The following is a 55,238-nucleotide window of genomic DNA, read 5'->3' as shown; positions in this document are numbered from 1 at the left end:
GCTCCAGGAAGCCCTGCGGGGCGAACACCGGTACGCCGCCTGCGACGTCCTCGTCGGTCAGGACGCCGCGGACACCGCCGAAGTGGTCGGCGTGGCTGTGGGTGTACAGCAGACCGGTCACCGGCCGGTCGCCCCGGTGGCCCCGGTAAAGGGCCAGGCCCGCGGCGGCGGTCTCCGCGCACAGCAGCGGGTCGATGACGAGGATGCCGCGCTCGCCCTCGACGATCGTCATGTTCGAGAGGTCGAAGCCACGGACCTGGTAGATGCCCTCGGTCACCTCGAACAGGCCGTGGTCCGAGCACAGGCGGCTCTGCCGCCACAGGCTCGGGTTGGCCGTGTCCGGGCAGTCCTGGTCGAGGAACCCGTAGGCGTCGAGGTCCCACACCGCACGCCCCTCGCCGTCGCGTACGACGCTGTCCTGCGCCGTGCCCATGAAGCCGCGCCGCGCGTCCTGAAGGTCCTGGTCGTCGTCGAAGGGGAACCGTTGCCGCACGGCCTGGTTGGCCTCCGCGATCCCCGGCTGGGCGGGCTTGGCTTCGGTGTTCTGGGACATCTCGATCTCCCTCGCGGGCGACGCCGGAATCCGGCGGCACGACGGACTCGGCCAGTGCCACTTTCACTCGGGCCCATGGCTCCCACGACCGGATGTACGCCGTACGGGGGAACTCCGATCGAGCTGCTCGCGGGACCGCGGGTCGTCGTGCAGGGCGCCGCCGCCCGGCCACCGCGGAGGGCCGTCCGTACACGTCACACCGGCGGCCCACGACAACTGGCCCACCCGCCCGTCGCGTCCGACACTCGAAGTCCCCTGTCCGGGGCCCCCGTCCGGGTCCCCCGTCCGGTGAACCGGCGACCGAGGAGGCCGATGAGCACGCAGGACTCCTCCGCGCATCCGCCCGTCCCGGGTGGCTGTGTCTCCGGTCGCCCGTGACACAGCCCGTACGCGCCCGGCTGCCGCACCGCAGCAGCGGCAGCCAGCGTGCCCGGCGCACCCGCAGCCACGGCACTGCCCTCTTTCTGGTGGCCGCGGGAGCGCTCCTGGGCTGGGCGCTCCCGGCTCTGGAAGAGCACCTGCCCGCCGCCGGACTGAACTTCGACGCGTCCACGGCCCAGGCGACCCTGGCCGCCATCGCCGGCGGCATGATCACCCTCGCCGGCTTCGTCGTCACGGCCATCACCCTCGTCATCCAGACCGTGCAGGCCATGTCGCCCCGGCTGGTCGCGGCCCTCGGTCACTTCAGCCGGTACCTCGTCCTCTTCGGCCTGCTGATCGGCACCGCCCTGTACGCGCTGGTGGCACTGAGCCACGTGCGCGGCGACAGCGTCCCCAAGCTGAGCGTGACCGTCGCCATCGGTCTCGTCCTGGTGGACGCCGTCGCGGTGCTGTATCTGCTCGCCTCGCTGCGGGGCGCGGTGACGGGCGGCGGCCTCGCCCGCGCTGTCGGAGACCGACTGCGCACCGTCATCGAGGAGATGCATCCTCCGGCAGCGACGGCATTCACGACGTCCTGTCGACACCGTCACGAGCACGAGGTGCCGCTCGTCCATCGTGGCGGGCCGGCCGTCATCTTCTCCCTCGACGAACCCCGCCTCACACGTCTCGCCGCCCGTCACGACGTCCATATCCATCTCGTGTGCTCGGTAGGTGAATTCGTCGGGTCGGGCACCGTGGTGGGGCACCTCGAAGCGCGCACCGCCGGCCCTGCCGACCCCCGCCTCGCCCGCCGCGTCGCCGCCTGCGTGCGCTACGGCCCCAGCCGCACCGTGGAGCAGGACCCGGCCTACGGATTCCGGCTGCTGGCCGACATCGCGGTCCGGGCGCTGTCCCCCGCGGTCAACGACCCCACCACGGCGGTCCAGGCACTGGACCAGATCGAGGACGGACTCCTACGGCTCGCGGGCCGCCCCCTCGGCCCCACGTGGCTGCTCGACGGGTCGGGCCGCCCGCGTATCTCCTGTCCCGCGCCGCACTGGGCCGACTTCGTCTCCCTCGCACTCGACGAGACACTCCTCTACGGCTCCCCGAACCCGCAGATCGTGCGCCGGCTGCGTGCTCTTCTCGATCACCTGCTGGTTGCCGCACCGGAGGACCGCAGGGAACCCCTAGTCGAGCGCCGAGAGGCACTTCAGCGCCTGTCGGCCACCGCCTTGTCCGATCCGCTACTGAGCCGCGTGGCGTCGGAGCCGGACCGGCAAGGACTCGGCGGACCGCCCGCTCCGAGCACCGTCGCCGACTGACGCACCCCGATCGGACCAGCACTCCTCGCCGCTCACACGGGACTGTGCGTTCACTGGCCTTCGACGGCACGACGCACGACCGGGAGGCGGGATGGCGTGGACGGCGCGGCTGAAGCGTCTGCGTGACCGCGCCGAACAGCGCTTCCCCGTCGTGACCGAACTGACCGGCCGACTGCTCTCCGCCAACCTCCTGGACGCTGCCACCAGGCTCGCGGCTCAGGCGTTCCTGGCCGCCGTACCGCTGCTGTTCGCGATCGCCGCCTTCGCCCCGGGCGGCGTCCGCGACCAGCTCCGGGAGTCCCTGCGGGCCATGTTCGGCCTGACGGGGGAGGCCGACCAGGAGTTGCAGAAGGTGCTGGGAAGTTCGACCGACACCGCCCTGAGCAATAGCAGCGGCGTCATCGGCCTGGCGTTGGCGCTGGTGTCCGCCACCAGCTTCAGCCGCGCCATGGCCCGGGTCTGCGAGCGTGCCTGGCGGCTGCCCAGAGCAGGAACCCGGATCGCGGCCTGGCGCTGGATGGTATGGCTTCTCGTGCTGGTACTGGTCGTCATCCTCCAGGGGCCGATCCGGAACGGCTTCGGTGTGGGCCTCTGGCTGGGCACCATCCTCTTTTTCGTCGTGGGCACAGGTGTATGGCTGTGGACCCAGCACCTGCTACTGGCCGGCCGCGTCTCCTGGCTGCCGCTGTTGCCCGGTGCACTCCTCGCCGCGGCCGCCACCAGCGCGCTCGGGCTCATCGCCCGGCTCTACATGCCCAACGCGCTCAACCGCACCTTGCATGCATACGGCTCCCTCGGCCTGGTCCTCACCATGCTGTCCTGGCTGATCATCGTGTGCGCCGCGGTCACCTTCGGGGTGACCATCGGTGCCGTGCTGGCAGAAGAGCCGCCGTTGAACCGGTTCCTGGCGAGGGACCGCGGCACACGCGAGGGCACGTCCAGGGGGACATGAACCTGGGGAACGGCGTTGAACCGTGAGAGCGGGTATCAGACGGACCCGCCGCGTCGGCTCCTGAACCACCACGCACCGCCGCCGAGGGCGAGGACGGCCGCGCCGATGCCGAGGGGGACGGCGAGGGGCAGGCCGTCGTCCTCCGTGCTGTCGGCTGCCGGTTCCACGGACGGTGTGGGTGTGGATGTCGGGGTGGTCGGCTCAGGGGAGGGTGCGGCCGTCGTCGGCTCGTCCGTGGGGCTGGGGGTGGGGCTCACGAGCTTCGCGCCGGGGGCGGCGGCCTTCAAGGCGAGGCTGGGTGCGGGATGGCCGTCGCCGTGGTCGTCGCCGCCGGTGTCGTCCAGTTCGATCCAGCGGTCGATCTGGCCGTCGTCGTAGGACTGGAGGGTCTTGAAGGCCAGGGACTTGACGTCGGGCAACTGTCGTACGGTGACGACGTACTCGGCGTCCTCCCCCACGGGGAGTTTCGGTCCCGAGACGGTGTAGCCCCGGCTGGTGAGGGCGAACTTCCAGCCGTCCGGGCCCTCCCCGTAGGTGATGTCGGTGGGGGTGATGCCCGCGGGCAGGGTCACGTCCAGCTTGGTGATGCCCGCCGAGGCGGACTCCGACTCCGCGGAGAAGGTCAGCTCGACGTTCTGGTCGAGGGCCCGGGCGCCCTCCGCCTCGACCTCCGCGTGGGCCGCGGCCGGTCCCGCGGTGACGAGAGCGGCCGCGAACACGGCCGTCGTGAGGACGCCGAGACGGCGCAGGTTGGGTGCCATGGTCGGACGGTGCACTGCGAACTCCTTGTGGCGATGGGTGTGGCGATGAGTTTGGCTATGGGTGTGGCGGCTGAATTCAAGCGATGGGCAGGGGGTTGGCCAGGGGCCGAACCCGGTCGCGTCGCCGCCGCCCCGTCGCCGCCGCCCGGCACACGCGTCGGGCGGCAGCGACGTACGACAGCGATGTACGGCGCGTCAAGCAGCTGCGGCGGTCTCCCGCCGGGGGCCTTCGGCCTCGTACAGCGACTCGATGAGGGAGCTGCGCGCCCGGGCCACCCGGGAGCGCACGGTGCCCACTGGGCAGCCGCTGGCGAGTGCCGCTTCCGCGTAGGGAAGGCCGAGGAGCTGGGTCAGGACGAACGCCTCCCGGCGTTCGTCGGGGAGTGCGGCCAGGAGTTCGGCGAGGGCGATGCCGTCGTCGAAGCCGGGGAGGCCGCGCGGCTGTGCGCGTTCGGCCGCCGACTGCCAGTCGTCGGTGTGCGCGAGGCGGGGCCGGGCGGCGGCGTACCGGATGCTGTCGACCACGGCGCGGCGCGCGATGGACAACAGCCAGCTGCGCGCCGAGGAACGGCCTTCGAAGCGGTGCAGGCTGCCGAGGGCCCGCAGGAAGATGTCCTGGGTCAGGTCGTCGGCGTTCTGCGGGTCGGCGCCGAGGTGGGTGACGTAGCGGATGACGTCTCGGTGCAGGGCGCCGACGAACTTCTCGACCGCGTCGAGGTCACCGCCTCGGGCTGCCAGCGCCCAGGAGGTTATCGACTCGTCGCGTGAGGCGCGTGAGCTGTGCGAACTGTGTGAGCCGGGCAGGGTGGTAGTGAGCACCTGGTGTCCTTCTCGGGATCCGGGAACAGGCAGGCCCATCGGGCGCGGCGGTTCCGGCGGTTGTTGACGTCCGGCCGCGCAGGCGCGCGGCCGATACCCGAGGCAGGGTGGACGGGCCTCGGGGAACCGGCTGTCGTCAGATGACAGCGGTCCCGACGGGTGGACCCCGAGAAGTGATGGCATGGACGAGGAGGAGCTGCCGCAGCGCGTGGACCGAGTGGTTCCGGCGGGCGCGGACACGTGGGCGGTGCGGCGGCGCGGGCAGCCGGAGCAGCAGCCGCAGCGGGGCGACGAGCCAGCCGCCGAGGACCCGCAGGATACGGAACGCGGCGCGCTCGCCGTGGGCGAGCCACAGGCCGCAGAGCAGGGCGGTGACCAGGTGGGCGGCGAGCATGCCCATCGGGGACATGCCGTCCATGACATGACCCGCGTGGGCCATGGAGCCCATGCCCTCCATACCGTCCATGCCGCTCATCGAGATCATCGATCCCGAGGAATCCGCAGAGGACGCAGAGGACGCAGAGGACATGGCAGACATGTCATGGCTCATGGAGTGCGCGGCCGTCGCCTGCCCGTTGGAGTCCGTGCCCGCCCCCGATGGGGCGCACAGCAGGTAGGACGCCCATCGCCGGGCGAGGGACGCGCCATCAGCCGACTCCGGCCGTACGACCGCCTGGGCGAGCGAGAACAGCGCGTGGAGGCCCGCTTGGGCGGCGACCGCGACGGAGCCGACGGTGAGGAGTCCCCGTTCGCGGCCGGCCAGCGCCCACGCCGCGCCGCCCGTCGCCACGGCCCCGGCGACCAGCGCCCACCAGGGCACCTCGAAGCCGGACGCCATCGCGTGTCCCTGCACGGCGGACAGCACGCAGACGGCCGCGAACACAGCGGCCCTCAACGCACGCGAACACCGTCCAACGGTCATAGCGGCTCATCCTTGCATCAGCGTCTCCGCTGTCACCAGGGCAGTACGGAAACCCACCGGGTACGCCACTCAATCCCGCACATGTGATCCATGCCACAGCAACATGCCGGAAACCGGGGGACGTTCGCGCCGAGCCGGTTGCGAACCCGCCGGGAACCAGAGCCGATCGGCATCCGACCACTGCAACGGAAGCCCCGCACTCAGGAGGTCGCGGCGCTCCGGCGCCCGGCCCCACCCGGCCCTGGATCGAGGTTGCAGCTGTATGCACTGGTACGAGGACGACGGATTCTGGTCGGACTTCACCGAGACCATGTTCTCCGAGCGCAGGCGGTCGGAGACGGCGGACCTCGTCGCCGAGTCGCCGCTGCTGCACTTCCCGGCCGGGAGCCGTGTGCTGGACCTGTGTTGCGGGCCCGGCCTGTATCTGGTGCCGCTGGCCCGCCGGGGTCACACGGTGACGGGGGTGGACCTCAGCCCGGTCATGCTGAAGCGGGCCGAGGCCGCCTGCGCCGAGGCCGGGGTGGATGTCCGGCTGGTGCAGGCGGACATGCTGACGCACGTCGAGCCGGAGTCGTACGACGTGGTCCTCAACGTCTTCACCTCCTTCGGCTACTTCGACGAACCGGCCGACAACGCACGCGTGTTGCGCAACGCCCACGACTCGCTCGCACCCGGCGGACAGCTGCTGATCGACGTGCTGGGCAAGGAGGTCCTCGCCGGCTGGATCGGCCGGCCCAAGCTCGTCGAGCTCGACGGCGGCGCGTACGTGGTGCAGCGCGACACCGTCCTGGACAGCTGGACGCGGCTGCGCACCGACTGGACGCTGGTGCGCGACGGGGTGGCGCGCGAGGCGTCGATCACCTCCTTCCTCTACAGCGCGGCCGAGCTGCGCGCCCTCTTCGAGGCGGCCGGCTTCACCGACGTGCGCTGCTACGGCGGCTTCGACGGCGGCCCGTACGACAACCACGCGGGGCGGCTGATCGTGCGCGGAACACGGCCTGAACGCTCCGCCAGTACGCGGGACCTCTCCGCCCATACGCGGGATCTCTCCGCCGATACGCCGGAACTCTCCGTCGATTCACGGGAACTCTGAGGCACCCCGCTCCGACTACTGGTCCGTGGGCGGGTATCGAGGCGCCCTGTCCGCCAACTTCCGTACAAATGAAGGGACTTCATGGCCGGGGCCGCATCCGGGACTTCCTCCGCAGGTCCCGCCGTCTCCTCCGAGAAGGAACCGCACCATCAACCGGACGACGACCGCCCCGCAGGCCGCGGCAAGCTGCTGACCATCCTCGTGGCACTGTCCGTCACGCTCGTGGTCTCCGTCCTGGCCGGTATCGCGCTGGGCCCGACCGTCGTACCCCCGTCCGACGTCGTGCACTTCCTGTGGGCGGCCCTCACCGGCGGCGGCATCGGGGCGGACGAGGTGACCGGGTACTCCATCGTCTGGCATGTGCGCACCCCCAGGGTGCTGCTCGCGGCGGTCGTCGGCGCCGGGCTCTCCGTCGTCGGTGTCGCCATCCAGGCGCTGGTGCGCAACGCTCTCGCGGATCCGTTCGTGCTGGGCATCTCGTCGGGTGCGTCGGTGGGGGCGACGGCCGTCGTGGTGTTCGGGATCTTCGCGGGGCTGGGGGTCTTCGCCCTGTCGGCCGCCGCGTTCCTCGGTGCGCTCGGTGCGACGGTCCTTGTGTACCTGGCCGCGCGCGGTCCGATGGGGCTGACGCCGCTGCGGCTGGTGCTGACCGGGGTGGCGCTGGCGTACGGGTTCCAGGCGTTGATGAGCGTCCTCGTCTTCCTCTCGCCGAACGGGCAGGCTGCGCGGACGGTGCTGTTCTGGCTGCTCGGCAGCCTGGGGTCGGCGACCTGGGAGTCGCTGCCGCTGGTGGCGGCGGCCGTGCTGGTCGCGGTCGTGGTGCTGCTGCGGCAGAGCCGGTCCCTTGACGTGCTGTCGCTGGGGGACGAGACCGCGGCCAGCCTCGGTGTGGACGCGGACGCGCTGCGGCGGGGGCTGTTCGTGCTCACCGCGGCCGTCACCGGGCTGATCGTGGCGGTCAGCGGCGCGATCGGCTTCGTCGGCCTGGTGCTGCCCCATGTCGTACGGATCTGGGTCGGCTCAACTCACCGGCGGGTGCTGGCCGTTGCGCCACTGGCCGGGGCCTGCTTCATGGTCTGGGTCGATCTGGTGGCCCGTACCGCCTTCGCGCCCGAGGAGTTGCCGCTCGGAGTGATCACCGCGCTGATCGGTGTGCCCGTGTTCGTCGTGCTGATGCGGCGGCGCGGCTATCTGTTCGGAGGTCAGTAGATGACCTTCCCGTTCGGAGGTCGGTAAATGGCCCCCTCCGTCCTCTCCCTGCGCGAGCTCTCCGTCGAAGCGGCCGGGCGGGCGCTCGTCGACCGGTTGAACATCGACGTGACCGCCGGCTCGATCGTCGGCCTCGTCGGACCCAACGGCAGCGGCAAGTCCACCGCCCTGCGCTGCGTCTACCGGGCGCTGAAGCCGAGCTCCGGGGCCGTCCTGCTCGACGGCACCGACCTGACCTCGCTGAAGCTGCGCGACAGCGCCCGCTCGATCGCCGCCCTGACCCAGGAGCGCCACACCGAACTCGACTTCACCGTGGCGGAGGTGGTGGCCCTCGGCCGCGCTCCGCACGCACGCGGCAACCAGCAACTGACCGCTCGTGAGCGCGAGTTGTGCCACCGGTCGATGGACCGGCTGGACATCGCCCACCTCGCGGAGCGCAGCGTGCTGACCCTGTCCGGAGGCGAGCGCCAGCGCGTACTCGTCGCGCGCGCCCTCGCCCAGGAGCCCCGCGTCCTGGTCCTCGACGAGCCCACCAACCACCTGGACGTACGGCACCAGGTCGAGCTGCTGTCCTTCCTGCGCTCGTCCGAACTGACCGTCCTCACCGCCCTGCACGACCTCAACCTGGCGGCCCAGGTCTGTGACCGCATCGCCGTACTCGGCTCCGGCTGTCTGGTCTCCTCCGGCACTCCCGCGGAGGTCCTGACGCCCGAGCTGGTCCGCAAGGTGTTCGGCGTCGACGCCATGGTCGTGCCCCATCCGCGTACCGGAATCCCGCAGCTGCTCTACGACATCGCCCCCACCGGCGCTCCCCCCATCGACGCGTCCCCGGAAGGACCCCCCTCGTGATCAGACGCCCATTCCCCCGCGCCCTCGCCGCCGGACTGCTGACCACAGGGCTCCTGCTGACCGCCGGCTGCGGCGCCGAGGTCGAACCGGCGGCGGACGCCGAGCCGGACACGGTCACCGTCTCCAACTGCGGCGAGGACGTCACGTACACCCGCCCGGAGCGCGCGGTCGCCTACGACGTCAGCGGCGCGGAGAAGATGTTCGCCCTCGGGCTGGCCGAAGAGATGCGCGGCTACGTCATGAACGCGCTCGGCGACCCGTCCATCGAGGGTTCGCCCTGGCGGGAGGACTACGCCGAGGTCGAGCGGCTGGGCACCGAGCGCATCACCCGGGAGATCGTCGTCGACGCCGAGGCCGACTGGGTGCTGGCCGGCTGGAACTCCGGCTTCAGCGAGGAACGCGGCATCACCCCGGCCCTGCTCGACAAGGTCGGCGTCGCCAGTTACCTGCACACCGAGACCTGCTGGGACTACGGCGACAAGAGCGTCGACGCGACACCGCTGGAGGCGCTCTACACCGACCTCGACAACCTGGGGAAGATCTTCGGCGTCGAGAAGCGGGCCGACGAACTCGTCACCGAACTCAAGGGACGCGTGGCCGCGTTGAAGAAGACCTGGCCCGCCGAGGGCGACCCGGCCAAGGTCTTCGTCTACGACTCGGGCACCGACCAGCCCTTCACCGCCGGGCGCCACGCCGCGCCGAACGACATCATCACCGCGGCCGGGGGCACCAACGTCTTCGGCGATCTCGACAAGGGCTGGACGACGGTCGGCTGGGAACCGGTCGTCGAAGCCGAGCCCGAGGTGATCGTGATCATCGACTACGCCGACCAGCCGGCCAAGGACAAGATCGCCTACCTCAAGTCGCTGCCCAGCCTGAAGTCGGTACCGGCGGTGAAGGACGACAACTTCCTCGTCATGTCCTACGGCGACGCCGTCAGCGGCCCCCGCAACGTCACGGGCGCCGAGGACCTGGGCCGCTACCTGCGCTCGGTCGGGCGGTGACGGTGACCCCGATGCCCATCACCCTCGGCGCCCCGGTCCACGAACACATCACCGACGCGATCAAGGCCCCCGACCTGCTGCGGCTGTCCGACAACGTCGTCCTCGCCCGCTTCGAGACCCTGAAGGTGTACGCCGCCCTCGGCGCGGTCCGCACCCTGCTGGAGCGCGGGACCGTGCAGCCGGGCCAGACCCTCGTCGACAGCTCCAGCGGTATCTACGCCCTGGCCCTGGCGATGGCCTGCCACCGCTACGGCCTGAACTGCCACATCGTCGCCTCCACCACCGTCGACGCCACGATGCGCGCCCAGTTGGAGATCCTCGGCGCCACCGTGGACCAGATGCCGCCCTCGAAGGACCTGAGACTCGACCAGGAAGGGCGGGTCCGCCGGGTACGGCAACTGCTGGCCGAACGGCCGGGCCTGCACTGGATGCGCCAGTACCACGACGGCGTCCACTACACCGGCTACCGCGAGTTCGCCGACCTCGTGCACCGCGCGCTCCCCGGCGTACCGCTGACCGTGGTGGGTGCCGTGGGCACGGGCTCCTCCAGTGGCGGACTGGTCGAGGCACTGCGCGGGCGCGGCCGGGACGTACGCCTGCTGGGACTCCAGCCCTTCGGCAGTGTCACCTTCGGCAGCGAGGGGTTCAGCGACCCCGAGGCGATCATCGCCGGGATCGGCAGCTCGATCCCGTTCGACAACGTCCGCCACGACCTCTACGACACCCTGCACTGGCTCGACTTCCGGCACGCCATGGCCGGCGCCGTCGGGCTGCTGCGGGAACACGCCGTGTTCGCCGGTCTGTCCACCGGCGCCGCCCACCTCGTCGCGGGCTGGGAGGCCATCCGCGACCCCGGCCGCACGCACCTGGTCATCGGCGCCGACACCGGACACCGCTACACCGAGCGCGTCTTCGCCCGCCACCACGAGGCCCTCGACCCGCGCGCGCTCAAGCCGCACCAGATCACCAGCCTCGGCGACCTCGCCCTGCCGTGGTCGGCCATGGAGTGGAGACGGCGGCGGTATGACGTACGCCAACCTGCCGTCCCCCCACAGGGAACAGCCTCACTCGCCGCAGTCACCAAGGAGGACCAGGCATCGTGACCATCGCCGCCCTGGAGGCACTCACCTTCGGCCTGGGACGCCTGATCGAGGCGGCCGACGGCGCCGGACACCGCCTGTGCCTGCTCACCGGCAACCGTGACGTCTACCGCCACGAGCTCGACCGGCTCGACCCCGCGGCACTCGACATCGTCGACCTCGACACCACCGACGAAGCCGCCTGCGCCGCCGCCCTGGCCGCCGTGCCCGACCTGCGCGGGCTCATCAACTCCACCGACACGTGGAGCGTCCCGGGCGCCGACCTCGCCGCCAAACTCGGCCTCCCCGGACCCGACCCGGCCTCGGTCCGCCAACTGCGGGACAAGAGCCGGGTGCGCAACCTCCTCCACGAGCGCGGCCTCAGCCGCGGCGGCGCCCTCGCCGATCCCTCCTCCGCTTCCCAGGTCCTCCGTGAGATCGGCCTGCCCGCCGTCCTGAAGGACTCCGCGGGCACCTCCTCCCGCAACGTCTGGCCGGTACGCGACGAACACCAGCTCCGTACGGCCCTCACCGAGGCAGCCGAACTCCCCTTCAACGGGCGGCTGTTCGCCGAGCCCTTCTTCTCCGGCCCCGTCTACAGCGCGGAAACCCTGAGCTGGGAGGGCGAGACGAAGCTGCTCGGTGTCCTCAGCCGGCAGATGTCCCCCGAGCCCTCCGTACGCGAGGAGGCCGCGGCCTTCCCCGTCGCCCTCCCCGGCCTCCAACTCGGCCTGATCCAGGACTGGGTGGCGCGCGTACTGGCGACCGCGGGCCACGACAGCGGCTTCGCGCACGTGGAGTTCGTCCTCACGACCGAGGGCCCGGAGCTGGTCGAGATCAACCGCCGCATCGGCGGCGCGCTCGTCGGCGAGGCACTGTGCCGCGCCCTGGGCACCAACGTCTACGACGCCATGGTCGACACCGCTCTCGGCCGCCGCCCCGCGCTGCTGGACACCCCGGCCGCCGATCACACGCCCGGTCCCGCCACCGCCTTCGTGCTCGTCTACCCCGACCGGCCCGGCACGCTCACCGGCTGGACCGGCCTGGACGGTCTGTCCGCCTTCCCCGGCTCGCCCGAGTGGTACCCCACCGCCGTCCCGGGCCGGCGCGTGGAGCACCTGAGCGACCAGCGCGGCTGCACCGGCATCGTCCTGGCCGAGGCGGCGACGGCCGAACTGGCCCTGCACCGGGCGCTCAGCGCCGCCGGGAGCATACGGCCGGTCATGGCAGCCGACGACCGGGAATGATGCTCGCTCCGCTCAGGTCGCTCACCGGCCCGCAGTACTTCCTGCTGGCCGGATCGTTCCTTATCCCCCTGGGCAGCTTCGCCGTGCTGCCCTTCATGTCGGTCCTGCTGCACGAGCGGCTGGACATGGCGCTCGGCACCGTCGGCGTGGTGCTCGCCGTCGCCTCGTTCGTGCAGTTCTCCGGCGGCGTCGTCGGGGCCGCGATCGCCGAACGGATCGGACTGCAGCGCACCATGCTGCTCGCGCTGGTGATCCGTACGGCGGGCTTCGTCTGCTTCCTGCCCGGGCTCGGCGATCCGGCCATGGCCGTCACCGCGCTGTTCCTCGTCTCCTCCGGCGCCGCGCTCTATCTGCCCGCCAACAAGGCGTACTTGGTGCACCACGTGGACGAGGAGCAGCGCCCGCTGTTGCTGTCCGCGAGCGGTTCCGCCCTCAACGCCGGTATCGCCCTGGGCCCGATCGCCGCCGCGCCCTTCGTGCTCAGCGCCTCGGCGGGCCTCTTCACCGCGGTCTCCGTGCTGTTCGCGGCGGTCACGGTGGGGCACGCGCTGCTGCCGGTGGAGAACCCCGACCGCCGGCCGGCGGACATGGCGGAAGCGCCCCGGCGCCGCGAGAAGGCGTTCGCCGGACTCCCTCTCCTGCCCTTCGCGATCACTGTGCTGAGCGTGTACGTTTTCATGTTCTTCCAGCACTACTTGGCGGTCTACGCCGTGCCCCGGACCTCAACTCTCTTCTACGCCTTGGTCCTCGCGCTGTACGCCCTGCTCCTGGTCGTCGCTCAGCCCCTCCTGTCGGACTGGATCGCCCGTCTGCCCTACCCCCGAGCCCTGCGACTCGGCTTCGCCGCGCTGGCCACCGGCATGACCACCCTCGCCCTCGGCCACCCGGCCGCCATCCTGGCCGGAGCCCTGCTCATCTGCCTCGGCGAGATCGTCCTCTTCCTCAAGAACGACCTCGAAGCCCTGAACCGGTCCCGCCGCTCACCCGCGGTCGTCTTCGGCCACCAGCGACTGGCGGCCGGAATCGGCGCGTTCGCCAGCGGCATCGCGGGAGGCGAGGGCTACGACCTGGCCGAACGGTCCGGTCACACCGGCCTGTTCTGGGCAGCGGTCGCGGTGCAGTGCGCCCTGCTGCCGCCGCTGCTGATCCGTGCGAACGCTCTCCGGGGAAACCGGTGATCACGAGACGCGGGCACTCGGGTCACTCGGGTCACTGCGGACGAACCACCACCGCGATGGTCTCGATGGCCCCACTGTGCTCGAAGTGCAGCGTGAACGGCACGAGGTCGCCCGCCCGCCAGCCCGCCTTGGCCCGCAGGACCACGTCCACGCCGTGCGGAGACATGGCCAACTCGCCGCCCGCGAGGACCGTGGCCGAGGACACCGCCTCCTTACGAGCGACTCCGCTCCCGGCGGTGCGATGACTGCTGAGGCCGATCTCCCCGCCGGTGGCGGAGGACGTCACCTCGACCAGCCGGTCGTCGGCGCCGCCCAGATTGGAGACGTCGAAGAACGCGGCGGTCTCCGTGCTCTCGCCGTACGGCAGGAAGACCCGCCCCGACGAGACGGCGATCCGGGCCGGGCTGCCCGCCTTCCCGGCCCCGACCCAGGTGGTCAGGCCACCCAGGGCGAGGCTGCACACCGCCACGGGCGCCAGCGCGGCGAGCAGGGTGTCGGTGAGGCGACGACGGGTCGGCCGCCACGGATGTCGCTCGGTCATCGCGTACGGCTCGTTCGTCATGTCCGGCTTACTCGTCACGTACGTCTCTTTCATCGCGTACGACTCCTGCCTGGCGTACGACTCCTGCCCGGCGTCGGCTGCCAGGCGCGCAACCGAAGGCTGTTGCCGACCACCAGCAGCGAACTGACCGACATCGCCGCGGCGGCCAGCATCGGGTTGAGCAGCCCCACCATGGCGAGCGGCACGGTCACGACGTTGTAGCCGAAGGCCCACACCAGGTTGACGCGGATCGTGCCCAGGGTGCGCCGGGCCAGCCGTACGGCGTCCGCGAGGGCCTCGATGTCGCCGCGTACGAGGGTCACGTCGGCGGCTCCGATGGCGACGTCGGTGCCGCTGCCCATGGCGATGCCGAGGTCGGCGCCGGCCAGCGCGGCGGCGTCGTTGACACCGTCGCCGACCACCGCGACCCGAAGGCCCTGCTCCCTCAAGTCCCGTACGAGGTCGGCCTTGTCCTCGGGTGTGCAGCGGGCGTGTATCTCGGTGATGCCGAGCGCGGCGGCGACGGCGCGGGCCGGTGCCTCCCGGTCGCCGGTGGCGAGCACGGGCCGTACACCGTCGCGCTTCAGCCGTTCCACGGCCCGGTAGCTTCCCGGCCGTACGACGTCACCGACCTCGATCAGGGCCTCGGCGATTCCGTCCACCCGCACCACGACGGGCGTGTGCGCGGCGGCCTCCGCAACGGGCAGCGCGTCCGCCAGGTCGACGGGCAACTCCTGGTCCGGCGCGAGCACTTCGACGAGATGACCCTCCACCCGGCCACGGACTCCCCGCCCCGGCAGGGCGCTGAACTCCCCGACTTCCGGCAGTGACCGCAGCGTCCGGCGCGCGTACGCCACGATCGCCCGCCCCAGCGGATGTTCCGAGCCCTGCTCGACCGCACCGGCCAGCCGCAGCACCACGTCCTTCCCCAACCCGCCCGGCGCCGCCGTGACCCGGGCGACGCTCATGTGCCCGGAGGTGAGTGTGCCGGTCTTGTCGAGTACGACGGTGTCGAGGTGCTGGAGCCCCTCCAAGGCCTGTGGACCGCTGATGAGAACGCCCAGTTGGGCACCCCGCCCGGTCGCCGCCATCAGCGCGGTCGGCGTGGCCAGACCCAGCGCGCACGGACAGGCGACGACGAGCACCGCCACGCACGCGGTGACGGCCGCCTGCGGATCCGCCCCGGCACCGAGCCAGAATCCGAGGGTCGTCACGGCCAGGGCGAGCACCGCGGGCACGAACACCCCGGCCACCGAGTCGGCCAGCCGCTGCGCCCGTGCCTTGCCGGCCTGCGCCTCGGTCACCAGCCGGGTGATCCGGGCGAGTTGGGTGTCGGCGCCGACCGCCGTGGCCCGTACCGCCAGCAGCCCGCCCGCGTTGACGGCCCCGCCGACCACCGCCGAGCCCGGTTGGACCTCGACCGGCTCGCTCTCCCCCGTCACCAGCGACAGGTCCACGGCGGAACTGCCCTCCACCACCTCGCCGTCGGTGGCGACCCGCTCCCCCGGCCGCACGACGAAGACCTGGCCGACCCCCAACTCCTCGATGGGGACGAGCCGTTCGGACCCGCCCTCCTCGCGCACCGACACTTCCTTCGCCGCGAGCCGGGCCAGCGACCGCAGCGCCGCCCCGGTCCCGTGCCGGGCCAGCGCCTCCAGGAACCGCCCCGCCAGCACGAACAGCGGTACGCCGACGGCCGCTTCGAGGTAGATGTGCGCGATGCCATCCGAGGCGGAGGGCACCAGGCTGAAGGGCATCCGCATGCCGGGATCCCCCGCGCCGCCCAGGAAGAGCGCGTACGCCGACCACGAGAAGGACGCCACCACCCCCAGCGACACCAGCGTGTCCATGGTCGCCGCCGAGTGCCGCAGCCCGCGCAACGCCCTTGTGTGGAACGGCCAAGAACCCCATACGGCGACCGGTGCGGCCAGCACGAAGCACAGCCACTGCCAGTTCCGGAACTGCGCGGCGGGCACCATCGACAGCACGAGCACCGGCAGCGCGAGCAGTGCGGTGACCAGCAGTCGGTCACGCTCGCGCCGGGTGTCCTCGGACCCTCCGCCGTCCTGGCGTTGCTGCTTCCTGGGAGGCTCGGGGAGCGCCGCCGTGTAGCCGGCCTTCTCCACCGTCGCGACGAGTTCGCCGGGCCGGACATGGGCCGGGTGGCTCACCCGGGCCCGCCCGGTGGCCAGATTGACGGTCGCCGTGACCCCGTCCAGCTTGCCGAGCTTCTTCTCGACCCGCCGCACGCAGGCCGCGCAGGTCATGCCACCGACGGTCAGGTCGGTGGTCACGAGGACGGCCTCCGATTCCGTGGCCATCAGCCGTCCGCTCCGTGTCCGTGCTCGGTTCCGCCGTCGTCGGTTCCGTCACCGCCACCGCTTGTTCCCTCGCCCGGGTCGGTGCCGTGGATGCCGGGCGCCACGGGTCCGGCGGCGGCGCCGACGGCGTACGACACCGCGAAGATCAGCACCAGAAGCAGGAGGAAGCCGACCAGCACTGGCGGCGGCGCCAACTTCCGTGACGCCGCGCCCGCACCTGCGCCCGCGCCGGAGGAGGATTGTCGGGACTCGCCCATACCGGGTCTCCAGATCGCCTCGTACGGCGTCCGTGGGGTGGAGCCGTACCGAGTCAGGAGTCGGACGCGCCGAGAGGGGAGTTCCCCAACGGCCTTGTGGCGTACGTCACTTGGATGCGATCCGCACCCGCTCGACTACTGTTCGCCGACTTAGAACCCCCGGTACACAGCACCGTGGCCCAGCCGCTCCTGCTGCCGTACACGCCGCGTCATGACGATCGCGGGGACACCGAGCCCCAGCAGCACCGGGACCGCGGCGGTGATCCCGAACCAGAGGAAGAGCGCGAGATAGCCGTAGGCGGCGTTGTCCACGTCCGCGTCCGCCTTCACCAGGAGGACGATGCTGGCCACGAACGCGACCACGATGAGAACCGCGAGGGCGATCGCGAGCCAGAGCAGGACGCGGGCCCAACGCCGGTACCCGGCACTGACCTCCTGGAACGGTGGCGGCCCGTACACCCCGGGCGGGCCGGGCCAGGGCCTTGGCACCGGGTGTTGGGGCGGCCACTGATCAGACATGAGGCCCAGTTCTACGGTGCGCGGCCCCGGAACACCAACTTCCGCCGCCACGGCACGCACCGCGCCGGAGCGTCGTCCCCCGGGTCACTTCTTCACCGAGTCCCACGCGCCGACGTTGAAGCTGCGCAGGAGGGCGATCAGCGCGGCCCCGAGCCGCCAGTCCACACCGGGTGCGTGTACGTGGAGTTTGTCGCCCTTGGATCTGAACTCCAGCGGGACCTGCCCGTTCGCGCGCCACCGGATGCCCCGGGGTGCGCGTGCGAAGCCGCCCTCGTTGCCAGGGACGCTGTCGAAGACGCTGACCACGAGGACGACCGTCATCAGGGGCAGCAAGAACCACCACATCCACCACCAAACGATCCTCCCCTTGAAGCCGATCGCTTCGGAGCCGCCGGGCTGGTGGACGGTCCAGCGGGTGCGCAGGCCCCTGCCGCGGAGCGCCTTCTCGCGCGTGAGCGTGCCGATGACCTCGCCGTGCGCGCCAAGCACCTGAAACCTCGCGACGCCGCCGGCGGCCGACAGGGTCACCACGGTGGCCACCCGCTCCCGGCGTTGATCGTCGGCCCACAGGGCGAAGGAACGGGCCCCGCCGCCCCGGGCCGCAAGGTACGCGGACGTGCCGCCCGGCGGCAGTTCGCGCTCCACGTACACGGCCGACGGCGCCGGTCCCGACCCGTCGGAGAAGCTGACCATGTCCGCCACCTTCGCCTGCCCCTGGCCGCCGGCTCGTCTCGGCCCGCTGTACATGGTCAGTACGTTGCTGCTCATCCGACGTGCTCCAGGTGGTAGTCGCGTGCCCAGGCCGGCCCAGTCTGTCTCACCCGCCACCCGCCGGACAGCCCGCCCTGCGGGAGGGTCACCTGCCGGTTCGGGTGGCGGGATGTCGGATCGGGATAGGTTCCCGGTATGGATTCCGCCTCTCTCCTCCTCCGTCTGCGCCGCGAGTTGGACGGCTTCCGGGCCTGCCTCGACGGCGACCTGACCGCACGGGTCGAGCATTGCGGTGACTGGACGCTGTACGACCTGGCGAACCACTTGGGCGGTGGGAACCTCTGGGCGGCCACCGCTGTCACGGAGGGGCACGGCGGCCTCGAACCGGCGGCGGCGCCACGGGAGCCTGCGGCGCTGGGGCGGTGGTTCGACGGCACGTCCGAGACCTTGTTGACGGTCTTGGATGCTGATCCGTCCGGCGCGGCCTGGACGTTCTGGCCCCCGCACACGGTCGGCTTCTGGCAACGACGCCGCTGCCTGGAAACACTCGTCCACCGCTGGGACGCCGAACACGCCCTCGGCGCACCCGGGCCGCTCGACGCGGACCTCGTCCACGACGGGGTGTCCGAGGTCTTCGACACCATGGCCCCTCGACAGATCGCGCGCGGCCGCGCGGTCCCACCCCAGGTCGCGCTGCGGCTCGAAGCCACGGACACCGGGGCGACCTGGACACACGGTCCGGGCACCCCGGTCGCGGTGCTCACCGGGACGGCGGAGAGCCTCCTGCTGACACTGTGGGGGCGGCTGCCGCGTACCGATGACGCACTGACGTGGGAGGGCGATCGGCACGCCGGGGAGCGGGTGTTGGACGGTCCGCTGGTGCCGTGACGCCGGGCCTCCCGAAGTGAACTCATGCGGTCACAGCGCTAGATGTGGATGAGGATCTGTCGTAGGGGGTGCCCGAGCGCGTCCGCGAGAGTGGCCAGTTCCTCGTCGGTCAGCCACGCCCGGTTCGGATACAGGACCTCGATCCTGAACTGGGCGAACCCCATCGGCCAGTCGTACACCAGCTCGTTGAGCGACGCCTCGGCATCACAGCAGGGAACCACCACCATGAGCGTCGAAAAGCCCTCGTCGTAGCGCTCCGAGACAGCTTCCCCCCACCAGGCAGATGCGAGATCCGCACCGCAGTGCGGGCAGGAGATCTTCTCCAGGTTGGCACCGCAGTAGACCACCTCGACGCTGTCGTGCCACTTGGCTTCCAGGCCACGGTGGGCGTCGTCGTCGGGAAGCATCCCGGACAGCACGGCCGCGGCACGATCCGCCACATCCCGACTGGGCTGCCAGTACGGATCGGTCGGAATCACCGTCAGGAAGTTGCCGCTCATCGCCCGTCTCCCCTGCCCGGCATGCGCCGTCCCTTGTCCGCCGGCCCGGCGGCCCCATCCGGTCGGAGCACTAGCAAAGGAGATCCGCGATCCTCCGCGCGCCCTCCAACGAGGTCGTCGTCAGCCGGGCCCACGACCCGTCCTGGAAGGAGATCTTGAAGTCGGCCTCGGCCATGCTGAATCGCTTGAGCTCCACGCCGGAGATTTCCTTCCGGGGCAGCGTCCAGAGGACGGCCTCGGATCCCGGAACCTTGTCGCCGCCGCCCCATTCGAGGAACCGACTGCCTCGCGCCGTGTCCTCGTACGACGTGATGCGCACGAGCCCATCAGGCTCTGTCAGTTCGATCTCGGTCACCGTTCGCCAGGACCGCCGAGAGGGATCGAGTTGCCAGGGCAGCGTACGAGCCGTCTCGCCCACGCCCGCCCACATGACGGGGAAGTCGTCGACCTCGTTCTCACGCTCCTCCAACTTCCCTCGCTTGTCGGGCGACGCGGGACTGCCGAGGGCGCTGGCGAGGATGTAGAGCGGCAGCATCAGGAGCCCGGTGACGACAGTAAGGACGTACCGGCCGACCTTGCCGAAGAACCCCCGCACGGCGAAGGTCTGTCCAGGTGGCCAGCCGGGCAGGTCGCGTTCTATGTCGTTGCGCTCGTGGTCGCGATAGGAGCGCCGCTTCTCCACCGAGGCGGCCGTACCACTCGCGAACTCGACCCGGAAGCGCTCCGGTTCCTCGTCCATGACCCTTCCTTCCGTGCCACTTTGGCAAGGTCAACTATGCCAACTCATCGGACCCGTAAGACCTGGAGGCCTCCATGGCTGATCAGCCGCTCAAGGCGCACTTCGCGGAGACCGTCACTCTTCCTGATGGCCGGAGGGTTCGTGTGCTCGCGTATCCCGACGGCAGTATCCGGTTCCACGTGGACGGACTGCCGTACGTGCTGACCGAGGCATACCTCAGCGGAAACGCCGAGAAGGACCAGGCGATTCTGAAGCTCTCGCCGGGCAAGCAGGGAAGCAACGCCTCCCACAACTACGTGGAATGGCTGGAAGAGAAGAACAGCAAGTAGACGGCACGAAACGGCCCCTCCGGCCGGGAGCTTCCGTACCAGCCATGGCTGCGACACTTCACCGCTTCCGAGCCGACCAAGTACCGGCCCCGGACGGGATTCCAGCCCCACCGGGCCCTCGTTCGCGGTGGTCCGGTGGGCCACGGCCCTCCCCCAAGGACTCTGAGGAAAGAACCAACTACCCACCCCCTCCCACCCGTTCACCCTCAGGAGTGACCCGGTTGCGGAAAGTGGCGACAGGGAGTTACGTTCGCCGCGACATCCCACACAACAGAAGACGGCCCCCGCCAGGACGGCAATCCTGGACGAGGGCCTGACCTACGAGGAAGTCCAACCTTCCCAATGGCTGAGCCGCATTCTAACGCGCCCTCGCGCGCCGAAGCCGGAGCTCCCACCTCCGGCGTCATCCACGTCCGCACCCGCCTCACCGCCAACTTCACCGTGATCGCCAACGCCCTCGCACAGCGGCGCGGTAGCGCGGTCACCATCGGCGTCGCGGCCTACATCCTCTCGTTGCCGGACGGTGCGATCGTCAGCATCGCCGCGCTCTGCAGGCACTTCACCGAGGGCGAGATCCTGATCTCCCGCGCGCTAAGGGAGTTGGAAGCCGCCGGTTACCTGGAGCGCCGACGCGAGCGCGGGCCCGACGGTCAGGTGCGCACGCGGACCTTCTTCTACGACGTACCGCGTGGCCAGAGGCAGCCGACCCCGCCACCCGGCCGACCCGACGGGCCTGTCCGGCCGCGGAAGTCCGCCGAGGGCGGCACACCGGGACGGACATCCCGGAACAGCGCATCGCCCTCATCGGATGCCAACGCCAGGCCTGCACAGGCAAGTTCGCCCGCCGAGTCACCCGCTCCACCACTCCGCCTCGACGACGCCGACACCCAAGCAGTCGTCATCCTCGCCTCCCTGCGGATCGTCCACCGCAGACTGATCCTGTCCCGCCGCGAGGTCGCCGAGCTGGCCCCGCGCGTCGCCGAGTGGCTCGCGCAGGGTCTCCGGCCCGAGGAGATCACCGGCCTGCTCACCGCCGGACTCCCCCGCCACTTCCAGTCCCGCCCGGCGCGGGTTCTCGCCTACCGGCTCGGCGAGGTCCCCCTCGATGCGCCACCGGCCCCGGATACTCCACCCACACATCGGGCCGTCCAGCCCTGGCAGACCTGCGACGGCTGCGAACGCGCCTTCCGGGCCCCGGAGCCCACGTCGTGCCGCGACTGCCGGAACTCGACCGCGCCACGCACCACGGCCGAGGCCGGCACCCATCACCCGGAAGCCGCCTGATGCTTCACTGGGTGTGCTCGCACACAAAACCAGGGATCAACGGCAGGAGGGTCATGGTCGACCGGTTCACCGACGGACTCCTGACGCCCACGGAGACGGCTTCCCACCTGGAGGTCCCTTTGTCGACGCTCACCAGCTGGCTCAAGGGAACGGCGGCCGGCGCACCGCTCGTGCACCGGGTCGAGCCGGTACGCAACGGGCAGCCGTCGGTCCCTTTCATCGCCGTGGCCGAGGCTCACGTCCTGCGTTCGCTGCGCTCGCTCGGTCTGCGGATGAGCGAGATCCGGGAGGCGGCGGCGGCCGTGCGGAAGGCGTTCGACACCCCCTACGGCCTGGTCTCGAAGCGCATCGCGACCGACGGGGTGGACATCTTCGTCGAGCACGGCTTCGGGGATCTGCGCAGGGCCCGGGACGGTCAGGCCCCCATCCACGAGGTGGTGGCCCGTTACCTCCGGTACCTGAACTGGGAGGGGGACGACGACTACCCGGCGAGCCTGCGGCTTAGGCAGTACGGGGAATCCGTCCCTGTCGTCATCGACCCGCGGTTCGGCCACGGGCTGCCGGTCATCGCCGCCAACCGTGTCGCGGTCAAGTCGGTCACAGACCTCTGGGAGGCGGGGGAAAACGTCGAGGACATCGCCTACGAGTACGGCATGACCCCCGAGCAGGTCGACGAACTCTGCCACGCAGTGGTGCGCCTTGCCGCCTGAGTTCTTCCTCGACCGGAATCTCGGGCGCCGTGTGGCGGAGGAACTGAGGGAACGCGGTTGGGCCGTTCACCGCATCGTCGACGTCTTCCCGGCGGACGCGCAGGACATCCCCGACGAGGAGTGGATCTCCTACGGGCTCGACCGGTCCTGGGTTCCGCTGTCGAAGGACGGCCGCATCAAGACACGGGACCTGGAGATCCAGCCTGTCCTCGACCGCTGCGCGGTGCTCTTCTACCTCGACAACCAACAACTCCGCAGTCTGGAGATGGTGGATCGGCTGGACGCACATCGCAGCGCGATCCACCGAGCCGTCGAGAAGGGCGGTCCGGCCGCCTACGCCGTACGACAGAACGGCCTCGACCGCACCTGGCCATGACATCGCCCGTTCCCCGCCGCCCGACGAAGGGATCACCGTGGCTCAGCCGAACACCGATACCCAGCCCACCGTCCTCGAGCCCGCCCTCGGATCCATGACCGTGCTGGTCGCCGCCGTCATCGTCCACGACCGGGCCGCCAACCGAATCGTCCTTCTCCAGCGCGGTGAGAACGCCAAGTTCGGCCAGGGCCTGTGGGACCTGCCCATCGGCAAGAGCGAGCCCGGCGAGCCGATCACCGAGACCGCCGTGCGTGAGCTGCACGAGGAGACGGGCCTGACGGTGAAACCGGAGGCGCTGCAGGTCGCTCACATCGTCCATGGGGCATTGGGCGTCGAAGCCCCCAACGGCTTCCTCACCGTCGTCTTCGCCGCTCATGAATGGACCGGCGAGCCCGAGAACCGCGAACCGCACAAGCACGCTCAGGTTCGGTGGACCGATGCCGACGCCCTCCCCGATGCGTTCGTCGGCTCGAGCGCCGACGCACTTCACCAGTACCTCTCCGGGGGCGGGGGCCTGCAGGTCTCCCTCCGTGGTTGGCGCTGAGCGGCGGCGTCAGGAGCGTGTTATGAACAGGCCTCCTGGCGTCAGGCAAACGCCAACACCGCCGTCCGCCGACTCCTCGGGCCCTTCCATGGGACGCGGATATCCGTGCGGACAGGAGCAGACAATGGGCGAGGTCGCGGGGCGGCGCATCGTGGTCGGGGTGAGCGGTTCGCTGGGGAGTCTGGCGGCTCTGCACCGGGCCCTGGACGAGGCGCGGCGCGGTGATGCCGAGTTGCTTGCCGTACTCGCCTGGGAACCGCCCGGCGGCGAACTCGCCCACGGACGAGCGGTGTTCCCCGCTTCCCTGGCCGAGCTCCGGCAGGCGGCGGGTGAGCGGCTGCTCGGTGCTCTGCGCACGGCGTTCGGTGATGCGGGGCCCGGGGTTCCGTTCCGGGGGCTGGTCGTACGGGGTACGGCGGGGCGCGCGCTGGTGGAGTGTGCCGACCGGGACGGGGATCTGCTGGTGGTCGGCGCGGGGTGCCGTGGCTGGGTGCATCGGGCGTTCTCGCCGTCCACCTCCCGGTACTGCCTCGCCCACGCCGCCTGTCCGGTTCTGGCCGTCCCGCCCTCGCCGCTGGAGAGCGAGCTTACCTCCGTGCACCGCCGTTTCAGCCTGCGACTGCCTCTTGATGCACGGGAGTTGACCGACGGCGTGCAGAACTAGTGCCGCATCAGCCAACGTTCGCCCTGATGTCCCAACAGGCCGGTCCTACCACGCAAGTCCGCCGAGAACGGCGGTGGCTTGGCGGGCTGCTGTTCGGGCAATACTCGGGCTCGCACACTCGTGCCAAACTCTGCGGCATGGCGAATGATCACACGCGCGCGGCCTTGAGCGTCGGCCACCGTGACTCGGTGCTCAACGAGCGGTTGTCCAAAGGGCTGGACGAGGTCAATTTCCCCGCCACAGGTACCACTGCTGCCGATCAGGGTGCGCTGTCAGTGAAGGTCGTCGACAGCGCGGGCGAGCTCATCGGCGGTCTGTCCGCATGGACTTGGGGAGGCCTGCTCGGCATCGAGATGCTCTGGATCCGCGAGGAAAGCCGCGGGGATGGATGGGGCAGCAAGTTGCTTCTGGCCGCGGAGGAGGAGGCGCGCCGCCGTGGCTGCGACCGCGCGTGCGTCTCGTCGTTCACGTTCCAGGCCCCTGCTTTCTATCAGCGTCACGGTTACGTCGAGACCGGCAGAACTCTGGGAATCCCCGGTGGAGCCGAGGACGTCCACATGTACAAGAAACTGGCCTGACGTCTGGCCGGCCCGATCCCGAACTGGGCCGACCGACGACCCCGCTGCGGCGGTGACGGTGACGGCGCCGTCCCTCAGCGCGGGCGCATCCCGAACAGGAAACGCGTCAACCTCGTACGCCGTACGAGTAGTTCGTACGACGCCAGGGTCAGGGCGAGCGAAGCCGCCACGATCAGGGCGTACTTGAGCGGGATCGGGGCGTCCATGCCGACCACGCCGTAGGCGACCGCCACGACGATCGGCTGGTGGAGGACGTACAACGGCAGTGCGCCGATGGCCAGATAGCCGAAGAGGCGGCGGCGCCTTTTGTCCGCGGTCGGCGGTGGCACCGGAAGCCGGCCCCGTCGGTCCAGCAGCCCCACGATCCCCACGATCCAGCACCACCCCGCCGCGCCGAACAGCGCGCGCGAGACCACCGCGAGCGCGGTCTGGTCCGTGAAGGCGTCGTCCGCCGTCATGAAGCCGGGTGCGCAGGCGGCGAAGAGGAGGGGGCCGAGGACGGCCGCCACCGGCGCGTCTCTGCGCATCGCCGCGCGGAGGCGGTCGTCGGTGGCCAGGGCGAAGCCGTAGAGGAAGAAGAGGAGGTACGCCCACCGGCCCCAGCCTCCGTAGTCCTCCTCCAGGCCGATCAGCGCGCTCATCGCGGCCAGCGGAAGAGCAGGGAGCAGCACCACGCCGCGCCTCTCGCACGCCCTGGCGATCGCGTCGCGGAGCCGCTGTGCGCGTGCCTCGGGGAACCAACGGGCCAGCGGCACCAGGAAGAGCGAGAACGTGAGCAGCAGCACCACGAACCACAGGTGGCCCGTCTCGAAGTACTCGCCCTGTACGACGAAGGGGAACGCGGACAGGTCCAGGTGTACGTCGAAGAAGCGGGGCAGGAAGCGGAGGTACGACTCGTCGTAGCCGGGGTCCGCGGACCGCTCACGCAGCCACTGCGGCAGCGGCAGCAGTGCGGCCGTCGCGAAGAGCAGGGGTACGCCGAGGCGCAGCAGCCGTTCCGTGGCGAAGCCGCCGGGGCCGCGGCGGTGCAGCGAGTGCCAGGAGCCGAGGCCCGCGACGAAGAACAGCATCGGCATCGCCCACACCACACCGAACCCGGCGATGACCAGGATCGCGTCGGTGGTGTCGCGGTTCTTGACGTAGAAGTCGGTGTCCGTGGCGAAGACCATCGCCGAGTGGAAGAAGACGAGCCCGATGACGACGAGTGTGCGGATGGCGTCGAGCTCCGTGCGGCGACCGGATGCGGCGCGCGGTTCCGCCTGCGGCTCCGGCGCATCTCCCGGCTCCGTACGCCGACCGGATGCGGCTCCCGGTTCCGTCCGCGGCCCCGGCACGCCTTCCGGCTCCGTACGCCAGCCGGACACGGCCCCCGGTTCCGCCTGCGGCCCCGGCACATCTCCCGGCTCCGTCATGCCGCCTCCCCCGTGGCGTGTGGCATGTCGTTCGTGGCGGCACCAGTGTCCGGCCTCCGGGGCGGGAGCGCCAGGTACACACCCGGCCGAACCCCGTTCCGCCCACGCCCCCGTAAGCATCGCGTTACGGCTGCCGGGCTCGACGTCAAGCATCCGTCAGCGGACCGCTCCGTACCCCGTCACCCGGGCATAGCGTCACCGATGCGTCCGGCCGACAGGGCAGAGCGGCGCACTCGTCTTCGTCAAGGAGCTGCACGATGTCTCCAGTGGACCGTTCCGAGGATCCCGAGCCTTCCGAACGCATCCCGGCCGGACTTCTCCACGTACCTGTCCGGTCGGGGCCCGCGGGCTGCACGGCCCGGTTCTTCCGCACTCCCCTGGGCGGCCGTACGGCCGTCGGTTTCACCTCGGCGGCGAAGCTCACCGCCACCCTCGGCACGGAACAGGCCTGCATCAGGCTCTCCGAACCCGCGCTGCGCGCGCTCGCCGCGCCGCTGGGCGTCACCGCCCTCACCGTCGACCCGCAGCTCTCCGCGCCCGCGGCCGCGCCCTCGACCGACCCATGGCCGCACCCGGTCGCCATCGCGCATCCGACCCCGCTCATCGGCTGAGGAGACGCCATGACCATCTCAGTCACCTCCCTCCCACCCGCCAACGAGAGCGACCCCGCCGACGCCCTGTCCGTCTGGCCCCGCTCCGCCCGCCCCCAGCCCGACGGCGACGTAACCGTCGGCGGCGTCTCCCTCACCGAGGCGGCCGACCGCTTCGGCACCCCCGTGTACGTGCTGGACGAGCAGGAGGTCCGGGAGCGCTGCCGTACGTACCGCACGGCGTTCCCCGAGGCCGACATCGTCTACGCCGCCAAGGCGTTCCTGTGCCGCGCGGTCGCGCACTGGGTGCAGGAGGAGGGCCTCGGCCTCGACGTGTGCTCGGCCGGGGAGCTGGCACTCGCCGTCACCACCGGGTTCCCGCCCGAGCGGATCGTGATGCACGGCAACGCGAAGAGCCCCGAGGACCTGCGCACCGCGCTGCGCCTCGGAGTCGGACGCATCGTCGTGGACAGCACCTCGGAGATCGCCCGGCTGGCCGCGATCACGCCCGCCGGCACCCGGCAGAAGGTCATGGTGCGGGTGGTGCCCGGCATCGCGGCCGGCGGGCACGCCAAGATCCGTACCGGCACGGAGGACCAGAAGTTCGGCCTGTCGATCACGGACGGGTCCGCGCAGCACGCCGTCACCCGGATACTCGACCAGCCGCACCTCGAACTGGTCGGCCTGCACTGCCACATCGGCTCGCAGGTCGCGACCGTGAAGCCGTACGTCGCCGCCGTGCGCCGCATGGTCGGGCTGATGGCCCGGATCCGCGACCAGCACGGCGTCACCCTGCCGCAGCTGAACATCGGCGGCGGGCACGCCATCGCCTACCGGCCCGGCGAGGACAGCCTCGACGTGGGCGTCCTGGCCGGCCGGGTGCGGGCCGAGCTGGAGGACGGCTGCGTCCGCGCCCAACTCCCGCTCCCCCGGCTCACGTTGGAGCCGGGCCGCGCGGTCGTCGGACCCGCCGGGGTCGCCGTCTACCGGGTCCTGTCCGTCAAGCGCACCGGGGACCACACCTTCGTCGCCGTCGACGGCGGCATGAGCGACAACCCGAGGCCCGCGCTGTACGGCGTCCGGTACGCGCCCCGGCTCATCGGCCGCACCTCCGCCGCGCCGCCCCGCCTGGTCACCGTCGTGGGCAGGCACTGCGAGGCGGGCGACATCCTCGCGGACGAGGTGGCCCTCCCCGGCGACGTACACCCCGGCGATCTCCTCGCCGTACCGGCGGCCGGCGCGTATCACCTGTCCATGGCCTCCGGTTACAACCTGGTCGGCCGGCCTCCGGTCGTCGCAGCGGCCGACGGCATCGCGCGCGTCCTCGTACGCCGCGAGTCGCTGGACGACATGAGCCGCCGGGACGTCGGCCTGTGATCCGGGCTCGTCACAGGCTCAACCGGTACGGCACCACGCAGACGACGACGTCCGTACGAGCCCTCAGCGCGGCCGCGAGCAGCAGTCCGCGCTGGTTCTGGAGGATCTGGTAGCGGCGGTGGCGGGGCTCCACCTCGGGGATGAGGACGGCGATCTGCCGTCCTCCCTCCGCCACCCGCTGGACGTAGTCGACGATGGGCTCGACGAGGGAGTGGCGCGGGCTGTCGATGATCTCCAGCCGTACGCCCGGATTCCATTGGTCCCAACTCGCCTTCAGCGCCTGCACCCTGGCAGGGTTTCCGTGTACGGCCACGGCGACAACCTCGCGCGAGCCCAGCGCGCGGGCGGCCGTCAGCGCGTACTGCGTGAGTCTGCTGACCTCGCCGACCGGCACGATGACGAGGGAGTCGGCGGTGACGCGGACCGGGGGCGGGATCTCGCCGAGGCCCAACTCCCGGGCGACTTCGGTGTAGTACCGCTGGATGCGGGCGAAGAGCAGCATCAGCAGCGGAATGGCGAGGACCACCACCCAGGCGCCCTCGACGAACTTGGAGGCCAGCAGCACCGCGCACGCGACACTCGTCAGCACCGCGCCGAACCCGTTGAGCACCGCCCGCCGCAGCCAGCCGGGCGGCCGCCCCTTCGCCCAGTGCCGGACCAGCCCGGTCTGGCTGATGGTGAAGCCGATGAAGACACCGATCGCGAACAGCGGGAGCATGCGGTGGGTGTCGGCGTCCACGGCGATCAGCAGCAGCGCGGCGAGCAGGGCGAGGGCCACAACTCCCCAGCGGTACACGGGGCGTTCGGTGCGCAGCGCGAACAGATGCGGCAGCCGGTGGTCCTTGGCGAGCAGGCTCATCAGCACGGGCAGGCCGCCGAAACTGGTGTTGGCGGCGAAGAGCAGGACCGCCGTGACGATGAGATTGGTCGCGTAGTACGCCCATCCCGTCCCGTACGAGCCCGCCGTCAGCTGGGCGAGCACGGTGACGCCGCCGCGCGGGACCACGTCGTCGCGCTGGATGAGCACGGCGAGGCCGATCAGTATCAGCCCGAGCAGCCCACCGAGCATCAACTCGGTGCGCTGGGCACGCTTGACGCGCGGCCGGCGGAACGCGGGTACGCCGTTGGCGATGGCCTCGACTCCGGTCAGCGCGGAGCAGCCGGAGGAGAACGCCTTCAGGAGCAGTACCACTCCCAACGCCTCGGTGGCGTGCACGGGTTGGGCCGTCCCGACGGTCGCGACCGGCTGGCCGCGCAGCAGACCGAGCACGACGATGCCGAGGATGCTCACGACGAACAGCACGGTGGGCAGCATCAGCACCCGCGCGCTCTCGGCGACGCCCCGCAGGTTCACGACCGTGAGGACGCCGAGCCCGATCAGGCAGATTTCGAGCAGATACGGGGTGAGGGACGGGAATGCCGACGCGAGACTGGCGGCGCCCGCGGCCAGGCTGACGGTCACCGTCAGCACGTAGTCGACGACGAGACTGGCCGCCGCGAGCAGGCTGATCCGGGGCCCGAGGTCCTTCTTGGCCACCGCGTACGCGCCACCGCCGTCCGGGTGTACGGCGATCACCTGCCCGTACGACACCACGAGGACCGCGAGCAGCGCGGCGATGACCAGCGTCACCGGCAGCGTCGCGGTCAGCGCCCCGGTGCCGGCCACGATCAGCACCAGCACGATCGCCTCGGGGCCGTACGCGACCGAGCTCAGCGCGTCCAGCGACAGCGCGGCGAGCCCTTCGAGGCTGGTCAGGTGGGACCGGTCGCCCTCCCCGTGCCGCAACGGGACTCTCGGCTTCAGTTGGCGGCGGGCCAGACCGTATGCCATGGGGACCTCGCGGTGCCGGGGACTGAGGGCGGTTCGAGGTCAGTGTGACCGGCGCGGGGCACCGCGAGGGGTCAAGGACGCGCCAAGGGCGGGCAGATCTGGAGAGGTGGAGAGAGGCGCGGGGTCAGGCGCAGCAGTCGCAGCCGGGCTTGCAGCCGCAGGCGTCGGACTCCCCGGCTTCAACGGGTGTCGGCGGCACGGCAGCTGACGCCGGAGCGCAGCACCCCTCCCCGCGCCAGGCGTCCCGCCCCTCCTTGACCGCGACGGCTGCGATCACGAGAGCCGCGACCGGGTCGGCCCACGACCAGCCGAGCGTGGCGTTGACGACGAGCCCGACGAGCAGCACTGCCGACAGGTAGGTGCACAGCAGGGTCTGCTTGGAGTCGGCCACCGCCGAGGCCGACCCGAGCTCACGCCCGGCACGCCGCTGGGCGGCCGACAGGAACGGCATGACCAGCAGCGACAGCGCGGCCAGCACGATCCCGGGCACGGAGGGCTCCGCTTCCCCACCCCCCACCAGACCGCGTACGGCGTCGACGGCCACGTACGCGGCAAGCACGAAGAACGACCCGGCGATGATCCGCAGCGTCACCCTCTCCCGGGCCTCCCGAACCGCGTGCTCCCGCGCGGAGAACTGCCAGGCGACTGCCGCGGCGGACGACACCTCGATGACGGAGTCGAGCCCGAACCCGATGAGCGCGCTGGAGGAGGCGAGCGTCCCCGCGGTGATCGCCACGACGGCCTCGACGACGTTGTACGCGATCGTCGCGGCGACCAGCAGCCGTATCCGCCGGGCCAGCGCGTCCCGCCGGACCGGCGAAGGCCCCAGGGATACGGAGACCATCAGCAGCAGCCCTTCTCGTCGGCGTCGGGGCAGTTGCGGTCGGTCTCGACGGCCACCACGGCGTTCCGCAGGTCGTCCAGCGCGTGCCCGAGCCGCGGGTCCGCCAGTTCGTACCGCGTACGACGCCCGACCGGGACGGCGACGACCAGGCCGCAGTCGCGCAGACAGGCGAGATGGTTCGACAACCGGGTCCGCGAGATCCCCAACTCCTCGGCCATGTCGGCCGGATGCGCCGGCGCCTCCCGCAGCATGAGCAGGATGCGGCAGCGGATGGGGTCGGCAAGGGCGCGGCCGAAGCGGGTGAGGGCGTCGAGGTCGGTGGCCAGGGTCAGCATGGGCCTGAGAGTACAGGATTTCCTGAATTCAAAGAAAGGTGAATCATTGAGGGATCCGGCGGCCTCAGCGCTGGTCCGGGGTATCCGCCGAGACGGCCCAGAAGCGCAGGAACAGCGAGAGCATCGCGGAGGAGGTCAGCGCCCATACGTTGAAACCGACGGCTTCGCGGGACTCGGCGTCATTCAGGACGACTGTGATCACGGCGACCATGAAGGCCAGCGCCGCGTAGAAGCCGATCCGGATGGTCTTCGCGGACCAGCGGTGGAACCGGTAGAGCAGCAGCAGCCTGCTGACCGAGACACGGGAATCCTCGTCCGTGTCCGCCCGCTCCGCCGCCGTCACCCGCGCGGACGCCTCGTCCAGCCAGTCGTTCGCCACCGCGGTCGGGCCTTGGAGTGCTTCCGGCGTGGCGGCGACCAGTTGCTTCGCCTTCCACCACTCGGCCGCGAAGGCCACCTGCCGGGTCGCGTCCTCGAAGGCCAGCCGGCGGCGGCCCGCTCGCGAGCGGCGCACCCGCCGATCCTGCGCCCGCAGGCTCACCACGCCGGCGACCGCGGTCACCACAGGGACCAACACCGCCACGGAAACGGTCACCACGTCCTGCGCGCTCATCGACAGCCCCCCAACTGTTCAGCCAGGCGCATCAGCATGGCACCCATGCCCTACGACCTACGAGGGTCGACGGGTCGAAATCCGGTCGACAGGCGGGCCCTCGACGCACTGTGATGGCCCCGGCTGTCCGCCGCACCGGAGCGGACCGACCGCAGGAGCTGCTGTTGACGACCGGGCGAACCGCGGACACCAGTCCCTCGATCGATGGCGCCCTGGTCAGGCGCCTGGTCGATGCGCAGTTCCCGCAATGGGCCGGACTGCCCCTGGAGTTGGTCGACCCGGCCGGTTCGGACCATGTGATCCACCGGCTGGGAGCGGAGTTGTCCGTCCGGCTGCCCCGCCACTCCGGGGCGATCGGGCAGGCCAGGAAGGAGTCCGAGTGGCTGCCCCGGCTCGCCCCGCATCTGCCGCTGGCCGTCCCGGAGCCGGTGGGCGTGGGTGAGCCCGGCTTCGGCTACCCGTGGCCGTGGGCGGTGTCCCGATGGCTGGAGGGTGAGGTGGCGACCGCCGAGGCGCTCGCCGAATCGTCCGTCGCCGCCGTCGAACTGGCGGGGTTCCTGACCGCCCTTCAGCGCTTCGCGCCCGAGGACCTCCCGGCCGAGGGCGCCCGCACGGACCTCACCGCCGGACCGCTCGCCGACCGGGACCGGGCTACGCGGGCCGCCATCGCGGACGTCGGCGACGCGTTCGACGCCGCGGCCATGACCGAACTGTGGGCCGCGGCCCTCGGCGCCCCCGGTTGGGACCGCCCTCCGGTCTGGTTCCACGGCGACTTCCACACCGGCAACCTGCTGACCGTCGACGGCCGCCTCAGCGCGGTCATCGACTTCGGCGAACTCGGCCTCGGCGACCCGGCCCGCGACCTGATCATCGCCTTCACCCTGATGTCGGCCGACACCCGGACCGCCTTCCGCCACGCGCTCGGCGTGGACGACGCCACCTGGACCCGGGGCCGCGGTTGGGCCCTGACCACCGGCCTGAACGCCTACACCTCCTACGCCGCGGCCAGCCCCCGGATCGCGGCGCAGACCACCCGTCAGATCACCGAGGCGCTCATCGGCTGAGCAACGGGGTCGAACCGCCTTCAAGTCCCTGGGCCGGTCGCCGACAGGTCGAACCACACCGCCTTGCCCTGCGGGGAGGCGGGGGCGGTGCCCCAGCAGCCGTCCGTGAGGGCGTCCACCAGGTGCAGGCCCCGGCCGCCCAGTTCCCAGCCGTTGGGGGTCAACTCCCTTATCACCGGCAGGTTCTCGTTCCCGTCGAACACCGTGACTCGTACCCGAGCGGGCTTCACCGACAACCACAGGGCCGAGCCGCCGTCCTTCGCGTGCACACAGGCGTTCGTGACGAGTTCGGAGGTACAGAGGGTTGCCGTGTCCACGAGGGCGTCGAGTCTTAAGGCGCGGAGGACTGAGGCGACGAAGTCGCGGGCGACGTGGGGGGACGTGTCCGAGGGCGGGCAGAAGAGGGCGTATTCGGGCATGGGGTTCCGTCAACTCCGTTGCGGTGAGGGGGCACGAGGGGTGGTCAGTTCCCTGCCGCGCTAGTGGCCTCGCCTCGGGTGTCGACGGCCCGTGGTGGCACTTCCAACTGGCAGTACGCAGGGGAGAGTTGCGGATGAGTAGTCATTCACACACTCTCCGTGAGGTACGTTGCGACGATAGCGGAACAGGTTGTGCCGTAACAACCTGTTCCGCCAGACTCGGGACCGATCACATGGAGGACGACATGCCACCGAGGCCCAATCCCACGGCACGCCAGGTGCGGTTGGGGGCCGAGCTGCGCAAGTTGCGTGAGGCCGCCGGTGTATCGAACAGAGCCGCCGCCGAATTCCTGAACTCCAACCCGACCCAGGTCAGCCATGTGGAGTCCGGGCGGTTCGGGATCAGCGAGGAGCGGCTGCGCAGACTCGCCGGGTTGTACGCCTGCGACGACACCAAACTCGTCGACGTACTGGTCGAGATGGTGAACGAGCGAGGAAAGGGCTGGTGGGAGGAGTACCGCGGTGTCCTACCGCCCAAGGGCCTCGATCTTGCCGAGTTGGAGCACCATGCGTCTTACGTCCGCACGTTCCAGGTCGTACACATCCCCGGGATCTTTCAGACCGAGGAGTATGTACGCGCAGCCTCGACCTTCGTCGAACCGGAGCGTCCAGAAGCCGAGCACGAGGCTCGCGTCTCGTTCCGGATGCGGCGCCGGGAGGTACTCGAATCCGGGATGCCGTATGACGCGATCATCCACGAGGCCGCGCTACGCATGCGTGTCGGCGGCCCCAAAGTGGCCCGCGCTCAGCTTGAGCACCTCATCCAGGCGTCCGAGAGGACGAACGTCACTCTTCGCGTGATCCCGTTCACGGCCGACGGTTTCGCGGGCGCCGGATTTCCCATGCAGTACGTTGGCGGAGTCGTCCCCCAACTGGACACCGTGCAGATCGACACCACGCACGGCGCCGAGTTCATCGATGCCACAGCCCAACTGAACCGCTACCGGGCCCTCCTCGAGCGCGTGGACAGCACCGCCCTCCCGCAGGATGCTTCCCTCGACCTCATCCGCCGTATCGCCCAGAACCTGTGAAAGGCCTCCCGTGTCTGAAGCCCTCCGCTGGCAGAAGTCGTCGTTCTCGGGAGGGGCCGGGGACACGGACTGCCTGGAGATATCCGCCACCCCCACCACCCTCCACCTCCGAGAAAGCGACCACCCCACCGCCATCCTCACCCCCACCCCCTCCGCCCTCCGCGCCCTCCTCACCACCCTGAGGCCCTGACCCGCACGCGGACAGCGACTACTCGACCAGGTGTCGGTGCGCCTCGCTCCAGCCGATCCGGTCGTCGAGTTCGGTCAGGATCCCGTCGGCGACCCAGCCGGCCTGCGGCTCGTGGCCCTGCTCGGCCAGCCGGCGCACGAGGTCGGCGTTGTCCCGCTGCCTGGCGATGACGGCGTCGACGATTCCCACGGTCGAGTCGAGACCGTACGCGCGGCAGAAGCGCTCCAGCCGGAGGCGGCGGTCGGGCGGCGCCGGATAGCGCAGCCAGCGCAGGCACTCGGCGTCGTCGCGGAACGGGGCGACGTACTCCAGTGCGTAGGCCACGTCGTGCAGGCGCGGCGCCGGTCGGGCGAAGTCCCAGTCGATGATTCCCACCGGGCGGTTGCCCTGCCATACGACGTTCCAGGGGCCGAAGTCCCCATGGCAGACGACCTCTTCGTGGCCGGGGCCGCCCGCGTCCGTGGACCAGGTCGCGTCCGGTGGAGGCGAGAAGCCCTCGCAGGCGTCGTGGTAATCGCGCAGCAGCCGGGCGAAGTTGGTCAGGCCCTGGTCGTCCACGACCTTGGCCCAGCCCGACGGCCCGGAGTCACCCTCGAAATAGGTGAGGACTTCCCGGCCCTCGTCGTCGATCCCCAGCGGTCGGGGTGCGTAGGCGAACCCGACCTCCTCCAGGTGCCGCAGCAGCGCGTGGACAGTGGGCGTCCACGGCTGCACGGGCCTGCGGACGGTGTCACCGATCCGCACCACCCTGCGATGGACCCCGTCCTGCATCACTTCCTCATCCGGCACGCCCTTCACGCTACCCAGCCTCCCGCCGCCGGAAGAGCTCCTCGGCCGCGGACTGAGCTCGCAGCCGTACCTGCTCGGCGTCAACGCTCAACACCTCACCCCCCGCTACCAGTTGACGCCCGTCCACCCACACATGGTCGACATCCGCCGCGCCCGCCGAGAACACCAGGTGGGCGACCGCGTTGAAGTCCTCGCCGTGGAGGAGTGGGGTGGTGTGGAGTTTGCGGAGGTCGACGGTGACGATGTCGGCCTTCTTGCCCGGTTCCAAGGAGCCTGTCTCGCCGTCCAGGCCCAGGGCTCGTGCGCCCTCGAGCGTCGCCATCGTCAGGATGTCCCACGGGTCACCCGTCGTCGGGTCCAGCGTGGAGACCTTCTGCAACAGCGACGCGAACTTCATCTCCTCCAGCAGGTCCAGGTTGTTGTTCTCCTTCTCGCCGTCGCTGCCCAGGCCGACGGCGATGCCCTTGCGGCGCATGTCGATGACGCGGGCCGGGCCCGAGGAGAGCTTCATGTTGGAGCAGGGGCAGTGGGCGACGCTCGTACCCGTCTGGGCGAGGAGTTCGATCTCGCGGTCGTCGAGCCAGACGCAGTGGGCCACGACCGTGCGGGGGCCGAGGATGCCCCGGTTGTAGAACTCCTCGATCGGCCGGCGGCCGAACTGCCGCAAGGATTCCTCCACTTCCCAGATCGTCTCGGAGGAGTGGGTGTGCAGCCCCGTGTCGAACTCGTCCGCGAGTGCCGCGGCGGCCTTGAACGCCTCCGGGCTGCAGTAGAAGAGGTGCTCCAGGCCCACCCAGGAGCGCACGCGGTCGTTCGCGTACGTGCGGTAGTCCTCCAGGAGGCGGCGGTTCGTCTCCAGGGTCTCGAAGTAGTCGTAGCCCGGGAGGTCGGCCACGTACGGGACGAGCGTCGCGCGGATGCCCACCCGCTCCGCCGCGTGTGCCGAACCCTCCATGTGGCGCCACATGTCCATCACCGACGTCGTGCCCGCGCGCAGCGACTCCGTGTAGCAGAGCAGGGACGCCGCTTCCGCGATCTCCGGGGTGAGCGCCTTGTGGGCCGGGTCGACGTAGTCACGCAGCCAGTCCCACAGGGACTTGGACTCGGCCGTGCCGCGCAACAGGCCCGAGTGGAGGTGGGTGTTGTGCAGGCCGGGGATCACGGCGTGGCCGGTGGCGTCCACCACGTGAGCGTCGGCCGCGTCCAGCTCCTCCACCGTGCCCACGGCGACGATCCTGCCGTCCTCGACGAGTACCGAACCGGGGTCGTACACCGTCTTGCGGCCCTCGCAGGGGATGACGATGCCGTTGCGAATCAACGTACGGGTGCGGGTCATTGGGGTGTCTCCTTGCAGGGCTTGCGGGGGTGCGGTCAGTTCCAGAAGCCGACGTGGACCGCCGCCGCCCGCTCCCGGAGGAACGGCCCGACCACCTCGATCCGCCGCTGCCCCGCCGCGAACACCTCCCGACACGGCAGCGCCATCGTCGGGTTCTCATCGTTCGCACCGGTGAGGGCGAGGAGTTCGTCCTCACCGAGGGCGTAGACGACCCGCCCGATACCGCTCCAGTACACGGCGCCCGCGCACATCGCGCAGGGTTCGGTGCTGGTGTAGAGGGTGGCGTGGGCAAGCTCCGCCCGGGTGTACGTCCGGGTCGCCAGGCGTACGAGATTCGTCTCGGCGTGCCCGGTCGCGTCCCGCTCCGTCACCACCGTGTTTCCCGCCTCCAGCACCGCCGAGCCGTCGAGGACGAGCAGGGAACCGAAGGGGTGGTTGCCGTCGCGGCGGGATCGGGCGGCGAGTTCGATCGCGGTGAGAAGGAACTTCTCGTCGGCAGCGGTGGGGCTGTCGTTCACAGTGACTGACTCCTCAACTGGCTTACAGGAATGCGTTATTCGGCGGTCACAGGTATCCGGGTTTCCGGCGCGTCGGCGAGCGGCACCGGCCGCCATCCCGACAGCCCCGCGTACGCCGCCCCCGCCACCAGGAACCCGACGAACAGCCCCAGCGGACCGAGCGCCGGATGCGCCTCCGCCAATGGGCCGGTATAGAAGGACTGGTTCATGAACGGGATCTCGACGAGCAGGGCCAGCAGCACCGACGGCAGCCCCCAGCCGAGGCGGTGTCCGGTGTCGTACAGCCGCGAGATGTCGTACGTGCCGCGCCCGCGACCCCAGTAGGCCACCACGATCACCGCCGCCCAAGGCGCGAGCCAATAGCCCGTCATCAGCATGAAGTCCTGCAACTGCTGGGCGAAGTCCCCGTGTCCGGCGTACCAGGAGATCGCCGTGCCGAGTCCGCCGACCACCAGGACCGACACCCAGCGCGGGATCGTGAACCCGGCGACAAGTGCGGCCATCGCGCCCGAGTACAGGTCGATGACGGTCGACGCGAGCGTGGACAGCAGCAGCGACAGGAGCACGACGGTGCCGAGGGCGTCCGGCAGCAGGGCGCTCACCATCGAGCTGGGGTTGTCGAGCGCGCCCGCGGTGCCGATCGCCGCGCCCAGGGCGCCGATCCACACACCGGCGACCGCACTGCCGCCGCCCGCCGCGAGGAAGACCCGCTTCGGGGCGGAGGTGGCCGGGAGGTATCGGCTGTAGTCGGAGGCGTACGCGGACCAGCCGATGACGCGGGCCGCGGTGACCGCGACGACGAGCAGGAACGCGGCGGTGGTCCCGTCGAAGGGGTCGACCGGGGCTGCGGCGTGCGCGTCTCCGAAGCCGTACACCGACACGACCGCGAAGACGACGACCAGGAGCACGGCGAGGGCCCGCTCCACGTAGTGGATCATCCGGTAGCCGATGACCGCGATCGCCAGCTGGGCCGCGGCCATGAGCAGCAGCGCCGGGGCGAAGCCCATACCCGTCAGGTCGCGCAGGATGAAGATGCCGAGCAGGGTGTCGACCACGCACCAGCCGACGCCGTTGACGACGGTGAACGCGGCGGACGGCAGATTGCCGAGGCGACCGAACGGGCCTCGGGACTGGATGAGTTGGAGCACTCCGGTGAGCGGGCCCCGGGTGGAGAACAGGCCCACGAGCGCCGAGCTGAGCAGCGTGCCGAGCGTGACGGCGACGACCGCCGGGAGCAGGTCGAGGCCGAAGACGGACGTCGACAGGGCGCCGACGCTGAGCGTCGCGAACTGCACGTTCGCGCCGAACCAGAGCGTGAACAGGGACCAGGGGCGGCCGTGGCGGCGGTCGGACGGTACCGGTTCGGCTCCGGCTCGCTCGACGCCGAAGGGCTTCTCGGCGCCGAAGGGCCTCTCGGCGCCGGCCAGGGTTTCGGTATGCACAGCGGTCTCCTCATGGAACGACGGGAGCGCACTGGACGAGACGCGGGAGCGTCCAGGGTGCAAAGGGAGCGGGGCATGCGGCTCGGGCGGGTGCCCCTCAGTCAACTCGTCGCGCGGCCTGCGAGGACCTGCACCGCCCTACAGACGACAGGCGTCCTCGGCCCCCTCCGCCTGTACTGTTCTCCAAACCCCGTGCCCGCCGGTGTGCACGCTCGTAACAAGCACCGAACAAGCACCGAAGGGGACGACGACCACCGATGCTGCTGACCGAACTCCTCGCCATACCGCGCCTCGGCCTCGTCCCTGTCGGGACCGCCGGGACCGCCGGACCCCTCGCGCCCGGCGCCCCCCGCACCCCGCACATCCGCGGCGTCTACACCACCGACCTCCCCGATCCCGGCCGCTACCTCGACGGCGGGGAACTCGTCCTCACCTCCACCACCTGGTACCGCGAGCCGCGCGACGCCGACACGTTCGTCGCCGCGCTCGCGGGTGCGGGCGCCGCCGCGCTGGTCGCCGGGACCGCGGGCATCGGCACCCTGCCGGACGCGCTGGCACAGGCCTGCGAGCGGCACGGACTCGCCCTCTTCACGGTCGGCGACGACGTGTCGTACGCGGCGCTGACCGAGACCGTCCTCGCCGCGCTCGCCGGCCCGGCCCGCCGCTCACCGGGCGCGGACCTGCACCGCGGCCTGGTCGCGAGCATGGCGTCCGGGGCCGGGCCCGAGGGTCTTGTCGAGGTGTTCGCGCGGGCCACCGGCGTGTGGTGCGCGGTGCTGTCCGCGACCGGTCGCGCCACCGCGGGCGGCGTACCCGAGGTGACCGGCCACCACCTGGACCGGGCGCACCGCGAGGCGCTCGCCGCGGGCGCCTTCCCCTCCGTACAACCGGTGCCCGGCGGCGGCCACTTGACCTTCTTCCCCGTACAGTCGCCGGTCGCCAGGCGCCCGCCCGCCGCCTACCTCGCCGCCTCCGGCGACTTCCGCGACTGGGCGCCGGGAGTCGCGGACGCCGCCTCCGAAGTGTGCGCGCTCCTCGCGATGGACCGGGTGGCCCGCCAGGAAAGCCGCCGCATCGAGGAACGCTTCCTGCGCGAGTCGCTCACCCTCGTGAGGGAGGGGCGGACGGATGCGGCCGAGGGGCGCCTGCGCAGCCTCGGCCTCACCCCGGACACTCCGCTGACCTGCGTCTACGTCACCACGACCGGCAGTCCGTACGGCGCCGAGCTCGCGGCGGTGGTCCTGGAGGACGTCTTCGACCGGATACCCGGCTGCTCCACGCCGGTCGCCGAGGACGACGGCTACGTGATGCTGGTGCCGGGCGAAGTCCCGACCCGCCTCGACGACCGCACCGGAGACCACTCGGCAGAGCGCCTCGACGACCACCCCCAGACGGCCGAGCGCCTCGAAGACCACCCCCAGACGGCCGAGCGCCTCGAAGACCACCTCCAAAGCGCCGCCGCAGGCCTCACCCCGCTCCTCGTCCACGGCTGGGCCGCCCTCGGCATCGGCGGACCGGCCACCGGAGCGGCCGGGCTGCGCCGCTCCCTCGACGAGGCGCGGCACGCCCACCGCATCGCCTGCCTGGGCACGGGCACCGTCCGCACCGCGACGGGCGACGACCTGTCCTCGTACCTGATGCTGCTCGCCGCCGTCCCCGAGGACGTACGCAGGCTCTACCGCGAGCGGCTCATCGGGGTCGTGGAGCGGTACGACGCCGAGCACGGCAGTGACCTCATGGGCACCCTGGCCGCCTTCCTCGACGCCTCGGGCTCCTGGCACCGCTGCGCCGAGCAGCTCCACGTGCACGTCAACACCCTGCGCTACCGGCTCCAACGCGTCGAACAGCTCACCGGCCACAGCCTGTCCACCCTGCGCGACCGGGTGGACTTCTGCCTGGCGCTCAGCATCACGTGAGGGACCAGGGGGCCGGTTGCACGGGCCCGTTACACAAGCACCTCCCAGCACACATCCCGGAATCTCCCACATGCCGCGCCTAACGTGCGGAGCACCTCGTGGAGCCAGGTCTCATCAGGAGCCGGGTCTCAGTCAGACACGGGGCGGCCCCCGGACTCCCTCAGTGGAGGAGTCCGGGGCCTCCGCATCTCCGGGGCCTCCACAGGCCCGGGCCCGCGCATGGGCCACTCTCAGCCAACCCCCAGGCTTCCCCAAGCAAACACTCATGAAGAGAGTGGAGAGTCGGCGCCATGGCCGAGCACACCGAGCCCCACACCCCCCACCGGCTCCTTGTCGTCGAGGACGAGCCGAGCATCCGTGCCCTGCTGGAGTCCACCCTGCGGCTCAGCGGCTACGAGGTGAGCAGCGTGATGTCCGGCGGTGCCGCGCTGCTCGAGATCGAGAGGTTCGGCCCCGATCTGGTGCTGCTCGACGTGATGCTGCCCGACCTGGACGGCTTCGAGGTGACCCGGGCGATGCGGGCGGGCGGCAAGAACACCCCCGTACTGTTCCTGACCGCGCGCACCGACCTGTCCGACCGCATCGACGGGCTGCGGGCCGGCGGCGACGACTACGTCACCAAGCCCTTCAGCCTCGACGAGGTGCTGCTGCGGATCCAGGCGATCCTGCGCCGCACCGGCGCGGAGGAACCGCCGTCCGGCGAGGCGGACGAGGACGACGAGAGCATCCTGCTCTTCGCCGACCTGCGGCTCGACGAGCGGGCGTACGAGGTGCACCGCGCGGAGCGGTACGTGCCGCTGTCGCCGACCGAGTTCCATCTGCTCGCCTACCTGATGGCGAACGCCAACCGGGTGCTGACCAGGGCGCAGATCGTGCAGCACGTGTGGGGGTACGACTTCGCCGGGGACGTGCGGATCGTCGAGACGTACGTGAAGTACCTGCGCAAGAAGATCGACTGCGTCGAGCCGCCGCTGATCCACACGGTGCGCGGGATCGGCTACTCCCTGCGGCTGCCTCGCGAGCACGAGCGCGAGCAGGCTCCTCAGTCCGCCGACGCCGCCGAGCGGTGAAACGGCCCGTCTCCCTGCGGGGCAGGCTCGTCCTCGGTCTCGCCGTCCTCGCCACCACCGCGGTGCTGGCCGCCGAGATCGTCGGCTTCGTCGTGATGCGTTCCTGGCTGATGGACGGGCTCGACGAGCAGCTCGCCCACTTCAGTACGCCCAGGAAGGCGTACCAGGACGCGGTGAGCGACAAGGGATTCCCGAGCAGGTTCACCACACCCGGGGCGCTGCCCTCCGACTTCCGGGTCTTCTTCTACGACTCCGACGGCCGCCTCCTGAGCGCCTCGCTCGGCGACTACGAGCAGCCGACCAAGCCCGAACTGGCGTCCACCGTCGAGGGCCTCGGCCTGTCCGTGGGGCAGCTCGCCACGGTGTCCGCCGACATCGGCGGCGGCCGCTGGCGGGTCGTCCTGCGCGAGGGCCCCGACGGCATGAAGGCGGTCGTCGCGCTGCCGCTGGCCACCATCGACGGCGCCACCTCCAAGATCCTCTACGTGGACGGGGCACTGCTCGCCCTCACCGTCACCGGCGTCGTGCTCCTCGGCCGCTGGGTCGTACGCCTCGGGCTGCTCCCCCTCACCCGCATGGAACGCACCGCCCAGGACATCACCGACGGCGACCTCGACCTGCGGCTGCCCGACACCGGCGCGCGCACCGAGACTGGGCGGCTCGGCCGCGTCCTCAACACCATGCTCGAACGGCTCCAGGGCGCCCTGCGCGAGCGCGAGACCTCCGAGGCCCGGCTGCGCCGCTTCGTCGCCGACGCCGGGCACGAACTGCGTACACCGCTCACCGCGATCCAGGGCTTCGCCGAGCTGGCGCTCCGCCACGAGCAGCAGTCCCCGGCGGGCCGCCGCGAGGCGAACCGGCTCATCGCCCAGAACGCCGAGCGCATGGGCCTCCTCGTCGACGACCTCCAACTCCTCGCCAAACTCGACCAGGAGCCGTCGTACGGGCCCTCGCACGGGCGTGAATCCGTCGACCTGCTGTCCCTGGCCGCCGACGCGGTGAGCGCGGCGGCGCTGGGGGACTCGGAGCGGCCGATCGACCTTGGGCCACTGCGCGACTCGAAGGACGAGGAGGAACTGGAGCTCGTGGAGGCCCTCGGCGACCCGCACCGTCTCCGCCAGGTCGTCGAGAACCTGCTGTCCAACGCGCGCGTCCACACTCCCGCGGGTACCCCCGTCCACGTCCGCGTCGGCACCGCCCGGGTCGCCCCGGACACCGGCGGCGCCGACCGCCCGGGGCGCACCAGCGCGTCCCCACCCCTCCCCGACGGCACCCCCGTCGGCATCCTCGAAGTCGCCGACGCCGGCCCGGGCCTCGCCCCCGAAGACGCCCAGCGCGTCTTCGAACGCTTCTACCGCGTCGACCGCTCCCGCTCCCGCGCCCACGACCAGGGCGGCAGCGGCCTCGGCCTCGCCATCGCCGCGGCCATCGCCCAGGGGCACGGGGGCCGACTGGAGCTGGACACCGCGCCCGGGGAGGGTTGCACGTTCCGGCTGGTGCTGCCGGAGTCGGGGCGGGCGTGAGGGGTTTTTTCGCCCCCTCCGCCCCTACCCGTCCCGTACCTGGGGGCTCCGCCCCCAGACCCCCGCTGTCGGCCTGGACGGCCTCGTCCTCAATCGCCGGACGGGCTGAAGGTGTTCAGCCTCTCCGGCGTTTGAGGAGCGGGGGTTTGGGGGCGGAGCCCCCAAGGGACGGGAATGGGTAGGGGCGGAGGGGGCGAATCAAGCTGCGCCAACCCGGGCACCGCCCGCGCCCGCTCAGGGATCGAAGCGGTAGCCCATCCCGGGCTCGGTGATCAGATAGCGGGGGTGTGAGGGATCCGCTTCGAGTTTGCGCCGTAGTTGGGCCATGTAGACCCGCAGGTAGTTGGCCTTGTTGCTGTGGGAGGCGCCCCAGACCTCCTGGAGGAGCCGGCGCTGTGTGATGAGCCGGCCGGGGTTGCAGACCAGGATCTCCAGCAGGTGCCATTCGGTGGGGGTGAGGCGTACGTCGCGGCCCCCGCGGCCGGCCTTCTTGGCGACCAGGTCGACGGTGAACTCGTCGGTGGTGACGAGGACGGTCTCGGTGGCGACGGGCACGGAGTCCGTGCGGCGGACGGCGGCGCGCAGCCGGGCAAGGAGTTCGTCCATGCTGAACGGTTTGGTGATGTAGTCGTCGGCGCCCGCGTCGAGGGCCGCGACCTTCTCGTCGGAGGCCCGGCGCGCGGAGAGCACCAGGATCGGTACACGCGTCCAGCCACGCAGGGCCTTGATGACGTCCGTGCCGTCCATGTCGGGCAGCCCCAGATCCAGTACGACCACGTCGGGCCGGCGCACGGCCGCGAGCCGGAGCGCGGTGGCACCGTCGGGGGCCGCGTCGACCCCGTACCCACGTGCCTGCATGTTGATCACGAGCGCCCGTACGAGCTGTGGGTCGTCCTCCACCACCAGCACCCGGGTCATCGGTGTGTGCCTTTCACGTCGTACGCCGGACAGCGACTGTCGCGAGTGGTGCGGGAGTTGGCGTATCCCGGGGTTTCCTCCGGCGCCAACTCCCGCGTAACGCGCGTGAGTCCATCAGCTCTTGGCCACAAGTTCCTTGAGTGCGATGTTGAGTTCGAGGACGTTGACGGTGGGCTCGCCGATGAAGCCGAGCGTGCGGCCGTCGGCGTGCTCGTCGACGAGCTTCTGCACCTCGGCGACGGGGAGGTCGTTCTTCTCCGCGACGCGGTGCACCTGGATGTCGGCGTACTGCGGGGAGATCGCCGGGTCCAGGCCCGAGCCGGAGGACGTCACCGCGTCGGCGGGTACGTCGGAGGGCTTGACCGTGTAGCCGGGCACCGAGTTGTCCTTGACGACCTTGGCCTTCGCCTCCGTGACCCACTTGATCAGGTCGGCGTTGTCACCCGAACGGTTGGTCGCGCCGGACAGGATCAGCTTGTACTGGGTGTTGACGGAGTTCGCCCCAAGCCCGTTGGCGGGCCGCGGCTGGAAGTAGTCGAGGCTGTAGCCCTGTTGGCCGATCAGCGAGGAGCCGACGACCTTGCCTTCAGACTTGATCTCCGAGCCGTTCGCCTTGCCGGGGAACAGTCCCTGCGCGACACCCGTGATCGCCAGCGGGTAGAGCACCCCGCAGATCACGGTCAGGACGAGCAGGGCGCGCAGGCCCGCTCCCAGCAACCGGGCGGTGTTCGTGACGGAGTTGTTCATGAGGATCAACCGATTCCGGGGATCAGGGAGATGACCAGGTCAATGAGCTTGATGCCGATGAACGGGGCGATGAGCCCGCCGAGCCCGTAGATCCCCAGGTTGCGCCGCAGCAGGCGGTCCGCGCTCACCGGCCGGTACTGCACACCCCGCAGGGCGAGCGGGACCAGCGCGATGATGATCAGCGCGTTGAAGACGACCGCGGACAGGATCGCGGAGTCGGGCGAGGACAGGTCCATGATGTTGAGCTTGTCCAGGCCCGGGTAGACCGCCGCGAACAGCGCCGGAATGATCGCGAAGTACTTCGCGACGTCGTTGGCGATGGAGAACGTCGTCAACGCGCCCCGGGTGATCAGCAGTTGCTTGCCGATCTCCACGATCTCGATGAGCTTGGTGGGGTTGGAGTCCAGGTCCACCATGTTCCCGGCCTCCTTGGCGGCCGAGGTACCGGTGTTCATGGCCACGCCCACGTCGGCCTGCGCCAGCGCCGGAGCGTCGTTCGTACCGTCACCGGTCATCGCGACGAGCTTGCCGCCGGCCTGCTCACGCTTGATGAGCGCCATCTTGTCCTCGGGAGTCGCCTCCGCGAGGAAGTCGTCGACGCCCGCCTCGTCCGCGATCGCCTTGGCCGTCAGCGGGTTGTCGCCCGTGATCATGACGGTCTTGATGCCCATGCGGCGCAGCTCGTCGAACCGCTCGCGCATGCCGTCCTTGACGACGTCCTTGAGGTGGATGACGCCCAACACCCGGGCGCCCTCGGTGTCTTCGACGGCCACGAGCAGCGGCGTGCCGCCGGCCTCGGAGATCCGGTTGGCGAGCGTGTCGGCGTCCTCGGACACCTCGCCGCCCCGCTCCCGCACCCAGGAGACGACCGAACCGGCCGCGCCCTTGCGGATCCTGCGCCCGTCGACGTCCACCCCCGACATCCGGGTCTGGGCGGTGAAGGCGATCCATTCGGCACCGGCCAGCTCGCCCTGGTGACGCTCGCGCAGCCCGTACTTCTCCTTCGCCAGTACGACGATGGAGCGGCCCTCGGGCGTCTCGTCGGCCAGCGAGGAGAGCTGGGCGGCGTCGGCGACCTCGGCGTCGGTGGTGCCGGTCACCGGCACGAACTCGGAGGCCTGTCGGTTGCCGAGGGTGATGGTGCCGGTCTTGTCGAGGAGCAGGGTCGACACGTCACCCGCCGCCTCAACTGCCCTTCCGGACATGGCCAGTACGTTCCTCTGCACCAGCCGGTCCATGCCCGCGATACCGATCGCGGAGAGCAGCGCGCCGATGGTGGTCGGGATCAGGCAGACGAGCAACGCGACCAGCACGACCATCGTCAGATGCGTACCCGCGTAGTCCGCGAACGGCGGCAGGGTGGCGACGGCGAGCAGGAAGACGATCGTCAGCGAGGCGAGCAGGATGTTCAGCGCGATCTCGTTGGGCGTCTTCTGCCGGGCGGCGCCCTCGACCAGGGCGATCATGCGGTCGATGAAGGTCTCGCCCGGCTTCGTCGTGATCTTGATGACGATGCGGTCGGAGAGGACCTTCGTACCGCCGGTGACGGCACTGCGGTCGCCGCCGGACTCGCGGATGACGGGGGCCGACTCGCCGGTGATGGCCGACTCGTCGACGGACGCGACACCCTCGACGACGTCACCGTCGCCGGGGATGATGTCGCCCGCCTCGCAGACGACCAGGTCGCCGACGCGCAGCTCGGTGCCGGGCACCTGCTCTTCCGCGGAGCCGTTGAGCCGCCGGGCCACCGTGTCGGTCTTGGCCTTGCGCAGGGTGTCCGCCTGCGCCTTGCCACGGCCCTCGGCCACCGCCTCCGCCAGGTTGGCGAAGATGACGGTCAGCCACAGCCAGGCGCTGATCGCCCAGCCGAACCAGTCGCCCGGGTCCTTGAAGGAGAAGACGGTCGTCAGCACCGAGCCGACGAGCACCACGAACATGACAGGTGACTTGACCATCACCCGCGGGTCGAGCTTGCGGCAGGCGTCCGGCAGCGACTTGAGCAGCTGCTTCGGGTCGAAGAGACCCGCGCCGACCTTGCTTTCGTCCTTGTGGCCGGTCGGCACATCGCTGTGCGGCGCCCGGGTCGGGGTCGTAGTGGACACGGCGTCCTCTTGTTCGTCTGTGCGGGTGCTCATGACGCCAGCCCCTCGGCCAGCGGACCCAGCGCGAGCGCCGGGAAGTAGGTCAGACCGGTGATGATCAGGATCGCTCCCACCAACAGGCCGGTGAACAGCGGTTTCTCGGTGCGCAGCGTGCCCGCGGTCGCGGGCACCGGCTTCTGCTCGGCGAGCGAACCGGCCAGGGCCAGCACGAACACCATCGGCAGGAAGCGGCCCAGGAGCATGCAGAGACCGAGGGTGCTGTTGAACCACTGCGTATCCGCGTTCAGACCGGCGAAGGCCGAGCCGTTGTTGTTCGCCGCGGAGGTGTAGGCGTACAGGATCTCGGAGAAGCCGTGCGCCCCACTGTTGGTCATCGAGTTGCCCGGGGTGGGCAAGGCCATCGCCGCGGCGGCGAAGACGAGCACAAGGGCCGGGGTGATGAGGATGTAGCAGGCGGCGAACTTGATCTGACGGGTGCCGATCTTCTTGCCCAGGTACTCGGGCGTACGGCCGACCATCAGACCGGCGATGAACACCGCGATGATCGCCATGATCAGCATTCCGTAGAGGCCCGAGCCGGTGCCACCGGGTGCGATCTCGCCGAGCTGCATGCCCAGCATGGTGATGCCGCCGCCGAGACCGGTGAACGAGGAGTGGAAGGAGTTCACCGCGCCGGTCGACGTCAGTGTGGTCGCCACCGCGAAGATGGAGGAACCGCCGACTCCGAAGCGGGTCTCCTTGCCCTCCATCGCACCGCCGGCGATGTCGAAGGCGGGGCCGTGGTGGGCGAACTCGGTCCACATCATGAGGGCCGTGAAGCCGATCCAGATGGTGACCATCGTGGCGAGGATCGCGTAACCCTGCCTGAGCGAGCCGACCATCCGGCCGAAGGTCCGGGTGAGCGCGAACGGGATCAGCAGGAGCAGGAAGATCTCGAAGAGGTTCGAGAACGGGGTGGGGTTCTCGAAGGGGTGGGCCGAGTTGGCGTTGAAGTAACCGCCGCCGTTGGTGCCCAGCTCCTTGATGGCCTCCTGGGAGGCGACCGCGCCGCCGTTCCACTCCTGCGAGCCGCCCATGAACTGGCCGACCGAGTGGATGCCGGCGAAGTTCTGGATGGCGCCGCACGCGACCAGGACGATCGCGGCGATCACCGCGATGGGCAGCAGGATGCGGATGACACCGCGCACCATGTCGGCCCAGAAGTTGCCGAGTTCACCGGTGCGGGATCGCGCGAATCCCCGTACGAGCGCCACCGCGACGGCGATACCGACCGCGGCGGAGACGAAGTTCTGCACCGCCAGACCGCCGGTCTGCACGACGTGGCCCATGGCCTGCTCGCCGTAGTACGACTGCCAGTTGGTGTTCGACACGAAGGACGCGGCGGTGTTGAACGCCTGGTCCGGGTCGATGGAGGAGAAGCCGAGCGAGCCGGGCAGGATGCCCTGGACGCGCTGGAGGACGTACAGAAAGAGGACGCCGACCGCCGAGAAGGCGAGGACGCTGCGCAGGTACGCGGGCCAGCGCATCTCGGTGTTCGGGTTGGCGCCGATTCCCTTGTAGATCCACTTCTCGACGCGCAGGTGCTTGTCGGAGGAGTAGACCTTGGCCATGTAGTCGCCGAGGGGACGGTAGGCGAGTGCCAGGGCCGCTATGAGAGCGACCATCTGGAGCACGCCGGCGAGGACGGGTCCCATAACAGTGCTCAGAACCTCTCCGGGAAGACGAGGGCGAGGATGAGATAGCCCAGCAGGGCGACGGCCACGATCAGGCCGACAACGTTCTCGGCGGTCACAGCTTCGTCACCCCCTTGGCGACGAGGGCCACCAGCGCGAACACCGCGATCGTGGTGACGACGAAGGCCACGTCGGCCATCGTGAGCTCCTAGATGAGGTTCGTGATTGAACGGACTACTAGAGGAAAGCTCCTCTCCGACCGGATTCGGCCACCGTTGACGGCTCCCATACGGGGCGCGGCACGCCTTTGACGCATCCCTTACGCCGGTGTTTCGGATGAGGCGGAAGCGGAACCGGCAGACCTCCGGATCCGGGTCCCGGCGCACCGCGTGACGCGGTCCTCCGTGTCCAGGTGGCAGAGCTCCCCGGCCCCTGTCGGATCCTTGACGCGCCCGCCCATCAGAGTCCCGTCAAGGGGTGCTGCCCCCGGCCTCCCGGGTGCCTACCGTCGGTCGTATGGAACGCCGTACGGAACGCCGCGACGACACGCGCGCCACGGTCGACGCACCCGCATCACCACCCCCCACCGAGGTGGCGCACGACCGCCTCTGGGCCCAGGACCTGCGCAGCTCGATCCGCTGGTCCGCCGCACTCCTCGCCCTGCTCCTGGTGATCGACCGGGGAGCGGGCACCCTCACACCGCCGCGGGCCACCCTGTGGGTGACGCTCGCGCTGCTGCTGTACCTCGTACTCCACCCCACCCGCGTCGCCGCCGGCGAGGGCTGGCTCTCCTCCCGCGGCCTGCTGCGCACCCGCCGTGTCCGCACCGACCAGCTGGTCTCGGTCCGCTGCCTGGACGGCGTCGCCCAGCGCCTCGTGCTGCGCGACACCTCCGGCGCCTCGGTCGAGATCGACCCCCGAGTCCTGGTCGCCAACCCCCCGCTGTGGCACCGCCTGGACGAGGACGCCCGCGCCTCCGCCCTGCGCGGCTCCCTGACCTGCGGGGCGACGGCGCTTCGCCGCGTTTCGGAACGGATCGACCGGGAGACGGCGATGACCGTGTTCAAGGTCTCGGGGATGGATCAGGGCCGTATAGGGGCCGTATAGGGGCCCATGGGTAAGCAGCACACAGGGGAAATGCCAGACTGACGGCATGACGACAAAGGTTTACTTCGACATCCGTATCGGCAACGAGTCCGCGGGGCGGATCGTCTTCGATCTGTACGACGACGTCGTGCCCAAGACCGTGGAGAACTTCCGCGCGCTGGCGACCGGCGAGAAGGGGTTCGGCTACGCCGGTTCCGCGTTCCACCGCATCATCCCCCAGTTCATGCTCCAGGGCGGTGACTTCACCAGGGGTGACGGCACCGGCGGCAAGAGCATCTACGGCGAGAAGTTCGCCGACGAGAACTTCCAGCTCAAGCACACCAAGCCCGGCCTGCTGTCGATGGCCAACGCGGGACCGAACACCAACGGCTCCCAGTTCTTCATCACCACCGTGGTGACCGACTGGCTGGACGGCAAGCACGTCGTCTTCGGCGAGGTCACCGAGGGCCTCGACCTCGTCAAGAAGATCGAGGGCTACGGCAGCCGCAGCGGCACGCCGAGCACGAGCATCGTCATCGAGAGCAGCGGCGTTCTCTAACACCTGCCGTCCTGGTCGGCACCGACCGCCACTCCCCCGTCACCGTGATCCGAATCCGGGAGACGGGATACGACGAGGCCCCGCCTTCGGCGAAGGCGGGGCCCGCCGATGTCGAACCCGGGACCGTCGGGGGCGTTGCCTACGCGACCGCCGCCGCGAGCGGAGAGCGGGGTGCGCGCCCCAGCAGTCGGCGCAGATCGCCGCCGGTGCGGGTCATGAATCCGGCAGCGATGGCGGAGTAGGTGCCGACCAGCATCGGCACCTGGAACGGCTCGGCCCCGGAGGCGGCGATGCGGGTGCGGGCCTCGGCGAGTGTCTCCGGCTCGTAGGTGACATGGGGGCCGTGTGCCCGTGCCAGGTCGGTGCCGCCGACGGCCTGTTCTCCGACGAGTTCATGGACGCGCCCCGCATGGGCGGGAGCGTCCAGCGCCACCCGTACCGCGGCATCGGCCAGGTCCGCGCGCGCGACGGCCGCCAGCCGCCCGTCGCCGAGCGGAGCCCTGATCCGCCCGTCCTCCGACGGCGCGGCGAGCCAGGCCAGCAACTCCGCGTAGAGGCCGTTGCGCAGGATCGTCCAGTCCATGCCGCTCTCCCGGAGCCGGCGCTCGGTCCAGCGGTGCGGGAGGGCGTACGGGAGATGGTCACCGTCGGCGGTCAGACTCGTATAGACGACGTGGCCCACGCCCGCCCGTTCCGCGGCGTCGATGGCGGCGCCGTGCCGGGCGATGACGGCGTCGTCCTCGCCGTAGCCCGCGGAGATCATCAACAGCACTTCCACGCCCTCGAAACCCTTGGCGAGGGTGTCGGGATCGTCGAAATCGATGCGCCGCACGGGCAACCGGGCCTCGGTCCGCCGGAGTTCGCGACTACCGAGGACGACGTCGTCACGGTCGGCCAGCTGCCCGGCGACAAGCGTGCCCAGGGCGCCCGCGGCACCAGTGACCAGAATCATCAGGGTCTCCCCGTTCGGGTAGGTTCTCTTCGGTAACCCTGACCATCCTGCGGTTTCGCAACACGGAGCGTAAGGAGGCACATTGATGTCGGTGGGGCACACAGAGGTAACCGGCCAACCCGTCGTCAGCTGCGGGGACGAGCACGAGGACTGCGGGATCCGCGAGGTGCTCGACCGGATCGGGGACAAGTGGTCCGTCCTGGTCGTGGTCGAACTGGCCCAGGGCGTACGCCGTTTCCGGCAGCTCCAGCGCGCGATCCCTGGTATCTCGCAGCGGATGCTGACTCTCACCGTGCGCCGGCTGGAACGGGACGGGCTGGTCTCCCGAACGGTGTATCCGACGGTGCCCCCGCAGGTCGAGTACGAGCTCACGGCGACGGGCCACAGCCTCACGCATCTGGTGAAAGCCCTCGCGGACTGGTCGGCGGAACACCGCGACTCCATCGCGCGAGCACGCCAGGAATGGGACGCCGAACATCCCGACTCCGGAATCCACTGACCGTACGGAACACAGCGACCGTACGAGTTCCACTGAGCGAACAAGCTCCACCGACCGAACCGGCCGGGCTTCATGCGCTCGCGCTCATTCACGCCCGGCGCAGAGATACGGACGCGCGAGCAGCAGGCCGGTACCGGTCATGGCGATGCCGAAATAGACCGGCGCGAGGTGGATGAAGTCCGTGTAGTGGATCGCGCCGTGCACCACGACAGCCGGCAGGAAGCCTGCCGCCGCCGCCGCGGCCAGCGTCCAGAACACCCAGGCCTCACCCCGCCGCCAGCCCCACGCGCTGAGCAGCGTGATGGCCACCGCGGCGGACATCAGGGCGCCGCCGAACCCCGCGCGGTCGTGCGCGACGAACGGCACGAGCCGGGGATTCGCGGTTTCCAGCAGCTGCGCGCTGGTGCCGAGGAAGGCCAGGTCGGTCGGCACGAAGACACCGGTCAGACCGACCACCGAGATCACCGCTCCGCCGACGAACAGTCCCGCTCCGGTGACGATCAGCAGCAGTTGACCGACCAGCGCGCGTCGGCGCTCCGGTTCCGGTCCCTCGGGCGCCAGGCGCCACCGCGGTGCGTGCGGGGTCCGGCGGACCGCGGCCACGAACATCGGGAACAGCAGGACGGTGGTCGCCGCTTGCAGGATTTCCACGAAGCCGGTGGCCAGGAAGTAGAACAAGGTGGGGAAGCCGATCGCCCCCGAGAGCAGATACACCTCGCGGGCCCAGGGCCGGCCGCGTCTGATCCCGCCCACGGCGAGGCCGGTATAGAGGGCGCCGATCGCCACCATCGTGCCGGCCATGGTGATCCGGTCGTGCTGGAGGAAGTGCACGAGTTGGTGGTTGGCGGCATGGAGTTCGTGCAGCGTCATGCCGAGGTAGTCGCGGTCGTACCAGAGCAGCACCGGACCGAGCGTGATCGCCGCCGCGCCGAGTCCCGCACCCGTCATACCGAGGCCGACGAGCAGCGCCCACCACCAGGCGGGCCAGCGGCGGGGATCGCGGCCGACGTCCCGGAGCACCGGCGCGGGCTCGGTGGGCGTGGCTGCCTCGGTGACGCGTGCGAACCATCCGGGTCCGGCCTCGACGAGCACCCCGGGCATGGCGAGCACTACGGTGCCCGGCTCGTCGAGCGCAGTGGCCGCGGCGGTGACCGAGGGGTCGGACACATGGACCACGTGCGGGTCGTCGCCGCTGGTGAACCCGTCGACATCAGGCTTGAGGGCCGCCTCGGCCGCCGGGTCGCCGGCGCGGACGACCAGCGGGATCGAGCGGCCGGCGGCGGCCTCGCGCACGGTCTCCGCGTCGGCCGCCGAGACGGGCGCCACCTCGACGACACCGGCCCCGAGCGGGGGCATGGCGCGTACCGCCTCACGGGCGAGCGAGGGCGGGACGGATATGCCGAGGCGGACGGTCACGGGCACACCGGCGATCTCTCCGGCGAGCCGCCGCGGCGGATGGCGGTGGCCGAACCCCCGGGCGATCAGCCGCGCGCCGACGGGCCGGGAGCCGATCGACGCCAGCAGCCGCAGTGCGGTGCGCTGCGAACGGCGCCGCCCGAGGACGGCAGCGGCCGCGCCGCGCAGCGGGTGATACGTCCAGTCCGGCATCAGCGACGCTCGCTCTCCGCCACGGTCCCCAGGTCACCGGGTGCGGTCCAGCCGAGCACCGGCGTCATGGAACGCAGCGTCGCCCGCGTCGGCATCAGCCGGGCGGCCGTGTCGCGCAGCAGCACCGCGGGCGGCCACGACAGCTGGCCGACCGCGCCGAGCCGGGCGGAGCGGCGCGTGATGGCCTGGGTCCGCGGGCGGCGCAGCAGGTCGTACGAGCGGAGCGCGGCGGCCATGTCCGAGGTGCCGTCGAGGCAGTGGGCGAGGGTGACCGCGTCCTCCAGCGCCTGGCACGCGCCCTGGCCCAGATTGGGGGTCATGGCATGGGCCGCGTCGCCGAGCAGCGCGACCCGGCCCCGGACGAACGAGGGCAGCGGCGGCAGGTCGTACAGGTCGTGCCGGAGCACCGCGTCCGCGGGGACGGCGGCCAGCAGGGCGGGCACGGGATCCGGCCAGGACCCGAACCGGCGCAGCAGTTCGGCGTACTCGGACGGGCCGCAGGACGTTCCCGCCGGCAGCGACGCGGTCGCGAAGCAGTACATCCGCCCGCCCGGCAGCGCCGTGTAGCCGAACCGCGCCCCGCGGCCCCAGGTCGCCGCCCCCTCGGAAGGGGGCTCGGCGAGGGGCTCGGTGACCATGCGCCAGGCGGTGTAGCCGGCGTACCGGGGATCGGCCGCGTCGGGCCACAGGGCGCGGCGGACCGCGCTGCGCAGCCCGTCGGCGCCGACCACGAGGTCGGGCCGGGACTCGCCCGCACGGTGACCGACGACCGGGCCGTCACTGTCGTCGCGGACCGTGGACACCTCACTGCCCGCCCGCAGACTGTCGGCGGGCAGCGCCTCGGTGAGCACCCGCAACAGGTCCGCGCGGTGCAGGACCACCAGGGGATGACCGAAGCGGCGCGCCAGCTCCGCGTTGTCCGTACGGGACAGCCAGCGCCCCCGGCGGTCGCGTACGCCGCCCGCGGCCTCGACGGCGCCGAGCGCCCGGACGGCGCCGCCCAGGCCGAGCGCCTCCAGCGCGTGCAGGGCGTTCGGCCACAGGGAGATGCCGGCGCCGATCTCGGTGAACTCCGGGGCCCGCTCCAGCACTTCGACGCGCCAGCCCCGGCGGTGCAGGGCGATGGCCGCCGCGAGGCCGCCGATCCCGCCGCCGACGATGGTCGCGGCGCGCTGCGGCATGGGTCCTCGCTCTGGGTTCGGGTGGGGCGCCACCCCAGGTCAAGTGGCCGTCGCTCCGGTGCCCGAGCGGCATGCGCCGCGGCGCAGATCCGGCTGAGCAGCGCTCATAGCAACATGACGACACACACCTGTCAACGTGCCGAGGGACGCACCGGCCGACCCCGGTGGGGCGCCGGCAGTCGCCACAGCCATCCCCCACTCGCCTCACCCCGCCCCGCCCCGCCCCGCCAACAGGGGATGACGTTCCGGAGACGTTCCTCCCAACATGCGCGAGACCCTGGGCCTGTGGATCACTGGTTGCATACGCTGGCCCCGCCGTCCGCGTATTGGCCGGAACCCTTCGCTTGGCAGCACGTCAGGAGCGCCGATGGCCACCGCCGACAAAGACGCCCGTACGAGCCGCCCTCGCGCGAGCCGTCTGCGTACGTGGATGCTGCAGGGCCTGTCCGACATGGGCAAGGGCACCCAGCGGCAGCAGGCCGAGCCGGAGCCCGTGCACAAGGGGCAGCCCTGGTGGCGGGTGATGTGCCTGACCGGCGTCGACTACTTCTCCACCCTGGGCTACCAGCCCGGCATCGCGGCGCTGGCGGCCGGCCTGCTGTCCCCCGTGGCCACCATCGTGCTCGTCATCGTCACCCTTGCGGGCGCACTCCCCGTCTACCGCCGAGTGGCCGAGGAGAGCCCCCACGGCCAGGGCTCGATCGCAATGCTGGAACGGCTGCTGACGTTCTGGAAGGGCAAGCTCTTCGTCCTCACCCTGCTCGGCTTCGCCGCGACCGACTTCCTGATCACCATCACCCTGTCGGCGGCGGACGCCTCCACCCACCTGGTGGAGAACCCGCACCTCACCGAAGCCCTGCACGGCAAGGAGGTGCTGATCACCCTCATCCTCGTCGCCCTCCTCGGCGCGGTGTTCCTCAAGGGCTTCCTGGAGGCGATCGGCGTCGCGGTCGTCCTGGTGGGCCTCTACCTGGGCCTCAACGTCGTGGTGACGATCGCGGGCCTCTGGCACGTGGTCACCGAGGGCCACGTCATCACCGACTGGTCCACCGCCCTGACCGCCGAACACGGCAACGTCTTCGCGATGATCGGCGTGGCCCTGATCGTCTTCCCGAAACTGGCCCTCGGCCTCTCCGGCTTCGAGACGGGCGTGGCGGTCATGCCACACGTCGAGGGCGAGCCCGGCGACACCGAGGAGAAGCCGACCGGCCGCATCCGGGGCACGAAGAAGCTGCTCACGG

Annotated in this window: 58 protein-coding genes (2 of these 58 running past the window's edge); 29 read left to right on the top strand and 29 right to left on the bottom strand. The window is 70.8% G+C overall.

From position 1 onward, the window contains the following. Nucleotides 1-553 carry the start of an alkyl/aryl-sulfatase gene (locus OG219_RS27710; RefSeq protein ID WP_266830886.1) on the bottom strand. Its footprint begins 1,352 nt before the window's first position, so 553 of the gene's 1,905 nt are visible here — the first part of the coding sequence; the start codon lies at nt 551-553; its stop codon lies off the left edge, out of view. 374 nt (nt 554-927) lie between these two features. Between OG219_RS27710 and OG219_RS27705 the strand changes: the two genes are divergently transcribed. Together OG219_RS27705 and OG219_RS27700 are read left to right on the top strand one after the other, a co-directional pair. Further along, nucleotides 928-2,238: a DUF2254 domain-containing protein gene (locus tag OG219_RS27705; protein ID WP_266830884.1), complete on the top strand. Its 1,311-nt coding sequence runs from the start codon at nt 928-930 to the stop codon at nt 2,236-2,238. Nucleotides 2,239-2,329: 91 nt separating this feature from the next. Further along, the gene (locus OG219_RS27700) at nt 2,330-3,190 is read left to right on the top strand and encodes a YhjD/YihY/BrkB family envelope integrity protein (protein WP_266830882.1); all 861 of its coding nucleotides are present in this window, start codon (nt 2,330-2,332) and stop codon (nt 3,188-3,190) included. Between the two features lie 35 nt (nt 3,191-3,225). Here OG219_RS27700 and OG219_RS27695 read toward each other — a convergent pair whose 3' ends face one another. The 3 genes from OG219_RS27695 to OG219_RS27685 all read right to left on the bottom strand — a co-directional run bounded on the left by OG219_RS27695 (nt 3,226) and on the right by OG219_RS27685 (nt 5,692). Next, nucleotides 3,226-3,951: a DUF1775 domain-containing protein gene (locus OG219_RS27695; RefSeq protein ID WP_266830880.1), complete on the bottom strand. Its 726-nt coding sequence runs from the start codon at nt 3,949-3,951 to the stop codon at nt 3,226-3,228. Between the two features lie 195 nt (nt 3,952-4,146). Next, nucleotides 4,147-4,770, bottom strand: coding sequence for a sigma-70 family RNA polymerase sigma factor (locus tag OG219_RS27690; RefSeq protein ID WP_266830878.1), 624 nt, complete (start codon nt 4,768-4,770; stop codon nt 4,147-4,149). Nucleotides 4,771-4,906: 136 nt separating this feature from the next. Continuing rightward, entirely contained in the window at nt 4,907-5,692 is a 786-nt protein-coding gene (locus tag OG219_RS27685) for a hypothetical protein (RefSeq protein ID WP_266830876.1), read from the bottom strand. A 262-nt stretch (nt 5,693-5,954) separates the two neighbouring features. Here OG219_RS27685 and OG219_RS27680 point away from each other — a divergent pair, with 262 nt between their 5' ends. The 7 genes from OG219_RS27680 (at nt 5,955) to OG219_RS27650 (ending at nt 13,351) form a co-directional block, all read left to right on the top strand. Further along, nucleotides 5,955-6,785, top strand: a complete 831-nt coding sequence (locus tag OG219_RS27680; RefSeq protein ID WP_266830874.1) for a class I SAM-dependent methyltransferase — start codon at nt 5,955-5,957, stop codon at nt 6,783-6,785. Between the two features lie 81 nt (nt 6,786-6,866). Then, a complete protein-coding gene (locus OG219_RS27675) occupies nt 6,867-7,994 on the top strand; it encodes an iron ABC transporter permease (protein ID WP_266830872.1) in 1,128 nt (375 codons plus the stop codon). 27 nt (nt 7,995-8,021) lie between these two features. Then, nucleotides 8,022-8,843 carry an ABC transporter ATP-binding protein gene (locus OG219_RS27670; protein WP_266830870.1) on the top strand — a complete coding sequence of 274 codons (822 nt, stop codon included), beginning with the start codon at nt 8,022-8,024 and terminating at the stop codon, nt 8,841-8,843. Continuing rightward, nucleotides 8,840-9,847, top strand: a complete 1,008-nt coding sequence (locus OG219_RS27665; protein ID WP_266830868.1) for an ABC transporter substrate-binding protein — start codon at nt 8,840-8,842, stop codon at nt 9,845-9,847. Before OG219_RS27670 ends, OG219_RS27665 begins: the two co-directional genes overlap by 4 nt. A gap of 11 nt (nt 9,848-9,858) precedes the next feature. Further along, nucleotides 9,859-10,950, top strand: a complete 1,092-nt coding sequence (locus OG219_RS27660; RefSeq protein WP_266830866.1) for a pyridoxal-phosphate dependent enzyme — start codon at nt 9,859-9,861, stop codon at nt 10,948-10,950. Beyond that, nucleotides 10,947-12,173, top strand: a complete 1,227-nt coding sequence (locus OG219_RS27655; protein ID WP_266830864.1) for an ATP-grasp domain-containing protein — start codon at nt 10,947-10,949, stop codon at nt 12,171-12,173. The genes OG219_RS27660 and OG219_RS27655 overlap by 4 nt, the downstream gene beginning before the upstream one ends. Then, nucleotides 12,170-13,351 (top strand): MFS transporter, encoded by a 1,182-nt coding sequence (locus OG219_RS27650; RefSeq protein WP_266830862.1) that lies wholly within the window; start codon nt 12,170-12,172, stop codon nt 13,349-13,351. Before OG219_RS27655 ends, OG219_RS27650 begins: the two co-directional genes overlap by 4 nt. Before the next feature lie 31 nt (nt 13,352-13,382). Here OG219_RS27650 and OG219_RS27645 read toward each other — a convergent pair whose 3' ends face one another. From OG219_RS27645 to OG219_RS27625, 5 genes are all read right to left on the bottom strand, one after another. After that, nucleotides 13,383-13,946, bottom strand: a complete 564-nt coding sequence (locus tag OG219_RS27645; protein ID WP_323183304.1) for a copper chaperone PCu(A)C — start codon at nt 13,944-13,946, stop codon at nt 13,383-13,385. Continuing rightward, nucleotides 13,943-16,213: a cation-translocating P-type ATPase gene (locus OG219_RS27640; protein ID WP_266830860.1), complete on the bottom strand. Its 2,271-nt coding sequence runs from the start codon at nt 16,211-16,213 to the stop codon at nt 13,943-13,945. The genes OG219_RS27645 and OG219_RS27640 overlap by 4 nt, the downstream gene beginning before the upstream one ends. Further along, on the bottom strand, nt 16,213-16,470 hold the full coding sequence (locus tag OG219_RS27635) for a hypothetical protein (RefSeq protein ID WP_266830858.1): 258 nt from the start codon (nt 16,468-16,470) through the stop codon (nt 16,213-16,215). Before OG219_RS27635 ends, OG219_RS27640 begins: the two co-directional genes overlap by 1 nt. 150 nt (nt 16,471-16,620) lie before the next feature. Then, complete coding sequence (locus OG219_RS27630; protein WP_266830856.1) at nt 16,621-16,989, bottom strand: hypothetical protein; 369 nt, start codon at nt 16,987-16,989, stop codon at nt 16,621-16,623. A gap of 84 nt (nt 16,990-17,073) precedes the next feature. Then, nucleotides 17,074-17,757, bottom strand: a complete 684-nt coding sequence (locus OG219_RS27625; protein WP_266830854.1) for a hypothetical protein — start codon at nt 17,755-17,757, stop codon at nt 17,074-17,076. Nucleotides 17,758-17,895: 138 nt separating this feature from the next. Between OG219_RS27625 and OG219_RS27620 the strand changes: the two genes are divergently transcribed. Beyond that, nucleotides 17,896-18,588 carry a maleylpyruvate isomerase family mycothiol-dependent enzyme gene (locus tag OG219_RS27620; protein ID WP_266830852.1) on the top strand — a complete coding sequence of 231 codons (693 nt, stop codon included), beginning with the start codon at nt 17,896-17,898 and terminating at the stop codon, nt 18,586-18,588. A 38-nt stretch (nt 18,589-18,626) separates the two neighbouring features. On the opposite strand, the gene OG219_RS27615 is transcribed toward OG219_RS27620, so the two are convergent. Both OG219_RS27615 and OG219_RS27610 read right to left on the bottom strand, forming a co-directional pair. Beyond that, a complete protein-coding gene (locus OG219_RS27615; protein ID WP_266830850.1) occupies nt 18,627-19,088 on the bottom strand; it encodes a hypothetical protein in 462 nt (153 codons plus the stop codon). A gap of 70 nt (nt 19,089-19,158) precedes the next feature. Continuing rightward, the gene (locus OG219_RS27610) at nt 19,159-19,827 is read right to left on the bottom strand and encodes a hypothetical protein (RefSeq protein WP_266830848.1); all 669 of its coding nucleotides are present in this window, start codon (nt 19,825-19,827) and stop codon (nt 19,159-19,161) included. Between the two features lie 74 nt (nt 19,828-19,901). On the opposite strand from OG219_RS27610, the gene OG219_RS27605 reads away from it, so the two are divergent. From OG219_RS27605 to OG219_RS27575, 7 genes are all read left to right on the top strand, one after another. After that, nucleotides 19,902-20,156 carry a hypothetical protein gene (locus OG219_RS27605; protein ID WP_266830846.1) on the top strand — a complete coding sequence of 85 codons (255 nt, stop codon included), beginning with the start codon at nt 19,902-19,904 and terminating at the stop codon, nt 20,154-20,156. A 342-nt stretch (nt 20,157-20,498) separates the two neighbouring features. Then, a complete protein-coding gene (locus OG219_RS27600) occupies nt 20,499-21,440 on the top strand; it encodes a hypothetical protein (protein WP_266830844.1) in 942 nt (313 codons plus the stop codon). 53 nt (nt 21,441-21,493) lie between these two features. Then, nucleotides 21,494-22,150, top strand: coding sequence for a DUF433 domain-containing protein (locus OG219_RS27595; RefSeq protein ID WP_266830842.1), 657 nt, complete (start codon nt 21,494-21,496; stop codon nt 22,148-22,150). After that, nucleotides 22,140-22,526 carry a toxin-antitoxin system, toxin component, PIN family protein gene (locus OG219_RS27590; RefSeq protein ID WP_266830840.1) on the top strand — a complete coding sequence of 129 codons (387 nt, stop codon included), beginning with the start codon at nt 22,140-22,142 and terminating at the stop codon, nt 22,524-22,526. The genes OG219_RS27595 and OG219_RS27590 overlap by 11 nt, the downstream gene beginning before the upstream one ends. Before the next feature lie 37 nt (nt 22,527-22,563). Further along, nucleotides 22,564-23,070, top strand: coding sequence for an NUDIX domain-containing protein (locus tag OG219_RS27585; protein ID WP_266830838.1), 507 nt, complete (start codon nt 22,564-22,566; stop codon nt 23,068-23,070). Between the two features lie 124 nt (nt 23,071-23,194). Further along, the gene (locus OG219_RS27580; RefSeq protein ID WP_266830836.1) at nt 23,195-23,734 is read left to right on the top strand and encodes a universal stress protein; all 540 of its coding nucleotides are present in this window, start codon (nt 23,195-23,197) and stop codon (nt 23,732-23,734) included. Between the two features lie 137 nt (nt 23,735-23,871). Further along, a complete protein-coding gene (locus OG219_RS27575; RefSeq protein ID WP_266830834.1) occupies nt 23,872-24,312 on the top strand; it encodes a GNAT family N-acetyltransferase in 441 nt (146 codons plus the stop codon). Nucleotides 24,313-24,386: 74 nt separating this feature from the next. On the opposite strand, the gene OG219_RS27570 is transcribed toward OG219_RS27575, so the two are convergent. Then, nucleotides 24,387-25,724, bottom strand: a complete 1,338-nt coding sequence (locus OG219_RS27570; protein ID WP_266830832.1) for an acyltransferase family protein — start codon at nt 25,722-25,724, stop codon at nt 24,387-24,389. Between the two features lie 257 nt (nt 25,725-25,981). On the opposite strand from OG219_RS27570, the gene OG219_RS27565 reads away from it, so the two are divergent. After that, entirely contained in the window at nt 25,982-26,335 is a 354-nt protein-coding gene (locus OG219_RS27565; RefSeq protein ID WP_266830830.1) for an SAV_915 family protein, read from the top strand. A gap of 9 nt (nt 26,336-26,344) precedes the next feature. Further along, nucleotides 26,345-27,691, top strand: a complete 1,347-nt coding sequence (gene lysA / locus OG219_RS27560) for a diaminopimelate decarboxylase (protein ID WP_266830828.1) — start codon at nt 26,345-26,347, stop codon at nt 27,689-27,691. A 10-nt stretch (nt 27,692-27,701) separates the two neighbouring features. Here the strand turns inward: lysA and OG219_RS27555 are convergent, their stop codons facing one another. The 4 genes from OG219_RS27555 to OG219_RS27540 all read right to left on the bottom strand — a co-directional run bounded on the left by OG219_RS27555 (nt 27,702) and on the right by OG219_RS27540 (nt 31,314). Then, complete coding sequence (locus tag OG219_RS27555; protein ID WP_266830826.1) at nt 27,702-29,522, bottom strand: APC family permease; 1,821 nt, start codon at nt 29,520-29,522, stop codon at nt 27,702-27,704. Between the two features lie 124 nt (nt 29,523-29,646). Continuing rightward, entirely contained in the window at nt 29,647-30,366 is a 720-nt protein-coding gene (locus OG219_RS27550; protein WP_266830824.1) for a cation transporter, read from the bottom strand. Further along, a complete protein-coding gene (locus OG219_RS27545; protein WP_266456696.1) occupies nt 30,366-30,701 on the bottom strand; it encodes a helix-turn-helix transcriptional regulator in 336 nt (111 codons plus the stop codon). Before OG219_RS27545 ends, OG219_RS27550 begins: the two co-directional genes overlap by 1 nt. Nucleotides 30,702-30,765: 64 nt before the next feature. Next, a complete protein-coding gene (locus OG219_RS27540; protein WP_266830821.1) occupies nt 30,766-31,314 on the bottom strand; it encodes a hypothetical protein in 549 nt (182 codons plus the stop codon). Nucleotides 31,315-31,478: 164 nt separating this feature from the next. Between OG219_RS27540 and OG219_RS27535 the strand changes: the two genes are divergently transcribed. Further along, the gene (locus OG219_RS27535) at nt 31,479-32,378 is read left to right on the top strand and encodes an aminoglycoside phosphotransferase family protein (RefSeq protein WP_266830819.1); all 900 of its coding nucleotides are present in this window, start codon (nt 31,479-31,481) and stop codon (nt 32,376-32,378) included. 20 nt (nt 32,379-32,398) lie between these two features. Here OG219_RS27535 and OG219_RS27530 read toward each other — a convergent pair whose 3' ends face one another. Further along, entirely contained in the window at nt 32,399-32,797 is a 399-nt protein-coding gene (locus tag OG219_RS27530; protein WP_266830817.1) for an ATP-binding protein, read from the bottom strand. A gap of 245 nt (nt 32,798-33,042) precedes the next feature. On the opposite strand from OG219_RS27530, the gene OG219_RS27525 reads away from it, so the two are divergent. After that, nucleotides 33,043-33,888: a helix-turn-helix transcriptional regulator gene (locus OG219_RS27525; protein ID WP_266830815.1), complete on the top strand. Its 846-nt coding sequence runs from the start codon at nt 33,043-33,045 to the stop codon at nt 33,886-33,888. Nucleotides 33,889-33,898: 10 nt separating this feature from the next. Then, nucleotides 33,899-34,078, top strand: a complete 180-nt coding sequence (locus tag OG219_RS27520; RefSeq protein WP_266830813.1) for a DUF397 domain-containing protein — start codon at nt 33,899-33,901, stop codon at nt 34,076-34,078. 18 nt (nt 34,079-34,096) lie between these two features. On the opposite strand, the gene OG219_RS27515 is transcribed toward OG219_RS27520, so the two are convergent. Genes OG219_RS27515 through OG219_RS27500 form a run of 4 tightly spaced genes read right to left on the bottom strand, consistent with a single transcriptional unit; the run spans nt 34,097 to nt 38,163 of the window. Further along, nucleotides 34,097-34,867, bottom strand: a complete 771-nt coding sequence (locus OG219_RS27515; protein ID WP_266830811.1) for an aminoglycoside phosphotransferase family protein — start codon at nt 34,865-34,867, stop codon at nt 34,097-34,099. A gap of 10 nt (nt 34,868-34,877) precedes the next feature. Continuing rightward, complete coding sequence (locus OG219_RS27510) at nt 34,878-36,203, bottom strand: amidohydrolase (RefSeq protein WP_266830809.1); 1,326 nt, start codon at nt 36,201-36,203, stop codon at nt 34,878-34,880. A 35-nt stretch (nt 36,204-36,238) separates the two neighbouring features. Next, nucleotides 36,239-36,721 (bottom strand): nucleoside deaminase, encoded by a 483-nt coding sequence (locus OG219_RS27505; protein WP_266830807.1) that lies wholly within the window; start codon nt 36,719-36,721, stop codon nt 36,239-36,241. A gap of 35 nt (nt 36,722-36,756) precedes the next feature. After that, nucleotides 36,757-38,163: a cytosine permease gene (locus OG219_RS27500; RefSeq protein WP_266830805.1), complete on the bottom strand. Its 1,407-nt coding sequence runs from the start codon at nt 38,161-38,163 to the stop codon at nt 36,757-36,759. A gap of 257 nt (nt 38,164-38,420) precedes the next feature. Between OG219_RS27500 and OG219_RS27495 the strand changes: the two genes are divergently transcribed. The 3 genes from OG219_RS27495 to OG219_RS27485 all read left to right on the top strand — a co-directional run bounded on the left by OG219_RS27495 (nt 38,421) and on the right by OG219_RS27485 (nt 42,672). Then, complete coding sequence (locus OG219_RS27495; protein WP_266830803.1) at nt 38,421-40,079, top strand: helix-turn-helix domain-containing protein; 1,659 nt, start codon at nt 38,421-38,423, stop codon at nt 40,077-40,079. A 290-nt stretch (nt 40,080-40,369) separates the two neighbouring features. Continuing rightward, nucleotides 40,370-41,149 (top strand): response regulator transcription factor, encoded by a 780-nt coding sequence (locus OG219_RS27490; RefSeq protein ID WP_266830801.1) that lies wholly within the window; start codon nt 40,370-40,372, stop codon nt 41,147-41,149. Then, on the top strand, nt 41,146-42,672 hold the full coding sequence (locus OG219_RS27485; protein WP_266830799.1) for a HAMP domain-containing sensor histidine kinase: 1,527 nt from the start codon (nt 41,146-41,148) through the stop codon (nt 42,670-42,672). Before OG219_RS27490 ends, OG219_RS27485 begins: the two co-directional genes overlap by 4 nt. A gap of 234 nt (nt 42,673-42,906) precedes the next feature. Here the strand turns inward: OG219_RS27485 and OG219_RS27480 are convergent, their stop codons facing one another. The 5 genes from OG219_RS27480 to kdpF form a co-directional block, all read right to left on the bottom strand. Continuing rightward, entirely contained in the window at nt 42,907-43,590 is a 684-nt protein-coding gene (locus OG219_RS27480) for a response regulator (protein ID WP_266830797.1), read from the bottom strand. A gap of 114 nt (nt 43,591-43,704) precedes the next feature. Then, nucleotides 43,705-44,337 (bottom strand): potassium-transporting ATPase subunit C, encoded by a 633-nt coding sequence (locus tag OG219_RS27475; RefSeq protein WP_266830795.1) that lies wholly within the window; start codon nt 44,335-44,337, stop codon nt 43,705-43,707. A 5-nt stretch (nt 44,338-44,342) separates the two neighbouring features. Then, a complete protein-coding gene (kdpB, locus tag OG219_RS27470; RefSeq protein ID WP_266830793.1) occupies nt 44,343-46,472 on the bottom strand; it encodes a potassium-transporting ATPase subunit KdpB in 2,130 nt (709 codons plus the stop codon). Continuing rightward, nucleotides 46,469-48,133: a potassium-transporting ATPase subunit KdpA gene (gene kdpA, locus OG219_RS27465; protein ID WP_266830791.1), complete on the bottom strand. Its 1,665-nt coding sequence runs from the start codon at nt 48,131-48,133 to the stop codon at nt 46,469-46,471. Before kdpA ends, kdpB begins: the two co-directional genes overlap by 4 nt. A gap of 8 nt (nt 48,134-48,141) precedes the next feature. Next, nucleotides 48,142-48,231 carry a K(+)-transporting ATPase subunit F gene (gene kdpF, locus OG219_RS27460; protein ID WP_266830789.1) on the bottom strand — a complete coding sequence of 30 codons (90 nt, stop codon included), beginning with the start codon at nt 48,229-48,231 and terminating at the stop codon, nt 48,142-48,144. A gap of 397 nt (nt 48,232-48,628) precedes the next feature. Here kdpF and OG219_RS27455 point away from each other — a divergent pair, with 397 nt between their 5' ends. Together OG219_RS27455 and OG219_RS27450 are read left to right on the top strand one after the other, a co-directional pair. Further along, entirely contained in the window at nt 48,629-49,219 is a 591-nt protein-coding gene (locus OG219_RS27455; RefSeq protein WP_266830787.1) for a hypothetical protein, read from the top strand. 46 nt (nt 49,220-49,265) lie between these two features. Then, nucleotides 49,266-49,757 (top strand): peptidylprolyl isomerase, encoded by a 492-nt coding sequence (locus OG219_RS27450; RefSeq protein ID WP_266830785.1) that lies wholly within the window; start codon nt 49,266-49,268, stop codon nt 49,755-49,757. A gap of 139 nt (nt 49,758-49,896) precedes the next feature. Here the strand turns inward: OG219_RS27450 and OG219_RS27445 are convergent, their stop codons facing one another. Next, nucleotides 49,897-50,709: an NAD(P)H-binding protein gene (locus tag OG219_RS27445; RefSeq protein WP_266830783.1), complete on the bottom strand. Its 813-nt coding sequence runs from the start codon at nt 50,707-50,709 to the stop codon at nt 49,897-49,899. A gap of 85 nt (nt 50,710-50,794) precedes the next feature. Between OG219_RS27445 and OG219_RS27440 the strand changes: the two genes are divergently transcribed. Then, nucleotides 50,795-51,208, top strand: coding sequence for a helix-turn-helix domain-containing protein (locus OG219_RS27440; RefSeq protein ID WP_266830781.1), 414 nt, complete (start codon nt 50,795-50,797; stop codon nt 51,206-51,208). Nucleotides 51,209-51,292: 84 nt separating this feature from the next. Here the strand turns inward: OG219_RS27440 and OG219_RS27435 are convergent, their stop codons facing one another. Together OG219_RS27435 and OG219_RS27430 are read right to left on the bottom strand one after the other, a co-directional pair. After that, on the bottom strand, nt 51,293-52,816 hold the full coding sequence (locus tag OG219_RS27435; protein ID WP_266830779.1) for a hypothetical protein: 1,524 nt from the start codon (nt 52,814-52,816) through the stop codon (nt 51,293-51,295). After that, complete coding sequence (locus OG219_RS27430; protein ID WP_266830777.1) at nt 52,816-53,997, bottom strand: FAD-dependent monooxygenase; 1,182 nt, start codon at nt 53,995-53,997, stop codon at nt 52,816-52,818. The genes OG219_RS27435 and OG219_RS27430 overlap by 1 nt, the downstream gene beginning before the upstream one ends. Nucleotides 53,998-54,364: 367 nt before the next feature. Here OG219_RS27430 and OG219_RS27425 point away from each other — a divergent pair, with 367 nt between their 5' ends. Then, nucleotides 54,365-55,238, top strand: partial view of an amino acid transporter gene (locus OG219_RS27425; RefSeq protein ID WP_266830775.1) — the 5' portion only. The gene runs 1,094 nt beyond the window's last position; the window shows 874 of its 1,968 coding nt (coding positions 1-874); it begins with the start codon at nt 54,365-54,367; its stop codon lies beyond the right edge, outside the window.

The sequence above is a fragment of the Streptomyces sp. NBC_00038 genome (genome assembly GCF_026343635.1).
GTDB lineage: Bacteria > Actinomycetota > Actinomycetes > Streptomycetales > Streptomycetaceae > Streptomyces.
The sequence above is the reverse complement of the archived record's forward strand: the minus strand, read 5'-3'. Positions and strand labels throughout refer to the sequence as shown.

What these genes read in the sequence shown, in the direction of transcription:
- OG219_RS27475 (WP_266830795.1), bottom strand. Translation starts at nt 44,337, where the DNA reads ATGAACAACTCCGTCACGAACACCGCCCGGTTGCTGGGAGCGGGCCTG.
- OG219_RS27685 (WP_266830876.1), bottom strand. Translation starts at nt 5,692, where the DNA reads ATGACCGTTGGACGGTGTTCGCGTGCGTTGAGGGCCGCTGTGTTCGCG.
- OG219_RS27525 (WP_266830815.1), top strand. Translation starts at nt 33,043, where the DNA reads ATGCCACCGAGGCCCAATCCCACGGCACGCCAGGTGCGGTTGGGGGCC.
- OG219_RS27625 (WP_266830854.1), bottom strand. Translation starts at nt 17,757, where the DNA reads ATGAGCAGCAACGTACTGACCATGTACAGCGGGCCGAGACGAGCCGGC.
- OG219_RS27660 (WP_266830866.1), top strand. Translation starts at nt 9,859, where the DNA reads ATGCCCATCACCCTCGGCGCCCCGGTCCACGAACACATCACCGACGCG.
- OG219_RS27640 (WP_266830860.1), bottom strand. Translation starts at nt 16,213, where the DNA reads ATGGCCACGGAATCGGAGGCCGTCCTCGTGACCACCGACCTGACCGTC.
- OG219_RS27455 (WP_266830787.1), top strand. Translation starts at nt 48,629, where the DNA reads ATGGAACGCCGTACGGAACGCCGCGACGACACGCGCGCCACGGTCGAC.
- OG219_RS27610 (WP_266830848.1), bottom strand. Translation starts at nt 19,827, where the DNA reads ATGGACGAGGAACCGGAGCGCTTCCGGGTCGAGTTCGCGAGTGGTACG.
- lysA (WP_266830828.1), top strand. Translation starts at nt 26,345, where the DNA reads ATGACCATCTCAGTCACCTCCCTCCCACCCGCCAACGAGAGCGACCCC.
- OG219_RS27550 (WP_266830824.1), bottom strand. Translation starts at nt 30,366, where the DNA reads ATGGTCTCCGTATCCCTGGGGCCTTCGCCGGTCCGGCGGGACGCGCTG.
- OG219_RS27565 (WP_266830830.1), top strand. Translation starts at nt 25,982, where the DNA reads ATGTCTCCAGTGGACCGTTCCGAGGATCCCGAGCCTTCCGAACGCATC.
- OG219_RS27490 (WP_266830801.1), top strand. Translation starts at nt 40,370, where the DNA reads ATGGCCGAGCACACCGAGCCCCACACCCCCCACCGGCTCCTTGTCGTC.
- OG219_RS27695 (WP_266830880.1), bottom strand. Translation starts at nt 3,951, where the DNA reads ATGGCACCCAACCTGCGCCGTCTCGGCGTCCTCACGACGGCCGTGTTC.
- OG219_RS27555 (WP_266830826.1), bottom strand. Translation starts at nt 29,522, where the DNA reads ATGGCATACGGTCTGGCCCGCCGCCAACTGAAGCCGAGAGTCCCGTTG.
- OG219_RS27435 (WP_266830779.1), bottom strand. Translation starts at nt 52,816, where the DNA reads ATGCCGGACTGGACGTATCACCCGCTGCGCGGCGCGGCCGCTGCCGTC.
- OG219_RS27540 (WP_266830821.1), bottom strand. Translation starts at nt 31,314, where the DNA reads ATGAGCGCGCAGGACGTGGTGACCGTTTCCGTGGCGGTGTTGGTCCCT.
- OG219_RS27650 (WP_266830862.1), top strand. Translation starts at nt 12,170, where the DNA reads ATGATGCTCGCTCCGCTCAGGTCGCTCACCGGCCCGCAGTACTTCCTG.
- OG219_RS27545 (WP_266456696.1), bottom strand. Translation starts at nt 30,701, where the DNA reads ATGCTGACCCTGGCCACCGACCTCGACGCCCTCACCCGCTTCGGCCGC.
- OG219_RS27615 (WP_266830850.1), bottom strand. Translation starts at nt 19,088, where the DNA reads ATGAGCGGCAACTTCCTGACGGTGATTCCGACCGATCCGTACTGGCAG.
- OG219_RS27510 (WP_266830809.1), bottom strand. Translation starts at nt 36,203, where the DNA reads ATGACCCGCACCCGTACGTTGATTCGCAACGGCATCGTCATCCCCTGC.
- OG219_RS27445 (WP_266830783.1), bottom strand. Translation starts at nt 50,709, where the DNA reads ATGATTCTGGTCACTGGTGCCGCGGGCGCCCTGGGCACGCTTGTCGCC.
- kdpA (WP_266830791.1), bottom strand. Translation starts at nt 48,133, where the DNA reads ATGGGACCCGTCCTCGCCGGCGTGCTCCAGATGGTCGCTCTCATAGCG.
- OG219_RS27570 (WP_266830832.1), bottom strand. Translation starts at nt 25,724, where the DNA reads ATGACGGAGCCGGGAGATGTGCCGGGGCCGCAGGCGGAACCGGGGGCC.
- OG219_RS27630 (WP_266830856.1), bottom strand. Translation starts at nt 16,989, where the DNA reads ATGTCTGATCAGTGGCCGCCCCAACACCCGGTGCCAAGGCCCTGGCCC.
- OG219_RS27635 (WP_266830858.1), bottom strand. Translation starts at nt 16,470, where the DNA reads ATGGGCGAGTCCCGACAATCCTCCTCCGGCGCGGGCGCAGGTGCGGGC.
- OG219_RS27620 (WP_266830852.1), top strand. Translation starts at nt 17,896, where the DNA reads ATGGATTCCGCCTCTCTCCTCCTCCGTCTGCGCCGCGAGTTGGACGGC.
- OG219_RS27450 (WP_266830785.1), top strand. Translation starts at nt 49,266, where the DNA reads ATGACGACAAAGGTTTACTTCGACATCCGTATCGGCAACGAGTCCGCG.
- OG219_RS27645 (WP_323183304.1), bottom strand. Translation starts at nt 13,946, where the DNA reads ATGAAAGAGACGTACGTGACGAGTAAGCCGGACATGACGAACGAGCCG.
- OG219_RS27495 (WP_266830803.1), top strand. Translation starts at nt 38,421, where the DNA reads ATGCTGCTGACCGAACTCCTCGCCATACCGCGCCTCGGCCTCGTCCCT.
- OG219_RS27440 (WP_266830781.1), top strand. Translation starts at nt 50,795, where the DNA reads ATGTCGGTGGGGCACACAGAGGTAACCGGCCAACCCGTCGTCAGCTGC.
- OG219_RS27575 (WP_266830834.1), top strand. Translation starts at nt 23,872, where the DNA reads ATGGCGAATGATCACACGCGCGCGGCCTTGAGCGTCGGCCACCGTGAC.
- OG219_RS27595 (WP_266830842.1), top strand. Translation starts at nt 21,494, where the DNA reads ATGGTCGACCGGTTCACCGACGGACTCCTGACGCCCACGGAGACGGCT.
- OG219_RS27605 (WP_266830846.1), top strand. Translation starts at nt 19,902, where the DNA reads ATGGCTGATCAGCCGCTCAAGGCGCACTTCGCGGAGACCGTCACTCTT.
- OG219_RS27700 (WP_266830882.1), top strand. Translation starts at nt 2,330, where the DNA reads ATGGCGTGGACGGCGCGGCTGAAGCGTCTGCGTGACCGCGCCGAACAG.
- OG219_RS27430 (WP_266830777.1), bottom strand. Translation starts at nt 53,997, where the DNA reads ATGCCGCAGCGCGCCGCGACCATCGTCGGCGGCGGGATCGGCGGCCTC.
- OG219_RS27530 (WP_266830817.1), bottom strand. Translation starts at nt 32,797, where the DNA reads ATGCCCGAATACGCCCTCTTCTGCCCGCCCTCGGACACGTCCCCCCAC.
- OG219_RS27670 (WP_266830870.1), top strand. Translation starts at nt 8,022, where the DNA reads ATGGCCCCCTCCGTCCTCTCCCTGCGCGAGCTCTCCGTCGAAGCGGCC.
- OG219_RS27600 (WP_266830844.1), top strand. Translation starts at nt 20,499, where the DNA reads ATGGCTGAGCCGCATTCTAACGCGCCCTCGCGCGCCGAAGCCGGAGCT.
- kdpB (WP_266830793.1), bottom strand. Translation starts at nt 46,472, where the DNA reads ATGAGCACCCGCACAGACGAACAAGAGGACGCCGTGTCCACTACGACC.
- OG219_RS27680 (WP_266830874.1), top strand. Translation starts at nt 5,955, where the DNA reads ATGCACTGGTACGAGGACGACGGATTCTGGTCGGACTTCACCGAGACC.
- OG219_RS27480 (WP_266830797.1), bottom strand. Translation starts at nt 43,590, where the DNA reads ATGACCCGGGTGCTGGTGGTGGAGGACGACCCACAGCTCGTACGGGCG.
- OG219_RS27580 (WP_266830836.1), top strand. Translation starts at nt 23,195, where the DNA reads ATGGGCGAGGTCGCGGGGCGGCGCATCGTGGTCGGGGTGAGCGGTTCG.
- OG219_RS27675 (WP_266830872.1), top strand. Translation starts at nt 6,867, where the DNA reads ATGGCCGGGGCCGCATCCGGGACTTCCTCCGCAGGTCCCGCCGTCTCC.